This is a genomic window from Nonomuraea sp. NPDC049646 (assembly GCF_044465525.1).
GTDB lineage: Bacteria > Actinomycetota > Actinomycetes > Streptosporangiales > Streptosporangiaceae > Nonomuraea.
In genome coordinates this window covers 275,247-324,811 of record NZ_JBITLU010000007.1, presented here as the reverse complement: position 1 = coordinate 324,811, position 49,565 = coordinate 275,247, and the positions used below count along the sequence as shown (strand labels likewise).

At 72.1% G+C, this 49,565-nt stretch carries 45 protein-coding genes and 1 riboswitch (1 of these 46 only partly in view); of the genes, 39 read left to right on the top strand and 6 right to left on the bottom strand.

Annotated elements, in window-relative coordinates:
• The first annotated feature begins 1,129 nt into the window (after positions 1-1,129).
• The 15 genes from ACIBQ8_RS22760 (at position 1,130) to ACIBQ8_RS22690 (ending at position 16,181) form a co-directional block, all read left to right on the top strand.
• On the top strand, positions 1,130-2,107 hold the full coding sequence (locus ACIBQ8_RS22760) for an ABC transporter permease (protein WP_397171303.1): 978 nt from the start codon (positions 1,130-1,132) through the stop codon (positions 2,105-2,107).
• Positions 2,108-2,947 (top strand): ABC transporter permease, encoded by an 840-nt coding sequence (locus ACIBQ8_RS22755; protein WP_397171305.1) that lies wholly within the window; start codon positions 2,108-2,110, stop codon positions 2,945-2,947. It begins immediately after the preceding gene.
• A complete protein-coding gene (locus ACIBQ8_RS22750; RefSeq protein WP_397171307.1) occupies positions 2,944-5,013 on the top strand; it encodes a dipeptide ABC transporter ATP-binding protein in 2,070 nt (689 codons plus the stop codon). The genes ACIBQ8_RS22755 and ACIBQ8_RS22750 overlap by 4 nt, the downstream gene beginning before the upstream one ends.
• The gene (locus ACIBQ8_RS22745; protein ID WP_397171309.1) at positions 5,010-6,719 is read left to right on the top strand and encodes an ABC transporter family substrate-binding protein; all 1,710 of its coding nucleotides are present in this window, start codon (positions 5,010-5,012) and stop codon (positions 6,717-6,719) included. Before ACIBQ8_RS22750 ends, ACIBQ8_RS22745 begins: the two co-directional genes overlap by 4 nt.
• Before the next feature lie 88 nt (positions 6,720-6,807).
• Positions 6,808-7,620 (top strand): oxygenase MpaB family protein, encoded by an 813-nt coding sequence (locus ACIBQ8_RS22740; RefSeq protein ID WP_397171311.1) that lies wholly within the window; start codon positions 6,808-6,810, stop codon positions 7,618-7,620.
• A gap of 77 nt (positions 7,621-7,697) precedes the next feature.
• A riboswitch (FMN riboswitch) is annotated at positions 7,698-7,828 on the top strand.
• A 105-nt stretch (positions 7,829-7,933) separates the two neighbouring features.
• Positions 7,934-9,106 (top strand): bifunctional diaminohydroxyphosphoribosylaminopyrimidine deaminase/5-amino-6-(5-phosphoribosylamino)uracil reductase RibD, encoded by a 1,173-nt coding sequence (ribD, locus tag ACIBQ8_RS22735; RefSeq protein WP_397192903.1) that lies wholly within the window; start codon positions 7,934-7,936, stop codon positions 9,104-9,106.
• A complete protein-coding gene (locus ACIBQ8_RS22730; RefSeq protein ID WP_397171314.1) occupies positions 9,106-9,708 on the top strand; it encodes a riboflavin synthase in 603 nt (200 codons plus the stop codon). The genes ribD and ACIBQ8_RS22730 overlap by 1 nt, the downstream gene beginning before the upstream one ends.
• A complete protein-coding gene (gene pnuC / locus ACIBQ8_RS22725; protein WP_397171316.1) occupies positions 9,705-10,349 on the top strand; it encodes a nicotinamide riboside transporter PnuC in 645 nt (214 codons plus the stop codon). Before ACIBQ8_RS22730 ends, pnuC begins: the two co-directional genes overlap by 4 nt.
• Positions 10,346-11,587: a bifunctional 3,4-dihydroxy-2-butanone-4-phosphate synthase/GTP cyclohydrolase II gene (locus ACIBQ8_RS22720; RefSeq protein ID WP_397171318.1), complete on the top strand. Its 1,242-nt coding sequence runs from the start codon at positions 10,346-10,348 to the stop codon at positions 11,585-11,587. Before pnuC ends, ACIBQ8_RS22720 begins: the two co-directional genes overlap by 4 nt.
• The gene (ribH, locus tag ACIBQ8_RS22715) at positions 11,584-12,051 is read left to right on the top strand and encodes a 6,7-dimethyl-8-ribityllumazine synthase (protein ID WP_352327123.1); all 468 of its coding nucleotides are present in this window, start codon (positions 11,584-11,586) and stop codon (positions 12,049-12,051) included. The genes ACIBQ8_RS22720 and ribH overlap by 4 nt, the downstream gene beginning before the upstream one ends.
• 19 nt (positions 12,052-12,070) lie before the next feature.
• Entirely contained in the window at positions 12,071-12,529 is a 459-nt protein-coding gene (locus ACIBQ8_RS22710) for a PH domain-containing protein (RefSeq protein ID WP_397192902.1), read from the top strand.
• Between the two features lie 84 nt (positions 12,530-12,613).
• Complete coding sequence (locus ACIBQ8_RS22705) at positions 12,614-13,480, top strand: AAA family ATPase (RefSeq protein WP_397171322.1); 867 nt, start codon at positions 12,614-12,616, stop codon at positions 13,478-13,480.
• Complete coding sequence (locus ACIBQ8_RS22700) at positions 13,473-14,546, top strand: VWA domain-containing protein (RefSeq protein WP_397171324.1); 1,074 nt, start codon at positions 13,473-13,475, stop codon at positions 14,544-14,546. The genes ACIBQ8_RS22705 and ACIBQ8_RS22700 overlap by 8 nt, the downstream gene beginning before the upstream one ends.
• The gene (locus tag ACIBQ8_RS22695) at positions 14,539-15,630 is read left to right on the top strand and encodes an XdhC/CoxI family protein (RefSeq protein WP_364331475.1); all 1,092 of its coding nucleotides are present in this window, start codon (positions 14,539-14,541) and stop codon (positions 15,628-15,630) included. Before ACIBQ8_RS22700 ends, ACIBQ8_RS22695 begins: the two co-directional genes overlap by 8 nt.
• On the top strand, positions 15,630-16,181 hold the full coding sequence (locus ACIBQ8_RS22690; RefSeq protein ID WP_397192994.1) for an NTP transferase domain-containing protein: 552 nt from the start codon (positions 15,630-15,632) through the stop codon (positions 16,179-16,181). Before ACIBQ8_RS22695 ends, ACIBQ8_RS22690 begins: the two co-directional genes overlap by 1 nt.
• Here the strand turns inward: ACIBQ8_RS22690 and ACIBQ8_RS22685 are convergent.
• Positions 16,178-17,065: an endonuclease/exonuclease/phosphatase family protein gene (locus tag ACIBQ8_RS22685; RefSeq protein ID WP_397171327.1), complete on the bottom strand. Its 888-nt coding sequence runs from the start codon at positions 17,063-17,065 to the stop codon at positions 16,178-16,180. The genes ACIBQ8_RS22690 and ACIBQ8_RS22685 overlap by 4 nt on opposite strands.
• 93 nt (positions 17,066-17,158) lie before the next feature.
• Here ACIBQ8_RS22685 and ACIBQ8_RS22680 point away from each other — a divergent pair, with 93 nt between their 5' ends.
• The gene (locus ACIBQ8_RS22680; RefSeq protein ID WP_397171329.1) at positions 17,159-18,199 is read left to right on the top strand and encodes an LLM class F420-dependent oxidoreductase; all 1,041 of its coding nucleotides are present in this window, start codon (positions 17,159-17,161) and stop codon (positions 18,197-18,199) included.
• A gap of 251 nt (positions 18,200-18,450) precedes the next feature.
• Positions 18,451-19,752, top strand: a complete 1,302-nt coding sequence (locus tag ACIBQ8_RS22675) for a dicarboxylate/amino acid:cation symporter (protein ID WP_397171331.1) — start codon at positions 18,451-18,453, stop codon at positions 19,750-19,752.
• Positions 19,753-19,795: 43 nt separating this feature from the next.
• Here ACIBQ8_RS22675 and ACIBQ8_RS22670 read toward each other — a convergent pair whose 3' ends face one another.
• On the bottom strand, positions 19,796-20,005 hold the full coding sequence (locus tag ACIBQ8_RS22670; RefSeq protein WP_397192901.1) for a helix-turn-helix domain-containing protein: 210 nt from the start codon (positions 20,003-20,005) through the stop codon (positions 19,796-19,798).
• The gene (locus ACIBQ8_RS22665; protein WP_397192900.1) at positions 20,005-20,211 is read right to left on the bottom strand and encodes a hypothetical protein; all 207 of its coding nucleotides are present in this window, start codon (positions 20,209-20,211) and stop codon (positions 20,005-20,007) included. Before ACIBQ8_RS22665 ends, ACIBQ8_RS22670 begins: the two co-directional genes overlap by 1 nt.
• Positions 20,212-20,353: 142 nt before the next feature.
• Between ACIBQ8_RS22665 and ACIBQ8_RS22660 the strand changes: the two genes are divergently transcribed.
• The 8 genes from ACIBQ8_RS22660 (at position 20,354) to ACIBQ8_RS22625 (ending at position 27,411) form a co-directional block, all read left to right on the top strand.
• Positions 20,354-21,961 carry a serine/threonine-protein kinase gene (locus ACIBQ8_RS22660; protein WP_397192899.1) on the top strand — a complete coding sequence of 536 codons (1,608 nt, stop codon included), beginning with the start codon at positions 20,354-20,356 and terminating at the stop codon, positions 21,959-21,961.
• A 61-nt stretch (positions 21,962-22,022) separates the two neighbouring features.
• The gene (locus ACIBQ8_RS22655) at positions 22,023-23,090 is read left to right on the top strand and encodes a M24 family metallopeptidase (RefSeq protein WP_397192898.1); all 1,068 of its coding nucleotides are present in this window, start codon (positions 22,023-22,025) and stop codon (positions 23,088-23,090) included.
• A gap of 25 nt (positions 23,091-23,115) precedes the next feature.
• Complete coding sequence (gene efp, locus ACIBQ8_RS22650) at positions 23,116-23,676, top strand: elongation factor P (RefSeq protein ID WP_352326968.1); 561 nt, start codon at positions 23,116-23,118, stop codon at positions 23,674-23,676.
• Position 23,677: 1 nt separating this feature from the next.
• Entirely contained in the window at positions 23,678-24,088 is a 411-nt protein-coding gene (gene nusB / locus ACIBQ8_RS22645; RefSeq protein WP_397192897.1) for a transcription antitermination factor NusB, read from the top strand.
• A gap of 224 nt (positions 24,089-24,312) precedes the next feature.
• Positions 24,313-24,651, top strand: a complete 339-nt coding sequence (locus ACIBQ8_RS22640) for an MmcQ/YjbR family DNA-binding protein (protein ID WP_397171336.1) — start codon at positions 24,313-24,315, stop codon at positions 24,649-24,651.
• 94 nt (positions 24,652-24,745) lie between these two features.
• Positions 24,746-25,501, top strand: coding sequence for a methyltransferase domain-containing protein (locus tag ACIBQ8_RS22635; RefSeq protein ID WP_397171337.1), 756 nt, complete (start codon positions 24,746-24,748; stop codon positions 25,499-25,501).
• 32 nt (positions 25,502-25,533) lie between these two features.
• A complete protein-coding gene (gene dinB, locus ACIBQ8_RS22630; RefSeq protein ID WP_397192896.1) occupies positions 25,534-26,775 on the top strand; it encodes a DNA polymerase IV in 1,242 nt (413 codons plus the stop codon).
• Positions 26,776-27,015: 240 nt separating this feature from the next.
• On the top strand, positions 27,016-27,411 hold the full coding sequence (locus tag ACIBQ8_RS22625; RefSeq protein ID WP_397171341.1) for a DUF3040 domain-containing protein: 396 nt from the start codon (positions 27,016-27,018) through the stop codon (positions 27,409-27,411).
• Positions 27,412-27,510: 99 nt separating this feature from the next.
• Here the strand turns inward: ACIBQ8_RS22625 and ACIBQ8_RS22620 are convergent, their stop codons facing one another.
• From ACIBQ8_RS22620 to ACIBQ8_RS22610, 3 genes are read right to left on the bottom strand one after another with little or no spacing between them, the layout of a single operon-like run.
• Positions 27,511-29,937: a transglutaminaseTgpA domain-containing protein gene (locus tag ACIBQ8_RS22620; RefSeq protein WP_397192895.1), complete on the bottom strand. Its 2,427-nt coding sequence runs from the start codon at positions 29,935-29,937 to the stop codon at positions 27,511-27,513.
• Positions 29,934-31,196 (bottom strand): DUF58 domain-containing protein, encoded by a 1,263-nt coding sequence (locus ACIBQ8_RS22615; RefSeq protein ID WP_358293949.1) that lies wholly within the window; start codon positions 31,194-31,196, stop codon positions 29,934-29,936. The genes ACIBQ8_RS22620 and ACIBQ8_RS22615 overlap by 4 nt, the downstream gene beginning before the upstream one ends.
• The gene (locus ACIBQ8_RS22610; protein WP_352326975.1) at positions 31,193-32,170 is read right to left on the bottom strand and encodes a MoxR family ATPase; all 978 of its coding nucleotides are present in this window, start codon (positions 32,168-32,170) and stop codon (positions 31,193-31,195) included. The genes ACIBQ8_RS22615 and ACIBQ8_RS22610 overlap by 4 nt, the downstream gene beginning before the upstream one ends.
• A 466-nt stretch (positions 32,171-32,636) precedes the next feature.
• On the opposite strand from ACIBQ8_RS22610, the gene mraZ reads away from it, so the two are divergent.
• The 14 genes from mraZ to ACIBQ8_RS22540 form a co-directional block, all read left to right on the top strand.
• Positions 32,637-33,068 (top strand): division/cell wall cluster transcriptional repressor MraZ, encoded by a 432-nt coding sequence (gene mraZ / locus ACIBQ8_RS22605; RefSeq protein WP_352326976.1) that lies wholly within the window; start codon positions 32,637-32,639, stop codon positions 33,066-33,068.
• Between the two features lie 219 nt (positions 33,069-33,287).
• Entirely contained in the window at positions 33,288-34,253 is a 966-nt protein-coding gene (gene rsmH, locus ACIBQ8_RS22600; RefSeq protein ID WP_397192894.1) for a 16S rRNA (cytosine(1402)-N(4))-methyltransferase RsmH, read from the top strand.
• Complete coding sequence (locus ACIBQ8_RS22595; protein ID WP_397171346.1) at positions 34,243-34,734, top strand: hypothetical protein; 492 nt, start codon at positions 34,243-34,245, stop codon at positions 34,732-34,734. Before rsmH ends, ACIBQ8_RS22595 begins: the two co-directional genes overlap by 11 nt.
• Positions 34,731-37,457: a penicillin-binding transpeptidase domain-containing protein gene (locus ACIBQ8_RS22590; RefSeq protein ID WP_397192893.1), complete on the top strand. Its 2,727-nt coding sequence runs from the start codon at positions 34,731-34,733 to the stop codon at positions 37,455-37,457. The genes ACIBQ8_RS22595 and ACIBQ8_RS22590 overlap by 4 nt, the downstream gene beginning before the upstream one ends.
• 40 nt (positions 37,458-37,497) lie before the next feature.
• Complete coding sequence (locus ACIBQ8_RS22585) at positions 37,498-39,030, top strand: UDP-N-acetylmuramoyl-L-alanyl-D-glutamate--2,6-diaminopimelate ligase (RefSeq protein WP_364332241.1); 1,533 nt, start codon at positions 37,498-37,500, stop codon at positions 39,028-39,030.
• Positions 39,027-40,457, top strand: a complete 1,431-nt coding sequence (murF, locus tag ACIBQ8_RS22580) for a UDP-N-acetylmuramoyl-tripeptide--D-alanyl-D-alanine ligase (RefSeq protein ID WP_397171350.1) — start codon at positions 39,027-39,029, stop codon at positions 40,455-40,457. Before ACIBQ8_RS22585 ends, murF begins: the two co-directional genes overlap by 4 nt.
• A complete protein-coding gene (mraY, locus tag ACIBQ8_RS22575; RefSeq protein WP_352325068.1) occupies positions 40,454-41,512 on the top strand; it encodes a phospho-N-acetylmuramoyl-pentapeptide-transferase in 1,059 nt (352 codons plus the stop codon). The genes murF and mraY overlap by 4 nt, the downstream gene beginning before the upstream one ends.
• A complete protein-coding gene (gene murD / locus ACIBQ8_RS22570; protein ID WP_397192892.1) occupies positions 41,509-42,879 on the top strand; it encodes a UDP-N-acetylmuramoyl-L-alanine--D-glutamate ligase in 1,371 nt (456 codons plus the stop codon). Before mraY ends, murD begins: the two co-directional genes overlap by 4 nt.
• Positions 42,869-44,179: a putative lipid II flippase FtsW gene (gene ftsW / locus ACIBQ8_RS22565; RefSeq protein WP_397171354.1), complete on the top strand. Its 1,311-nt coding sequence runs from the start codon at positions 42,869-42,871 to the stop codon at positions 44,177-44,179. Before murD ends, ftsW begins: the two co-directional genes overlap by 11 nt.
• A gap of 12 nt (positions 44,180-44,191) precedes the next feature.
• Complete coding sequence (gene murG, locus ACIBQ8_RS22560; protein ID WP_397171356.1) at positions 44,192-45,268, top strand: undecaprenyldiphospho-muramoylpentapeptide beta-N-acetylglucosaminyltransferase; 1,077 nt, start codon at positions 44,192-44,194, stop codon at positions 45,266-45,268.
• A complete protein-coding gene (gene murC / locus ACIBQ8_RS22555) occupies positions 45,265-46,662 on the top strand; it encodes a UDP-N-acetylmuramate--L-alanine ligase (RefSeq protein WP_397192891.1) in 1,398 nt (465 codons plus the stop codon). The genes murG and murC overlap by 4 nt, the downstream gene beginning before the upstream one ends.
• A gap of 73 nt (positions 46,663-46,735) precedes the next feature.
• On the top strand, positions 46,736-47,398 hold the full coding sequence (locus ACIBQ8_RS22550) for a cell division protein FtsQ/DivIB (protein ID WP_397171359.1): 663 nt from the start codon (positions 46,736-46,738) through the stop codon (positions 47,396-47,398).
• 335 nt (positions 47,399-47,733) lie between these two features.
• Positions 47,734-49,239 (top strand): cell division protein FtsZ, encoded by a 1,506-nt coding sequence (gene ftsZ / locus ACIBQ8_RS22545; RefSeq protein ID WP_397192890.1) that lies wholly within the window; start codon positions 47,734-47,736, stop codon positions 49,237-49,239.
• 151 nt (positions 49,240-49,390) lie between these two features.
• Positions 49,391-49,565, top strand: partial view of a YggS family pyridoxal phosphate-dependent enzyme gene (locus ACIBQ8_RS22540; RefSeq protein WP_397171362.1) — the 5' end (the start) only. It continues 518 nt past the right edge of the window; only the first 175 of its 693 coding nucleotides appear in the window; it begins with the start codon at positions 49,391-49,393; its stop codon lies off the right edge, out of view.

Sequence of the window (49,565 nt, the reverse complement as noted above, 5' to 3'; positions counted from 1 at the left end):
GCTCGCCTGCGGTTCCCCGGCGCTCGCCTGCGGTTCCCCGGTACTCGCCTGCGGTTCCCTGGCGCTCGCCTGCGGTTCCCCGGTACTCGCCTGCGGTTCCCTGGCGCTCGCCTGCGGTTCCCCGGCGCTCGCCTGCGGTTCCCCGGCGCTCGCCTGCGGTTCCCCGCCACTCGCCTACGGTTCCCCGGCGCTCGCCGACCGTTCGCCGCCACCCGCTCCACCCTTGCCCGTGTTCCCGCTGTCCCTTCCCGCCACGGGCGTGCCCCGCGCGCTCCCGTGACTCCTCCACCCTCCGTGAGGCGCGCACTACAGTCCTGCCGCCGCGCCTCGGTGTGCTGGGTGCGCGCCCACTGGGGTGCGGCTCACTGAAGGTGCGGGTCCAGGGGAGTGCAGGCCCACTGAGGGTGCAGGCTCACCCGGGGTGCAGGCCCGCTCGGGTGCGGGCTCAGGGAAGCGCAGGTCCGCTCGGGTGCAAGCCCCCGGGGGTGTGGGGCTCACTGGGGTGTGGCCCTGCTGGAGGCGCGGGGCTGGGGGAGTGGGCCTGCTGGAGGCGGGGCTCGCTATGTGGCCCGCTGGAAGTGCGCCGCCTACTTGGAGCCGGGGTGGGTGGCGGGGCCGGTTTGGGCGGAGGCGGGGGTGGGGCCGGGTGGGGTGGTGAGCGGAGCGTGAGCGTGGGGGGAAGGGCCCGGGGACGGCTTCGGGCGGGCGGGAGCGTGCCCTCCGACGGAGCCGCCTCGACCACCCGCGTGAGATCAAAAGCCGCGACGTCGCGAAATATCAATCCCCAACCTATTGATCAGTATGACGTGCGTCACTTTGAGATTGGGTTATTTTTTGTCAGGATTCTGTGACATACGCTGATCCGATAGCGCCGGTTACCGATCTTGGTAACGCGTATTTCCCCAGGTCAACCCCCATGTAGGACCATGACCGACGGCAGCCCCCCACCATGCTTAGTGACCTTACCGTTATGTCGAACTATTGCTGACTGTGATGTTTGGCTAGATATCCTGCGTTTTGATCGCCGTTCCGCGTCATGACTTTTCGCGGCGTAAGACGGTCTTTTTCCATTGCGGGGGTCTTCTCCTACCGGGGTTTCCGGGCCCTCGTTCAGTGCGAACGGAGGGTAATGGGCAAGTACCTGCTCCGCAGGTTGGCGATCAATCTGATCTTGGTCGCGATCGCGGCCAGCTTGGCTTACATGCTCGCCGCGACGACCATGAACCCCCGCGGCGCGTACGAAGGCCGCCAGCCTCCCGTCGCCGAGGAAGTCATCGACGCCACCCTCGACAGCTACAACCTCAACGACAAGACGCCCGTCCTGGAGCGCTACGCGACCTGGGCCAAGGGCGTCGTCACGGGTGACTTCGGCAAGACCTGGAACGGCGGTTCGGTCAACGACGAGATGGGCCGGCGGATCTTCGTCAGCCTCCGGCTGCTGCTGGTGGGCACGATCGTCGGGTTCGTCCTGGGAGTGGCGCTCGGCGCGCTGTCGGCGGTCAAGCAGTATCGGATAACCGACCGGGCGATCGGGGTCGGCTCGTTCGTGATCATGGCGGTGCCGGTGTTCGTGCTGGCCACGCTGCTCGCGATCGCCGCCTACAACCTCAACCGCGGGCTCGGCTTCACGCTGATCGAGTTCACCGGCGAGTACAACCCCAAGCTGTCCGGCTGGGACCAGTTCGCCAACAGGCTGAACCACCTGATCCTGCCGACCATCTCGCTCAGCCTGGGCTCGATCGCCTTCTACAGCCGCATCCAGCGCAACATGATGCTGGACGTGCTCGGCCAGGACTTCGTCCGCACCGCGATGGCCAAGGGCCTGCGGCGCAGGACGGCCCTGATCAAGCACGCGCTGCGCACCGCGCTGATCCCCGCGGCCACGTACTTCGCCTTCGCCTTCGGCACGATGCTCACCGGCGCCACCTTCACCGAGAAGATCTTCGCCTGGAACGGCATGGGCGCCTGGCTGGTCGACTCGATCAACCAGAACGACGTGAACTCGGTGGCCGCGGTCAGCATGTTCGCCTCCGTCTGCGTCCTGTTCGCCGGCTTCCTGTCGGACCTGCTGGTGGCGGCCCTCGACCCTCGAGTGCGGGTGAGCTAAGTGCGTTCCAAGGTTGTTCTCGGGCGGATGCTGCGCAACCGGCAGGCCCGCTACGGCTTCATCGCCCTCCTGCTGCTGGTGGCGCTGGCCTACATCGGCCCCTCCTTCGGCGCCTACGACTGGAGGGACAAGGACTTCCTCGCCTTCCTGTCGGGCCCCTCGTCCGACCACTGGTGGGGCACCACCTCGATCGGCCAGGACATGTACGCCGTCACCCTGCGCGGCATGCAGAAGTCGATCATCATCGGCCTGCTCGTGGCGCTCATCTCGACCGGCCTGGCCGCGATGGTCGGCGCCTTCGCCGGGTACTTCGGCGGCTGGGTGGACCGCGTCCTCATGTGGGGCGTCGACCTGCTCCTCGTGCTGCCCAGCTTCCTGATCATCGCGATCGCCTCGCCTCGCCTGCGCGGCGCCTCCTGGCTCTGGTTCGTGGTCCTGCTGGCGGCGTTCGCCTGGATGATCACCTCCAGGGTGGTGCGCAGCATGACGCTCTCGCTCCGTGAGCGCGAGTACGTGCAGGCGGCCGTCTACATGGGCATCCCCCGCTGGAAGATCATTTTTCGGCACATCGTGCCGAACCTGTCCTCCTTGCTGATCATCGACGCCACCCTCAACGTGAGTGGCGCGGTCATCGGCGAGGCCGCGCTGTCCTTCTTCGGCTTCGGCATCCAGCCGCCCGACGTCTCGCTCGGCACGCTGATCGCCGAGGGCTCCCGCAACGCCACCGGCTACCCCTGGCTGTTCGCCTTCCCCGCCGGGCTCCTGGTGCTGCTGGTCCTGAGCATCAACCTCATCGGAGACGGCCTGCGCGACGCACTCGACCCGGGGAGCAACTCATGAGCATCCTGGAGGTACGCGACCTCACCGTGACGTTCCCCGGCGGCATCGAGGCCGTGCGCGGCGTCAGCTACGACGTCGCCCGCGGCGAGGTCCTGGGCATCGTGGGCGAGTCCGGTTCGGGCAAGTCCGTCACGTCCCTGGCGATCATGGGCCTGCTGCCGCGCAACGCCCAGATCAGCGGCTCGGTCAAGCTCCACGGCCAGGAGCTGATCGGGATGAAGGAAGACGACCTGGTCAAGGTCCGCGGCAAGTCGATGAGCATGATCTTCCAGGATCCGCTGTCGGCCTTCACGCCCGTGTACACGATCGGCGACCAGATCTCCGAGGCGCTGCGCGTCCACCAGAAGCTGGGCAAGGACAAGGCCGCCAAGCGCGCCGTCGAGCTGCTCGACCTGGTCGGCATCCCGCACCCGGACGTCCGGGCCAAGGCGTTCCCGCACGAGTTCTCCGGCGGCATGCGCCAGCGCGCGATGATCGCGATGGCCATCGCCAACGACCCCGACCTGCTGATCTGCGACGAGCCGACCACCGCGCTCGACGTGACCATCCAGGCCCAGGTGCTGGAGGTGCTCAAGACCGCCCAGCGCGAGACGGGCGCCGGCATCGTCATGATCACGCACGACCTGGGCGTCGTCGCGGGCATGGCCGACCGGGTGCTGGTCATGTACGCCGGCAAGCCGGTCGAGCAGGGCAACGTCGACGACATCTACTACCGGCCGCGGATGCCGTACACGATGGGACTGCTCGCCTCGATCCCCAGGATCGACGGCGAGGAGGGGCCGCTGGTGCCGATCGAGGGCAACCCGCCCTCCCCGGCGGCGCTGCCGCCGGGCTGCCCGTTCGCGCCGCGCTGCCCGATGAAGATCGACTCGTGCGACGACGAGGAGCCCCCGCTCACCGACGTCGGCGGCGGCAGGCACGTCGCCTGCATCCGCTCCCGCGAGATCGAGTACAAGGGCCTGACCGGCACGGACGTGTTCCCGGTCCCGGTCATCCCGGTCAGCGAGGTGGTCCGCGTGCCGCGCGAGCAGCGCGCGACCGTGCTGGAGCTGGACAACCTCATCCGGCACTACCCGCTGATGAAGGGCGCGGTGTTCAAGCGCCGCGTCGGCACCGTGCACGCCGTGGACGGCATCAGCTTCGACATCGCCGAGGGCGAGACGCTGGCCCTGGTCGGCGAGTCGGGCTGCGGCAAGACCACGACCCTGCAGCAGATCATGCAGCTCGCCCCGCCGCAGAGCGGCCGGATCGTCGTGCTCGGCCAGGACAGCGCCAAGCTCGGCCCGTCCGGGCGCAAGGCGCTCAGGGGCGACCTGCAGATCGTCTTCCAGGACCCGATGGCGGCGCTCGACCCGCGCATGCCGGTCGGCGACATCATCGCCGAGCCGCTGCGCGCCCACGGGCGCAAGAACGTCAACCAGCGGGTCGCCGAGCTGCTCGAACTGGTGGGCCTGGCGCCCGAGTACGCCGAGCGCTACCCGCAGAGCTTCTCCGGCGGCCAGCGCCAGCGCATCGGCATCGCCCGCGCGCTGGCCCTGGAGCCCAAGCTGCTCGTCCTGGACGAGCCGGTCTCGGCACTGGACGTGTCCATCCAGGCCGGCGTCATCAACCTGCTGGACGAGCTGAAGAACACCCTGGGGCTGTCGTACCTGTTCGTGGCGCACGACCTGGCCGTGGTCCGGCATCTCGCCGACCGCGTCGCGGTCATGTACCTCGGCAGGATCGCCGAGATCGGCACGGTCGAGGAGGTCTACGAACGCCCCGCGCACCCCTACACGCAGGCGCTGCTGTCAGCGATCCCGCTGCCCGACCCCGACATGGAGCGCACGCGCAAGCGGATCCTGCTCGAAGGCGACCTGCCCAGCCCGGCCGACCCGCCATCGGGTTGCCGGTTCCGCACGCGCTGCCCCAAGTTCGCCCTCCTCACCGAGGCCGAACGCCGGCGCTGCGTGGACGAAGAGCCCTCGGTTGCCCGGCTCGCGACCGCCGTGGACCACGGCGCCGCCTGCCACTACGCGGAGGAAGTCGAGGTCATCACGGCCTCGGACGATCAGGAGGAAAAGTGAAGGTTCGTTACCGGGCGGCGGCGGGTATCGCCGTCCTCGCCATGGCCGCGGCGGCTTGTGGCGGTGGTGGCGGCGAGGCCAAGAAGCCGAGCGCCGAGCAGTCGCAGCAGGCTCAGCAGCAGATGTCGGAGCTGCCGGGCATCTCGATCAACCCCGTCCCGTACGAGCAGGTCAAGGACGGCGGCACGCTCACCCTGGCGGTCGGCCAGTGGCCGAGCCAGTGGAACGGCAACCACGTCGACGGCAACCAGCTGGACACGGCGGACATGCTCGACTCGCTGATGCCGATGTTGATGGTCGCCGACTCCCAGGCCAACTTCAAGGCGAACCCCGACTACCTCACCGACGTCAAGATGGACCTGTCGTCGGGCAAGCAGGTCGTCACCTACACGCTGAACGAGAAGGCCCAGTGGTCGGACGGCACGCCGATCACCTGGAAGGACCTCGAGGCGGCGTGGAAGGCCAACAGCGGCAAGAACAAGAAGTTCAAGCCGGCCTCCACCGACGGCTGGGACCGCATCGAGTCGGTCACCAAGGGTGACTCCGACAAGGTCGCCATCGTGACCTACGGCAAGAACTACCCCGAGTGGCAGGGCCAGTTCTCCCGTTCGCCGCACCTCTACCCGGCCTCCCACATGGAGACCCCGGAGAAGTACGAGAAGGACTACCTGCAGAAGATCCCGGTCACCGCCGGGCCCTTCAAGGTCGAGAGCATCAACGAGGGCACCAAGACCCTCACCGTGGTGCGCGACGACAAGTGGTGGGGCCGCAAGCCCAAGCTCGACAAGGTCATCTACCGGACCATCGAGACGCCCGCCGCGCAGGTCAACGCCTTCGCCAACGACGAGCTGGACGCGGTGGAGATCCCGCCGGGCAGCCCGGCCGACCTCAAGCGGGCCAAGGAAGTCCCGAACGTGGACATCCGCAAGTCGCTCAGCCCGAACTGGCGGCACATCACCGTCAACAACCAGAGCGAGTTCCTGAAGGACAAGTCGGTCCGCCAGGCCGTCGCGTACGCGATCAACCGTGACGTGATCACCCAGTCCGACCTCAAGGACATGGAGTGGCCGCTGCAGACGCTGGGCAACCACGTCTTCATGAACAACCACAAGGCGTACGTCGACAACTCCGGCGAGCTGGGCAAGTACAACCTGCCCAAGGCCAAGGAGCTGCTCGACGCGGCCGGCTGGAAGCAGGAGGGCGACGTCCGCAAGAAGGACGGCAAGGAGTTCTCGCTGAGCTTCGTCGTCCCGGCGGGCGTGCCGTACGCCAAGACCGAGGGCGAGCTCACCCAGGCCATGCTCAAGGAGGCCGGGATCAAGCTGACGATCCGCCCGGTCCCCGATGACAAGTTCTTCACCGACTACATCATCAAGGGCGACTTCGACCTGGTGCCGTTCTCCTGGATCGGCACGCCGCTGCCCCTCGGCGGCCTGCCGCAGATCTACAAGACCGGCTCCGAGTCGAACTTCCCCAAGGGCAGCGACCCGGCGCTGGACGCCGCGATCGACGCCGCCGTCGGTGAGATGGACCAGACCAAGGCCTACGAGCTGGCCAACGCCGCCGACAAGCTGATCTGGGACCAGGTGCACACCATCCCGCTGTACCAGCGTCCGGCCATCCAGGCGACCAAGAAGACGCTGGCCAACTTCGGCACCTTCGGGTACCAGGCCCGTGACTACACGGCGATCGGCTTCACCGGCTGATCTCCGTAGCCTTGACGAAAGCCCCCGGCCGGTTCCCGGCCGGGGGTTTTCGGCATGCTTCGCCACCTATCGGGGTAACTGTTCACTTATGGACGACGACTATGGGATCTTCGGCCCCGAGTCGGTGACCTGGCGGGTGATGGGGGAGCCGATCCAGCTCGTCGGCGGCTTCCGGGCGCTGCTGATGCAGGGGCTGCACCCCAGGGCGATGCGCGGCGTGCTGCAGAACTCGGCGCTGCTCGACCCGGCCGAGGCGTGGTCGCGCTTCCTGCGGACCAGCGAGTTCGTCCGGGTGCGCACGTACGGCACCCGCGCGGAGGTGGAGCGGGCCGGCCGCCGGGTGCGCAAGATCCACGCCACGCTGACCGCCCGCGACCCCGACACCGGCGAGACCTACCACCTCGACGACCCCGAAGCGCTGCGCTGGGTGCACGTCGGCGAGGTCGACTCCTACCTGACGGTGGCCCGCCGCGCCGGCGTGCGGCTGTCCGACGCCGACGCCGACCGGTTCGTCGCCGAGTGGCGGCGCGCCGCCGAGGTCGTGGGCCTGAGCGCGGAGGACGTGCCGGGCTCGGTGGCCGAGCTGCGCGGCTACATCGACGGCCGGCGTCCCGAACTGCGGCTGGTGCCCGAGGCGGCCCATCCGCTGCGGCTGTCGCTGCACACGCCGCTGCCCGGCGCGCTGTCCGCGCTGCGGCCCGCCGTGCCCGCGCTGACCGTGCTGGCGCTGGCCACGCTGCCGCGCTGGGCCCGCCGCCTGTACGGCCTGCCCGCCACGCCCGTCGGCGACCTGTGGGCCTCGGCCACGCTGCGCGCCCTGCACACCGGCATCGGCCTGGTCCCCGAGCAGGTCCGCTACGCGCCCTCGGCCCGCCGGGCGCGCAAGCTGATGGCCGCCTGAGCGAGCGCTTGTTCAAATAGCACGGGGGCGGTCGCGCTTTCCGTAATCGGCATGGCAAACTGGTACAAGAAGAGAGCTAGCGTGCTCCGGGGTCGGTGAAAGTCCGAACCGGCGGTTACAGTCCGCGACCCGGCCGATGCCATCGGCCGGTTGACCTGGTGAAATTCCAGGACCGACGGTTAAAGTCCGGATGGGAGGAAGCGCGCGAGGTGTCCGGCGTCCCAGCCGGGCGCCTGACGTGGTGCCGTGCCGGCACCCGAAAACCCCCCGGGGCCCGCCGTGGCTTGAAGCTACTGGCGAGTAGGAGACCCGGGTGGACATCTCAGCCGCCGACGCCGCGCACATGGCGCGCGCCGTCGAGCTGGCCGCGCGCGGACACGGCGGCACCAGCCCCAACCCCGTCGTCGGCTGCGTCGTGCTGTCGGCCGCCGGGCAGGTCGCCGGCGAGGGCTTCCACGCGTACGCGGGCGGGCCGCACGCCGAGGTCGTGGCGCTGGCGCAGGCGGGCGAGCGGGCGCGCGGCGGCACGGCGTACGTGACGCTGGAGCCCTGCGACCACACCGGCCGCACCGGGCCGTGCAGCCGGGCGCTGCTCGACGCGGGCGTGGCCCGGGTGGTCGTCGCCGTCACCGACCCCAACCCGAAGGCCGCCGGCGGCGCGGCGCGGCTGCGCGCGGCCGGGGTGAGCGTGACGCAGGGCGTGCTGGCCGAGGCGGCCGAGCGGGTCAACGAGGAATGGCTCACCTACGCCCGGCTCGGCAGGCCGCACGTGACCTGGAAGTTCGCCGCGACCCTCGACGGCAGGTCGGCCGCCGCCGACGGCACCAGCCAGTGGATCACCTCGCCCCAGGCGCGGGCCGACGTGCACCGGCTGCGCGCCGCCTGCGACGCGATCGTGGCCGGGATCGGCACCGTGCTGGCCGACGACCCCCACCTCACCGTCCGCCTGCCGGAGAACGCCGGGGCGGACGCGGGGGAGGGCGACGCGGGGGCGCTGCTGGCCGGGAGCCCGCCGCTGGCCGGCCGGCCCCTGGGCGCCCGCCCGCCGCTGCGGGTCGTCGTGGACACCGAGGGCAGGACGCCGCCCGCGGCCCGCGTCCTCGACGACGAGGCCCCCACGCTGGTCGCCGTCGCCGACGACGCCGTGACGGAGCTCAAGACCGGCCTGCTGCGCCTGCCCCGGCACGCGGACGGCGGCCTCGACCTGCACGCCCTCCTGCGCGAGCTGGCCGCCCGCGAGGTGGTCGGCGTGTTCCTGGAAGGCGGCCCCACCCTCGCCGGCGCGTTCCTGCGGCAGGGCCTCATCGACCGCGTGATCGCCTACCTCGCCCCCGCCCTCCTCGGCGAGGGCAGGGCCGCGCTCGGCCCGGCGGGCGTCGGCACGATCAGCGGCGCCCACCGCCTCACCTTCGACGAGTTTTCCCCCATCGGGCCGGATCTGCGGCTGACCGCGCGGCCCGCTCCGCATCAAGGCAGGGAGAAGTGATGTTCACCGGAATCATCGAGGAGAAGGGCGAGGTCGTCGCCATCGAGCCGGCGGGCGGGCACGTCGGGGGCGGCGCCCGGCTGTCCGTACGCGGCCCGCTCGTCACCTCCGACGCCGCCCACGGGGACTCGATCGCCGTCAACGGCGTCTGCCTGACGGTCGTCGAGGTCAAGGACGACGTGTTCACCGTCGACGTCATCAGGGAGTCGCTCGACCGCAGCTCGCTCGGCGGCCTCACCGCGGGCTCGGCGGTCAACCTCGAACGGTCCGTACGCGCCGACCAGCGCCTCGGCGGCCACATCGTCCAGGGCCACGTCGACGGCACCGCCCGCCTGCTGTCCCGCGCCCCCGGCGAGAACTGGGACGACCTGCGCTTCTCCCTGCCCGGCCCGCTCAGCCGGTACGTGGCCGAGAAGGGCTCGATCGCCATCGACGGAATCAGCCTGACCGTCACGACGGTTGACGACGACAGCTTCGGCGTGAGCCTCATCCCGACCACGCTGAAGCTGACCACCATGGGCGACCGCCAGGTGGGCGACGTGGTGAACCTTGAGGTCGACGTGATCGCCAAGTATGTGGAGAGGCTGGTGGGCACCCGATGAGCTGGGTGGACGCATCGATTGACATCTTCGGTCTGCCGGTGAAGTGGACCGACCTGGTGGGCAACGTGTTCGCCCTCGCCACGGTGGCGTTCGCGATGCGCAAGTCCATGTGGACCTGGCCGGTGCAGTTCACCGGTTCGGTGCTGCTGTTCCTCGCCTCGATCAGCGCGCACGTCACCGGCAACGCGCTCAAGCAGGCCCTGTTCGCCGTGCTGGCCGTCTACGGGTGGTGGAAGTGGCGGCAGGGCACCCAGGAGCACGCCCTGTCCGTCCGGCCCGCCACGGGCGGCGAGCGGTGGCGGATGCTGGCGGCGCTCGCGGTGGGCACCGCGGTGGTGACGGTGCTGTTCAAGACGTTCGACCTGTCGTGGTACCCGGGCGCGCCGCCGGCCGTCGTGGCCTCCGACGCCTACATCTTCGTCGGCGGCGCGGTCGCCACCTGGGCGCAGGGCCGCGCGCTGGTCGACTTCTGGATCGTCTGGGTGCTGGTCGACCTGGTGGGCGTGCCGGTGGCGTTCAACTCCGGCCTCTACGTCTCCGGCGCCGTCTACGCCGTGTTCTTCGTCATGGTCCTCACGGGCTTCGCCAAGTGGCTGCGCGAGTACCGCGCCGCTCGACCGGAAGTGGTGGCAGCGGCATGAGCGAGTTCAGGCTCGACCCGATCGAGCGGGCCGTCGAGGACATCCGCAACGGCCGTCCCGTCGTGGTCGTGGACGACGAGAACAGGGAGAACGAGGGCGACCTGATCTTCGCCGCCCAGAAGGCCACGCCGGAGCTGTGCACGTTCCTCATCCGGCACACCAGCGGCATGATCTGCGTGGCCATGGACGGCAAGGAGCTCGACCGGCTCGGGCTGCCGCTCATGGTGTCCCAGAACCGCGAGCGCATGCGCACGGCGTACACGATCACCGTGGACGCCCGCGACGGCGTCACCACGGGCATCTCCGCCGCCGACCGCGCCAGGACCATCCGCACCCTCGCCGACTCGGCCACCGAGCCCAACGAGCTGGTCCGGCCCGGCCACATCTTCCCGCTGCGCTACCGCGAGGGCGGCGTGCTGGCCCGGCGCGGCCACACCGAGGCGGCCGTCGACCTGGCCAGGCTCGCCGGGCTGTCGCCCGCCGGGGCGCTGGCCGAGGTGGTCAACGACGACGGCACCATGGCCCGGCTGCCGCAGCTTCGCCGCTTCGCCGACGAGCACGACCTGGCGCTGGTCTCCATCGAGCAGCTCGTCGACCACCGCCGCCGCGCCGAGAGCATGGTCACCAGGGTCGCCGAGACCCGGCTGCCCAACGCGTACGGCATGTGGCGGGCCTACGGCTACTCCAGCGCCCTCGACGGCGGCGAGCACGTCGCGCTCGTCTACGGAGACCTCGGCGGCGGCGAGAACATCCTGGTCAGGGCCCACTCCGAGTGCCTGACCGGCGACGTGTTCGGCTCGCTGCGCTGCGACTGCGGCGTGCAGCTCGACCACGCCATGGGCGCCATCGCGCGGGAGGGCCGGGGCGTCGTCGTCTACCTGCGCGGCCACGAGGGCCGGGGCATCGGCCTGCTGGCCAAGCTCCGGGCCTACAGCCTCCAGGACAACGGCAGCGACACCGTCGACGCCAACGTCGAGCTGGGGCTGCCGGTGGACGCCCGCGAGTTCTCCAACGCCGGGCAGATCCTGGCCGACCTCGGCGTGCGCTCGGTGCGGCTGCTCACCAACAACCCGGCCAAGCTCAAGGGCATGGACGGCTACGGCATCAAGGTGCTCGGCCGCGAGCCCATGCCCGTGGCCCTGAACCCGCACAACGAGCGGTACCTGGAGGCCAAGCGCGAGCGGCTCGGCCACGACATCTCCTCCAGCGTCCCGCACGAGATCTCGGAGGCGTCATGAGTGGAGAAGGCCGTCCCGGAGTGGCCGTGGTGGACGCGGCGGGCCTGGTCGTGGGCGTGGTGGCGGCGAGCTGGCACGCCAAGATCACCGACCAGCTCGTGGCGCGGGCCGTGCAGGCGTGCGACGACAGCGGCGCCACCGCGACCGTGGTCCGCGTGCCCGGCTCGCTGGAGATCCCCGTCGTGGCCCAGGCCCTGGCCCGGCGTTGTGACGCGGTGGTCGCCCTCGGCGCGGTCATCAAGGGCGAGACCGCCCATTTCGACTACGTCTGCGACTCGGTCACCAGCGGGCTGACCCGCGTCTCGCTCGACGAGGAGACGCCCGTCGGCAACGGCGTGCTCACCTGCGAGACGATGGACCAGGCGCTCGACCGCTCGGGGCTGCCGGGCAGCAAGGAGGACAAGGGCTACGAGTCGGCGCTGGCCGCCCTGGAGACCGCACTCCTCCTGAGGGACCTCCACTGACCTGCGGTAGGTTTCCCTCGTGCCCGAGCCCGTGACCCCGCCGCCCCTGCCCGTGACCTGGCGTCCCCGCCGGGGCCGGATCGTGCCCTACGCCTTCGCCCTGGTGGTGGTGGCGGGGGCGGTCCTCATGGCGATCTTCATCGCCGACCCGTTCAAGCTGCCCGACCGGGTGGCGATCGTGGGCTTCGGCCTGGCGGTGGCGTACGTGCTCCACCTGCTGGGCCGGGTCCGGGTGGAGGCCGACGACAAGGGCCTGACCGTCGTCAACGCCCTGCGCGTCCACCGCTACACCTGGCCCGAGGTCATCGACGTGACCCTCCTGGTGGGCGACCCGTGGCCGAAGATCGACTTCTCCGACGGCCGGACCATCGGCGCCATGGGCATCCAGGGCTCGGAGAAGGCCCGCGCCCGCCGGGCCACGGCCGAGCTGGCCGCGCTGATCCGCGCGCGCGGCGAGGCGTCCGAGTCCGGCGACTGAAACCCGATGACGAGGGCGAGCCGATATCGCCGGAGCGGGGTTGCGACGTAGCCTGAAGGCGTGCTGCGGCGGACAATCAGGGCAATGGACATCGAGTCGCCGGACAAGCTCATCGAGCTGCTCGACCGGCACGACTACCTGGCCGACCGGGGGCTGGCCACGGCCGCCTTCCTGGCGCTGCGGATGGGGCGGCCGCTGTTCCTGGAGGGAGAGGCGGGCGTCGGCAAGACCGAGCTGGCCAAGACCCTCGCGACGCTGCTCAAGGCCCCGCTGATCCGGTTGCAGTGCTACGAGGGCCTCGACGCCTCCCAGGCCCTGTACGACTGGGACTTCGCCCGCCAGCTCCTCCACCTCAAGGCCGCCGAGGCCGCCGGGATCACCGACGCGGCCCGGCTGGAGGGGGAGATCTACGACCGCCGCTTCCTGATCGCCCGTCCCCTGCTGAAGGCCGTGGAGACCCAGCCGAGCGTGCTGCTGGTGGACGAGATCGACCGGGCCGACGACGAGTTCGAGGCGTTCCTGCTCGAAGTGCTGTCCGACTTCACCGTCTCCATCCCCGAGCTGGGCACGATCAGGGCCGCCACGCCGCCGGTCGTCCTGGTGACCTCCAACCGCACCCGCGAGGTGCACGACGCGCTCAAGCGGCGCTGCCTCTACCACTGGCTGGAGCACCCGAGCTTCGACCGTGAGGTCGCGATCCTGCTGCGCCGCCTGCCCGGCTGCACCGAGGAGCTGGCCCTGCAGGTGGCGCGGGCGGCCGAGCGGCTGCGCGGGGCCGACCTGGTCAAGCCGCCTGGCGTGGCCGAGACCCTCGACTGGACCGAGGCGCTGCTGACGCTCGGGGCCAGGGAGCTCGACCCCGACCTGGCCGCGGCCACGCTGGGCGCCGCGCTGAAGTACCGCGAGGACGTCGCCGCCGTCCTGGGCGACGGGCTGCTGTCCGGTGGATGAGCCGGTCCGGACCGTGACGGGCTTCGTCAGGACGTTGCGCGCGGCGGGCGTGGACGCCGACCACGAGCGGACGCGGAGCCTGCTGCAGGCCCTCGGCCACCTCGACGCCGGGGACCGGGAGGCGTTCTACTGGGCCGGCCGGCTCACCCTGTGCGCCACGCCCGACGACCTGCCCCGCTACGACCGCTGCTTCGCCGCCTACTTCGGCGGACGGCGGGCGGCGGCGGCCCGTGCCGGGACGACCAGCGTCACCCGGCACCTGGCGGCCGGCGACGGCGAGGAGGCGGGACCGGGCGAGGACGCCGCCGCCCCGGCCACGGCCAGCCGCGCCGAGGTGCTGCGGCACCGGGACGTCGCCCGGCTCACCGAGGCCGAACGGGCCGAGGTGCACCGCATGCTGGCCCTGCTCGGCCGCGGCCGGGCCGCGCGCCGCTCCCGCCGCTTCGAGCGGGCCCACCGGGGCGGGCTGGACCGGCGCCGTACCGTGCGCGAGGCGCTGCGCACCGGCGAGGTGGCCCGGCTCCGCCGCCGCAGGCACACGACCAGGCCCCGGCAGGTGGTGCTGTTCGTGGACGTCAGCGGGTCGATGGCCCCCTACGCCGAGACCCTGCTGCGCTTCGCCCACGCGCTGGTCAGGAGCGAGCCGCGGGCCACGAGGGTCTACTCGGTCGGCACCCGGCTCACCGAGGTCACCGCCGAGCTGCGCCACCGCGACCCCGGCACGGCGCTGAACGCGGCGTCCGCGGCCATCCCCGACTGGAGCGGCGGGACCCGGCTCGGAGAGGAGTTCAAGGAGTACCTGACCCGGCACAGCGCCCGGGGGGCGATCGTGGTCATCGCCTCCGACGGCTGGGAACGCGGTGACCCCGCGCTGCTGGGCGCCCAGCTCGCCAGGCTGGCCCGGCAGGCGTACCGGCTCATCTGGGTCAATCCGCACAAGGGATATGAGGATTACCAGCCGCTGACCGGAGGCATGCGGGCCGCCCTGCCGCATCTGGACGATCTGGTGGCCGGGCACAGCCTGGCCGCCTACGAGGAACTCAGCGAAAGGCTCGCCCATGCGTGACGTGCTCCCGGAGATCATGCGGTGGTGGAGGTCGGGGCTCAGGTTCGGGCTGGCGACCGTGGTGAGCACGTTCAGCAGCGCGCCACGCCCGCCGGGCGCGGCGATGGCGGTGCGCGGCGACGAGGTGGTGGGCAGCGTCTCGGGCGGGTGCGTCGAGGGGGCGGTCTTCGAGCTGGCCTCCGAGGCCGACGCGCCCGTCCTGCAGCGGTACGGCGTCAGCGACGACGACGCCTTCGCCGTCGGGCTGACCTGCGGCGGCATCATCGACATCCTGGTCGAGCCGGTCTCCATCGAGACCTTCCCGGAGCTGGGCGAGATCTTCGCCTCGGTCGAGGCGCACCAGCCGGTCGCGGTCGCCACCATCGTCGCCGGCCCCGGCCCGATCGGCGCCCGCCGGATCGTCTGGCCCGGCCGCTCGTCGGGCACCCTGGGCCTCGACCGCCTCGACGAGGCCGTGGACGACGACGCCCGCGGCATGCTCGCCCAGGGCCTGACCGGCATCAGGCACTACGGCGGGCACGGCGAGCGGCGGCTGGACGACCTGTCGGTGTTCGTCCAGTCGTTCGCGCCGCCGCCGCGCATGCTGGTCTTCGGCGCGATCGACTTCGCCGCGGCCGTCGCCAAGGTGGGCAAGTTCCTCGGCTACCACGTCACCGTCTGCGACGCCCGGCCGGTCTTCGCCACCGCCAAGCGGTTCCCCGAGGCCGACGAGGTGGTGGTCAAGTGGCCGCACGACTACCTGGCCTCGGTGCAGGTGGACGAGCGCACGGTGATCTGCGTGCTGACCCACGACCCCAAGTTCGACGTGCCGCTGCTGGAGGTGGCGCTGCGGACCGAGGCGGGCTACATCGGGGCCATGGGCTCGCGCCGTACGCACGAGGACCGGCTGGCCCGCCTGCGCGAGTCGGGGCTCACCGAGGCCGAGCTGGCCCGGCTGAGATCGCCCATCGGCCTCGACCTGGGCGCCCGCACGCCGGAGGAGACGGCCGTGTCGATCGCCGCCGAGCTGATCCAGCTCCGGTGGGGCGGCTCGGGCCGGCCGCTGTCGCAGACGGGCGGGCGCATCCACGGGGAGCCGGCGTGATCGCCGGGCTGCTGCTCGCCGCGGGGGAGGGCGCCCGGCTGGGCACGCCCAAGGCGCTCGTGGAGTTCGGCGGCGAACGGCTGGTCGACCGCGGGGTGCGCCTGCTGGCGGAGGGCGGCTGCCGTCCGGTGGTGGTCGTGCTGGGCGCGGCGACCGTGCAGGTGCGCGGGGCGGTCAGCGTGCGCAACCCGGACTGGCGCACCGGCATGGGCTCCTCGCTGCGGGCCGGGCTGGCCGCGCTGCCGCCGGAGGCGACGGCCGTGGTGGTCGCGCTGGTGGACCAGCCCCTCGTCCGGGCGGGCGCGGTGCGGGCGCTGGCCGCGTCGGGGGCCGGGCTGGCGGTGGCCACGTACGGCGGACGGCGGGGAAACCCGGTGCTGATCGCGCGCGAGCACTTCGCCGGGGTGGCGGAGCTGGCCGTGGGCGACGTGGGGGCGCGGGCGTTCATGAAGGCGCATCCCGGGCTGGTCACCGAGGTCGCCTGCGACGAGCACGGCGACCCGGCCGACATCGACACGCCGCAGGACCTGGAGCTGCTGGAAGGCCGCTAGAAACGCAGCGAGGCGATCGCCGCGCGGTGGTCGCTGCCGGTGGCCGGGGCCACCCCCGCCTTGGTCGCCGTCATGCCCCTGAACAGGATGTGGTCGGGCCGGGTGATCGGGAACTCGGCCGGCCAGGTGAAGCCGAACCCGTCGCCGGCCACGCTCTGGGCGTCGGTCAGCGGCGGGGTCAGGCCGCGCATGCCGCGGTCGGTGGTGGCGGTGTTGAGGTCGCCGAGCAGCAGGACGCGCTTGCTGGGGTCGGCGTCGACGAGCCGGCGGGCGTGGGCCAGGGAGGCGTCGCGGGAGGCGGTGTGGCCGGGCCTGGCCGAGGCCAGGTGCATGACGTAGACGGTGACCTTGCCCTTGGGGGTGGTCACCACCGCGCGCAGCGCCCGCGGCCAGCCCATGCCGACGTCGAGGGGGCTGGTCTCGCTGATCGGGTAGCGGCTCCACAGGCCGACCGTGCTGACCGGGTAGTGGTAGCGGAACATCTTGTTGAGCTGCTTGGCCGCGGGGCCGCCGGGGGTCAGCTCCTGGGCGGCCAGCAGGTCGAGCTCTTCGGCGATGGCCTTGACCGCCTCACCGGAGGCGCTGTTGCGCACGCCGACGTTGACCGTGCCGACGGCCAGGTCGCTGGGGCCGCCGGGCGGCGCGGCCAGCAGCGTGGAGCCGAACATCGCCGCCCACACCAGGCCGGGCGCCAGCGCCGCGAGCGCGGCCGCCCTGGAACGCGCCAGCAGGGCGAGAAGCAGCAGCAGCGGCACCGCCACCCCCATCCAGGGGAGCAGGCTCTCCAGGACCGGGGTGAACCCGCCGAGCGACGGGATCAGCGAATGACCCGCCAGGGCCAGGGCGACCACTGCGGAGGCGATGACGACGACCCGGCTCAGCACCCGAACCAGGCTAGTGCTTCGCCGCGCGACACGCCGACACGCTAACCTGTTGACGTCGCAACGGAACAACATTCGGTTCATCGGGAGCCCGGCATGCGCATCGGTATGGCACTCAACTACTCGGGCGGTTTCAAGGAGACGGTCGCCGAGCTGGCCGACTACGAGAAGGCGGGCCTCGACATCGTCTTCGTGGCCGAGGCGTACAGCTTCGACGCGGTCAGCCAGATGGGGTACATCGCGGCGAAGACCGAGCGGGTGCAGATCGCCTCGGGCATCCTGCCGATCTACTCCCGTACGCCGACGTTGCTGGCCATGACCGCCGCGGGCATGGACTTCGTCTCCGACGGGCGCTTCACGCTGGGCATCGGCACGTCCGGGCCGCAGGTCATCGAGGGCTTCCACGGGGTGCCGTACACCGCGCCGATCGGGCGTACCAGGGAGGTCATCGAGATCTGCCGCAAGGTGTGGCGGCGCGAGCGGCTGGAGCACGCGGGCCGCAACTACCAGGTGCCGCTGCCCGCCGGGGAGGGCACCGGGCTGGGCAAGCCGCTGAAGATCATCAACCACCCGGTGCGCCCGCGCATCCCCATCGTGGTCGCGGCCATCGGCCCCAAGAACGTGGAGATGACCGCCGAGCTGGCCGAGGGCTGGGAGCCGATCTTCTACTACCCGGAGAAGGCCGCCGACGTGTGGGGCCCCTCGCTGGCCGCCGGCCGGGCGAAGCGCGACCCCGAGCTGGGCGAGCTCGACGTGATCGCCCAGGCGGCGCTGGCCGTCGGCGACGACGTGGCCGGGCTGCGCGACTTCGGCCGGGCGATGGCGGCCCTGTACATCGGCGGCATGGGCGCCAAGGGCAAGAACTTCTACAACGACCTGGCCCGGCGCTACGGCTACGAGAAGGAGGCCGAGCAGATCCAGGACCTCTACCTGGAGGGCAAGAAGGACGAGGCCGCCGCGCTGGTGCCCGCCGAGCTGCTGGAGAACATGTCGCTGATCGGCAGCGAGGGGTTCGTCCGCGACCGGATCGCGGCGCTGAAGGAGTCGGGGGTGACGACGCTCAACGTCGCGCCGCTCGGCCGTACCCACGAGGAGCGCGTCCGCCTGCTGGAGAAGGTCAAGGAGCTGGCCGGCTGATCGGACGGGCTCCGGGAGGGGTGTGACGCACGTCACAATGTCGAGCGGGAATATGCCCCGTTTCGCATGGTGTTGTACGTCCTCGTGAGGTTCTCTGTGGTCATCGTGCGGCTCGTCGAGCGTCTGCACGTGGATCTGTGCCGTCTGCACGGATCCCTCTGTCGCTGACCGGCGCGTCCCCCAGACTCCCCCCTTCCTCACCCGCATGCCCCCTTCGCTGTGGCATGCCTGACTTCCGGAGCCTTCCTCCCGTGAAGAGATTCACCTTCTCCCTTCAGCTTCTGCTCGGCCTCGTGGCCGGCGTCGCCCTGGGGTTCGTCGCCAAGATCTGGGACGTGGCCTGGCTGGCCGAGACGCTGACCCAGGTCGGCAAGATCTTCGTCCAGCTCCTCAAGCTGGCCGTGCCGCCGCTGGTGTTCACCGCCGTGCTGGTCAGCGTGGCCAACCTGCGCAACGTCAACGGCGCCGCCCGCCTGGCCACCAAGACCCTGCTGTGGTTCCTGATCACCGCGTTCGTCTCCGTGGCCTTCGCCATCGCGCTCGGCCTGATCATCAACCCCGGCCAGGGCGTCACCCTCGACACCGGCGCGGCCAAGGCCGTCGACACCGAGGGCGCCGGCACCTGGCTCGACTTCGTCACCGGCATCCTGCCCACCAACATCGTCACGGCCTTCACCGAGGTGAACGTCCTCCAGATCGTGTTCCTGGGGGTCGTCCTCGGCGCGGCGGCCCTGGCGGTGGGCGAGAAGGCCGAGCCGTTCCTCAACCTCAGCCGTTCGGTGCTCGAACTGGTGCAGAAGGCCCTGTGGTGGGTCATCCGCCTGGCCCCGATCGGCACCGCCGGCCTCATCGGCAAGGCCGTCTCCACGTACGGCTGGGACCTGCTGGCCCCGCTGGCCAAGTTCAGCGTCGGCGTGTACGTCGGCTGCTTCATCGTCCTGCTGGCCGTCTACCCGACGCTGCTCGCGGTCTGGGGCAAGGTCAACCCGATCACCTTCTTCCGCAACGCCTGGCCCGCCATCGAGCTGGCCTTCGTCTCCCGTTCCTCGGTCGGCACGCTGCCCCTGACCCAGCGCGTCACCGTCGAGCGCAACGGCGTGGACCGTGACTACGCCTCCTTCGCCGTGCCCTTCGGCGCCACCACCAAGATGGACGGCTGCGCCTCGGTCTACCCGGCCCTGGCCGCGATCTTCGTGGCCCAGGTGTTCGGCGTGCACCTCGGGGTGGGGGACTACCTGCTGATCGCGTTCGTCTCGGTCGTCGGCTCGGCCGCCACCGCCGGTCTGACCGGCGCGATCGTCATGCTGACGCTCACGCTGAGCACGCTGGGCCTGCCGCTGGAAGGCGTCGGCCTGCTGCTGGCGATCGACCCGATCCTCGACATGATCCGCACCGCGACCAACGTGGCCGGCCAGATGGTCGTCCCGGTCCTGGTGGCCCGCTCGGAGGGCCGTCTGGACGAGGCGGTCTTCAACGCGCCGCCGCAGCCGCTCGACGACGCCCCGGCAGCGCCCGCCCGCGCGCCGCGCGCGCCGGAGCCCGCGGCGGTCTGACCGGGATTCCGCTGAGGGCGGGTGGCCGTACGGCCGCCCGCCCTCAGTCGTAGGTGAGCAGGTCGCCGGGCTGACAGCCCAGGGCCTCGCACAGCCGGGTCAGCGTGGAGAAGCGGATGGCCTTGGCGTGGCCGTTCTTGAGGATCGACAGGTTGACGACGGTGATCTCGACCTGGTGCGACAGCTCGGTGAGCGTCATGCCGCGCTGGGCGAGCAGTTCGTCCAGGCGTACCCGGATGGTGCCGGCGGGCATCAGATCGTGGCCTCGGCCGCGTCGAGCAGGGCCGCGCCCCGGCGGACGATCTCCGAGACCCCGAGCGCGCACAGGCCCGCCACGAGCCCCGCGAGCGGCACGCCCGGCGCCGGGACGAACGCCGGACCCGGGGCGGTGAGCGCCCCGAGGCGGCCGAGGACGAGGCCGATGCTCAACAGGACCTCCAGCCGGTCGATCCACTTCATCGTGAATAACGAAAGTCGTCATGTCGAGGGACGGCCGGCGCGGTGTGACGGGGGCTGCGAAGTGTGGATCATGGGGCGGGGAGGGGCTGGGGGCCCTATGGTGGGTCGGAAATAGCCCACTTTTCGAGTTTTTGGCGGGGATATGTCCGACGCTACGCCTTCGATGGTCGCCGACCGGTACCGGCTTGACGAGCTCATCGGCAGCGGTCCGATGGGTGAGGTGTGGCGGGCCTACGACACCCGCGCCGACTGGGTCGTGGCCGTGAAGATCCTGGGCGCTGGAGCGGCCGGCGAGGCCGCCAGGGAGGCGCTGAAGCAGCACGCGCAGGCGGTGGCCAGGGTGATCCACCCCAACGTGGCCATGGTCCTCGACGTGGGCGACCAGGAGGGCGCCCCCTTCCTGGTGACCGAGTTCCTCACCGGGACCAGCGTGGGGGAGGACCTGGCGGCCGAGGGGCCCATGCCGATCGTCGAGGTGTGCGACCTGGTCGGCCAGGCGGCCGCCGGGCTGGACGCCGCGCACCGCGCCGGGGTGTTCCACGGGCAGATCGACTCCGGCAGCTTCCGGCGGGCGGCCAGCGGCGTGCTGAAGGTCGTCGGGTTCGGGCTGCCGGACGAGGAGCCGTCCCAGGCCGAACGCCGCTACCTGGCCCCTGAGCGGGCCTCCGGCCGTCCCGCCACGGCCGCCGCCGACCTGTACGCCCTCGGCGCCGTCTGCTACGAGCTCCTCTGCGGCCGCCCGCCCGCCGCCTCGGACCTCCCGGTAACCGGCATGCGCGCCACCCCGCCCCCCGCCCCCGGAACCCCGGCCGCCGGAACCCCCGGAACCGAGGGCCCGGAGACGGCGGCCCCCGCGGCCCCCGCAACTGCGGGTTCCGGGGGTGCCGGGCAGGGGGTCGTCCCGCCCAGTGCGATCCGGCCCGAGATCCCCGCCGAGCTGGACCGGCTCGTCCTCGCGATGCTCTCGCCCGACCCCGCCAGGCGGCCCTCGGGCGGCGAGCCCGTCCGCCGGGCCCTGGCCGCCATCGCCCGTCCCGGCGCGGCCCCCGGAGCGGCCCCCGCGAACGCCGCCGCCGCGAACCCCGCCGGCGCCCCGACGGGCCGGCCGGGCGACACCCAGGTCTACGACTTCAACGGCGTCCCGCGGGCCGGTGACACCGCCGTCTACGAGTCCGCCGAGCTCGACCAGGCGCCGCCGCGTACCGGGAACAAGCTGCTGCTCCAGATGGGGATCGCCGTCGCCGTCATCGCGGTGGTGGCCGTCGCCATGGTGATGTGGGTCGGCTCGCGCAAGGAGACGCCGGTGGCCGAGCCGAGCGCGAGCACGCCCCCCACGCCCGTCCTGTCGCCGGACGTCACGCCGACCACCAGCCCGACCCCCGAGCCGCCCGAGGCCACTCCCACCGACCTCACCCCGGCCGACGACTCCACCAGCCTGGTCCAGACCGTCGGCCCCAAGGCGACCCTGGGCTCCGGGCAGACCCCGGCGGGCGGCTGGGACCACTGGCTGGTGAAGTTCGACGAGGCGGTGACGGCCCAGGAGGACATCGGCGACATCGACCCCCATGTCGCCGAGAAGGTCCACGACAAGCTCAGGAAGGCCGCCAAGAAGCTCCAGGACGGCCATTTCGAGCCCGCCCGCGGCCAGATCGCCGGCGTCTACCGGGACCTGCGCAACGCCCAGGTGAAGGGCGAGGTCCCCCTGTCCGGCCCGCTCGCCTCCTTCCTGGACGACTTCGCCCTCTCCTGACCGGGACGGGGGCGGCCCGGCCGGGATGGGGGAGGGGCCGGGGCGCGCGTACATTGGCGGGATGACCATCGACCACGCCGCGCGCCGGGCACGCCTGGCCGCGGCGCTGCCCGCCCGCGAGGTCCCCGCGCTCCTCGTCACCTCCCCCGTCAACGTCCGCTACCTCACCGGGCTGGTCAGCTCGAACGCGGCCGTCCTGGTCAGGGCCGACGGGTCGGCGCTGCTGGCGACCGACAACCGCTACATCGACAAGACCCGCGCCCTCGACGTGCCCGCGGTCGAGGCTCCCGACGTGGCCGGCCGGCTGGCCGCGCCGGGCGTGGGCATCGAGGCCGCCGCCATGACCGTGGCGACCTTCCGCCGCCTGGAGGCGGGCCTCAAGGAGAGCGGGGGCGAGGGCGGGGGCCTGGTGCCGCTCGGCCCGCTGGTCGAGGAGCTGCGCGCGGTCAAGGACGAGGCGGAGCTGGAGCTCATCCGCACCGCCTGCGCCCTGACCGACCAGGCCTTCGCCGACGTGCTCCCGCTGATCGCGCCGGGCCTCACCGAGCGCTCCCTGGCCCGCCTGCTCGACAACCGCATGACCGAGCTGGGCGCCGACAAGCCGGCGTTCGACACGATCGTCGCCGCCGGCGAGAACGGCGCGATCCCGCACCACGCCCCCACCGACCGCGAGCTGCGCGCCGGCGACCTGGTCACGATGGACTTCGGCGCCCGCTACCACGGCTACCACGCCGACATGACCAGGACGGTCTGCCTGGGCCCGCCCGCCGCCTGGCAGCGCGACCTGTACGACCTGGTCAGGCGCGCCCAGCGGGCCGGCCGGCACGCCCTGGCCCCGGGGGCCGCGGCCAAGGACGTCGACGCCGCCGCCCGCGGCCTGATCGAGGCGGCGGGCCACGGCGAGCACTTCCGGCACGGCCTGGGCCACGGCGTCGGCCTGGAGATCCACGAGGACCCGTTCCTGGGCCCCTCCAGGACCGGTAGACTAGAGGATCGAGTTCCGATCACCGTCGAGCCTGGGATCTACCTCCCCGAGCGGGGCGGGGTTCGCATCGAGGACACCCTCGTGACCCGTGAGGGCGGGCCGGAACTTTTCACCAAGACGACCAAGGAGCTGCTCGTCCTTTAGAGCGGCCACACGCGGGAGAGAACGAGTGGCGACGACCAACGACCTCAAGAACGGCATGGTGCTGAAGCTCGAGGGCGGTGAGCTCTGGAGCGTTGTCGAGTTCCAGCACGTCAAGCCGGGCAAGGGCGGCGCGTTCGTGCGCACCAAGCTCAAGAACGTCCTCTCCGGCAAGGTCGTCGACAAGACCTTCAACGCCGGCGTGAAGGTCGACGTGGCCAACGTCGACAAGCGCGAGATGCAGTACTCCTACAAGGACGGCGACGACTTCGTCTTCATGGACACCGAGACCTACGACATGGTCAACGTGCCCGCCCGCACCGTCGGCACCGCCGCCAACTACATGCTGGAGAACACCCTCGCCACGATCGCCTTCAACGAGGGCTCGGCGCTCTACGTCGACCTGCCCGCCGCCGTCGAGCTGCTGATCTCCAACACCGAGCCCGGCCTGCAGGGCGACCGCTCCACCGGCGGCACCAAGCCCGCCACGCTGGAGACCGGCGCCGAGATCAAGGTGCCGCTGTTCATCACCACCGGCGAGAAGGTCAAGGTCGACACCCGCAGCGGCGAATACCTCGGCCGGGCCTGAGGTGTCTGCACGCGGCAAAGCACGCAGGCGCGCCCTTGACATCCTCTTCGAGGCCGAGCTGCGCTCGGAGGATCCGCTGCGGATCCTCGCCGAGCGCGTCGAGCGGCAGGAGCCGCCGGTCAACGAGTACACCTCGGCCATCGTCGAGGGCGTGGCCCGCCACCACACCCGCATCGACGAGCTGATCACCACCTACTCCGAGGGCTGGACACTCGACCGCATGCCCGCCGTCGACCGCAACCTGCTGCGCGGCGGCACGTACGAGCTGCTGTGGATGCCCGACGTGCCGGAGGGCGTGGTCATCAGCGAGTGGGTGCACCTGGCGGGCGAGCTGTCGACCGACGAGTCGCCGCAGTTCATCAACGGGCTGCTGGCCCGGTTCAAGCAACTCAAGCCAAGCCTCACCCTTTAGACAAAGGCCGCGAAGGCCGTTTCGGGGTACGTTCCACTCAGACGGTCCGTACGGCTCGCGAAGAGGCGGCGGAAGGCACGCCGCGCGGCCTTCCGATGCGGTCCCCGGCCTGGCCGCGGGGCCGCGAGCCCTGAGCCGTGAGCCGGTCCGGGGAAGTGGCGCGTCACCAGCCGCGACGCGCCCTTTTCCGGCCTTGTCCGGCTTTCTGTGTGAGCATCGGTCCCATGGTGACCGAAGACGAGGTGCGCGCCCTGGCCCTGGCGCTCCCCGAGACCGCCGAGAAACCCATGTACGGCACGCCCGCCTTCTACGTGCGCGGCCGGTGGTTCGCCCGGATCACGCAGGAGGACGGCGTGCTCGCGGTGCCGGTGGGCGGCGTGGAGCTCAAGCACGAGCTGATCGCCGCCGTCCCCGGCACGTTCTTCTCCACGCCCCACTACGACGGGCACGCCGTGGTGCTGGTGCGCCTGGCGGCCGTGGCGGCCGGCGAGCTGGCCGAGCTGCTGACCGACGCCTGGCGGCTGCGGGCGCCCAAGAGGGTGGCGGCGGCCTTCGACGGTTAGGGTCCGGCCTGCGGGCGAGGGCGCGTACGGCGTAGGCTGGGCCCGTCCGCACAGGGCGAGGGCCGCCCGCGGAGGAGAGAGAGGCGAGCCGACGTTGCGAGCAGAAGGCGTCACCACGAAGACCCCGGCGGTGCGCACCGCCGTCGTGTGGGGCGCGTTGCGGTCGGTGCTGGCCGAGCGTGCCGAGGCCGTCGGCCGGGCCGCGCTCGACATCGTCGACGCCGGCGGGGGCACCGGCGGGTTCGCCGTGCCGCTGGCCGAGCTCGGCCACACCGTCACCGTCGTCGACCCCAGCCCCGACTCGCTGGCCGCGCTGGAGCGCCGGGCCAAGGAGAAGGGCGTGGGCGTGCGCGGCCTGCAGGGCGACACCGCCGACCTCGGCGACCTGCTCGACCGCGACAGCGCCGACCTGGTCCTGTGCCACAGCGTCCTGGAGTACGTCGACGACCCCACCGGCGCGCTGGCCGCCGTCGCCGGGCTGCTGCGCCCGGGTGGCGCCGTCAGCGTGCTGGCCGCCAACCCCGTGGCCAGCGCGATCCACCGGGCGCTGGCCGGGCAGTTCGACGAGGCCAGGGCCGTGCTGGCCGACCCGCGCGGCACGTGGGGCGACCGCGACCCCACGCCGCGGCGCTTCACCGCCGAGACCCTGGCGCAGCTGCTGACCGCCACGGGCTTCACCGTCGGCGCGGTCCACGGCGTGCGGGTCTTCGCCGACCTGGTGCCCAGCCGGCTCGTCGACGGCGAGCCCGGCGCGGCCGAGGCGCTCGCGGCGCTGGAGCAGGCCGCCGCCGTCCACCCCGTGCTGCGGGACGTCGCGACCCAGGTGCACGTCCTCGGTCACCGGCCCTAGTCTGGAACGTCTGTTCGGATAGACTCGCAGGCGTGTCCCGCAAGCAGATCACAGGCATCGGCCCCGCGCCGCGGACCGGGGTCGATGACAGCGGCTGCCCGATTCTCCACGTCGACATGGACGCCTTCTTCGCCAGCGTCGAGCTGCTGGAGCGGCCGGAGCTGCGGGGCCGTCCGGTGATCGTCGGCTCGCCGGCCGGGCGCGGCGTCGTGCTCAGCGCCACCTACGAGGCCAGGGCGTTCGGCGTCCACTCGGCGATGCCGATGAGCAGGGCGCGCCGGCTGTGCCCGCAGGCCACGATCATCCCGCCCAGCCACGGCAAGTACTCCGAGGTCTCCAAGGGCGTCATGGAGATCTTCCACTCGATCACCCCGCTGGTCGAGCCGATCGCCTCCGACGAGGCGTTCCTCGACGTCGGCGGCGCCCGGCGGCGGCTCGGCCCGCCCGCGGCGATCGCCGCCATGATCAGGGAGCAGGTCCTCGACCGCTACGGCATCACCTGCTCGGTCGGGGTGGCCTCCAGCAAATTCGTGGCAAAGCTGGCCTCCAAGCAGTGCAAGCCCGACGGGCTGCTGGTGGTGCCAGAAGGGCAGGTGGTCGACTTCCTCCACCCGCTGCCGGTCTCGGCGTTGTGGGGCGTGGGGGAGCGCACCGAGCAGTCCCTCGTACGGCTCGGCATCCGCACGGTCGGCGACCTGGCCAGGGTGCCCCTGGGCACGCTCCAGCGCGAGCTCGGGCAGGCCGTCGGCGGCCACCTGGCGACGCTGGCCTGGGGGCGCGACGAGCGTCCGGTGACCGCGCACGTGCCCGACAAGAGCATCGGCAACGAGGAGACCTTCGCGGCCGACGTCGACGACCCCGAGGTGATCCGGCGCGAGCTGCTGCGCCTGGCCGAGCGCGTGGCGGCCCGGATGCGTAAGGGCGGCCACGTGGGCAGAACTGTAAGTGTGAAGCTGCGCCGGGCCGATTTCACCACGATCACCAGGTCGCGCACCCTGCGGGAGCCGACCGACGTGGCCCAGGTGATCTACGCGACCGCCTGCGAGCTGTTCGAGGCCGCCGGTCTCCAGCGGGTGCGCCTGCGCCTGGTCGGGGTCCGGATGGAGAACCTCCGCCCGGCCGGCGAGGCCACCCGTCAGCTCGGTCTGGGCGAGCGCGAGACCGGCTGGCGCGAGGCCGAACAGGCGATGGACAAGGCGATCCGGAGATTTGGCCCCGATGCGGTGCTCCCAGCGTCGCTGGTACGTGGCAAGCTTGATGAAATAGAGACATGACGCCCATGTCCTACTTGATCGGTCAGTCGGGTAGGAGAAGGATGTCGCGATTTTGGGGGAAGGGGTGCGAGATGGTCCACAATGGAGCCATGACGTCACCTCCGGTTTGGTCTGCGTTGGACGTTTGCTTTCGCCTACGTCTACAGCCTCGTATTCTGGGGATAACCGACCGCGAGGTTCGGACACCCCGTGTCGTCCGTTGCCGTCTTCCCCGTCCTGGGGCTGTCCTTGGGAGGCGCCGTGCCGCTCTCTGAGCACGAGCAGCGCTTGCTCGACCAGATCGAGCAGGCCCTCTACGCCGAGGACCCGAAGTGGGCCAACACCGTAAGGATCAGTGACCCGCGCAGCCATTACAAGCGTCGCCTGATCAAAGCCTCCATCGGCTTTGCGCTCGGCGTCGTGATCATGATGGTCGGCGTGGTCATGAGTCAGATCCCGCTCGGCGTCGGCGGTTTCGTGGTCATGCTCGCCGCGTGTCTGTGGGGTCTGTCCAGCTGGAAGCGCATGAACGGGTTCGGCGACTCGCCGCCGGCCCCGGGCGCGGGCGGCGCGGGCAGGCAGACCAGGCGCGCCAACCGGGGCACCTTCATGGAGCGCATGGAGGAGCGCTGGCGCCGTCGTCACGACGAGCGCTGATCTCCTCGCGGCTCCTCGCCGGCCCCTGACCTTCCGCCATACGCGAACGTGCGGCCGTTCCCCTTCCGGGGAGCGACCGCACGCTCGGTCCTGGGCGGCTCAGGCGCTCTTGTGCGCCGCCGTCCGCCGCAGCCTGATGTTCTCCAGCAGGTCGAAGCCGTCCAGCAGGCGCTCGCCCAGCGCCCGCAGCCGCCGCAGCGTCGAGGGCGGCAGCAGCACCGCCCGCACCCGCCTTCCCCGCGACACCGTCGCCGCCAGGGCCTGCCGCACCTTGCGCAGGTCCTTTCTCATGGGCCCGATCGTGCCCGGGTCCCTGGCGAACAGCACCCGCTCGACCGTCGTCGCGATGGCCGTCATGGCGGCCGCCGACTCGGCGTCGAACTCGTACTGCTGGCTCAGCCGCCGGGCCAGGGCCCGCGGGGTCTCGCTGGCGCCGCGGGTCATGCCGTAGTCGCACAGCACGTCGTCCAGCTCGGCCCACACGGCCGCGATCGACGGGTGGTGGGCGGTCGCGATCCTGGCCGTCAGGTCGTCGGCCGGTTGCGAGACCTTCCAGCCCAGCGCGCGCACCCGCCGGTTCCTGGTGAGCAGCCGCAGCGCCGCCGGGACCAGCAGGAGCAGCAGCAGCGCGCCCGCGCCGATGCCGAGCTTGCCGATCAGCGGCATCGAGTCGTCCGGCGGCAGGCCGCCCGTGGCGATCAGGCCCTCACGGTCGAGCTCGCGCGGGTTGCGCCGGGTGGAGGGGTTGATCGGGTCGTCGGCGCCGGACTCGGTCGCGCCGCTGCTCGGCGAGGTGGACGGCGTCGTCGAAGGCGCCGGCGGGACCGTGTAGTCCGGCACCCGCGCGCTGCCCTGCCCCAGCGACCCGGCCGGCGTCGGCTCGAACGGCAGCCAGCCCACGCCCTCGAAGTACAGCTCGGGCCAGGAGTGCGAGTCGCCGGTCGTGACCGTCCAGTTGTCGCCGACCTTCGTGCCGCCGGTGTAGCCGATCGCCACCCGCGACGGGATGCCGACGATCCTGGCCAGCACCGCCATCGAGGCCGCGAACTGCTCGCAGTAACCCGTGCGGTCGCGCAGCAGGAAGTCGCGCAGCGCGGAGTTGCCGTGGCCCTGCGTGCGCAGGTCGTAGCGGAAGTCGCCGTCCTTGGTGAAGAACTGCTGGAGCTTCACCGCCGCCTCGTAGTTGGAGTTGGTCTGCGCCGTCAGCGAGCGCGCCAGCCGGACGATCTCCGGCGGCAGGTTGTCCGGCAGCTTCAGGTAGCGCCGGTCCACGCTCGGCTGGACGCCCTCCAGCGACTCCAGCAGCTCCGGCGTGGCGGCCGGCTCGCTGGTGGCGACCTCGTACTCCAGGCCGGCCGCCTCGTCGGGGATGGAGAAGACCATCAGCGTGCCCACGTCGGCGCGCCAGTCGCCGTCCACCCGGATCTGCCGCGGCGGGTACGGCAGCGGCAGGAACTGCAGCCGCTCGATCTCGTCGCTCATCCGGATCTTGGTGACGACGTTGCTGACCTTCGTGCTCGCGCTCAGCCCCGGCGGCGGCGGCAGCGGGCCGTTCTCCGTCCTGTTGTCCGGCGAGCCCTTCGGCTCGGTCATGCCGAACTGCTGGCCGTCGAAGGTGTCCAGCGCGTAGATCCGCAGGTACCTGGGCTTGTTGTCGTTGTTGTTGTAGGTGAGCACCACGCGCCGCTCGGGCAGTTCGAGCTGCCCCCGCAGGCTCGCGATCGGGCTCGCGATGCTGATCGAGTTGCCCTTGCCGCCGCCCCGGCCGCCCACGCCGAACTGGAAGAAGGAGACCGGCTCCATCACCGGCAGCGCGGCGGGCAGCAGCACGGCCAGCGCGATGGCGGCGAACCCGATGCGCTTGCCCGACAGCCGCAGCCCGCTGGTGTCGGCCCTGGCCCCGCCGGTGTCCGGACGCGGCCCGGTCGCCGCCCTGGTCCGGCGGACGAGCACCGCCCGTCCCCAGTGGCCCACCCGCTCGCGCCCGTCGGCGATCAGCAGGCTGACGAAGCCGAGCGCGGCGATGATGAAGGCGGGCCAGCTGATCGGCTCGGCCAGGATCGTCGCCGGGACCGTGGCCAGCGCCAGCAGCGGCAGCCCGGCCAGCGCCGCCCGCCGCAGCCGCGCGGCGAGCAGGTCCACGGCGATCGCGATGACGCCCACGCCGCCCGCGGTCAGCAGCGTGATGCCGTCCGTGGACGGCACGGGCGCGGCGTAGCGCTGGATGTCGGCCCAGCCGACCCCGAGCAGCCGGCCCAGCTCCCACACCGACTCCTTGGTCGGGATGACCAGCGCCCACGCCTTGCCGGAGGCGAAGACCACGGTCAGGAAGATCCCTAACGCGGCCAGCCCGGCCAGCGGCGCGGCCCAGGCGGGCAGCGACAGGCGGGAGCCGAGCAGCCCGGCGGCCATCACGGCCAGCACCGCGCCGAGCGACGTCCAGAACCAGGCGCCGCCCTGGAAGAGCGGATAGAGCAGGATCGCCGCGGCGAACGCGGCCACACCCGAGGCGGCCGTCAGCCTCATGCCGCACCTCCCGTGGGGTTGAGCGCGTACCTGCCGCGGTTGGCGGCGTCCGGCCAGACCGAGGCGATGGAGGTGCCGGCGGGCAGCCGGACGATCCGCCACCCGTAACCGGCCAGGACGCCCTGCACGGCGTCGAAGTTCTCGTGCGAGCCGCGGCCGGCGCCCTCCCAGGTGCCGGCGTCGAGCAGGACCGCGACACCGGTGACGCCGCTGTGCCGCAGCCTGGCCAGCTCCCTGGCCTCCTCCGGGTCGAGCGCGCCGAGCACGGCCACGATCAGTCCGTCGCCGCCGCCCTGGCGCAGGGCCGAGACGCCCATCTCCAGCGAGCGGGCCGAGCTGTGCCGCACCACGGCGAGCGTGTCCAGCAGCGAGTAGCTGAGCCCCTGGTCGGTCAGGTGCTCGGCGCCCTGGTCGGTCACCAGCCGCAGGCCCAGGCCCTCGTGGGCGAGGTGCACGCCGATCGAGGCGGCGGCCGAGACCGCCACCTCGAAGGAGGAGCGCGGGCCCTCGCCGCGGTGGGCGTGCCTGCGGGTGTCCAGCAGGAGCGCGCCGCGGCTCTGCCACTGCTGCTCCTCGCGGCGCACCATCAGCTCGCCGTGCCGGGCGGTCGAGCGCCAGTGCACCCGGCGCAGGTCGTCGCCCTGCCGGTACTCGCGCGGCGCCACGTCGTCGTCGCCGGCCGCGGCCACGCTCCTGGTGCGGCTGTCGCCGCCGCCCGTCCACTCGCCCGACAGCCGTACGTGCGGCAACGCCACCACCTGCGGCGTCACCACCAGCGTGTCGCTGATCGTGAACGCCCGCGTCAGCTCCACCAGCCCGAACGGGTCGGCGATGCGCACCGACAGCGGCCCGATCGTGTACCTGCCGCGCAGGTCGGACCGGACCCGGTAGTCGATCTCACGCACGCCCTTGGACTCGACCCGGTCGAGCACGAACCGCGGCCGCACGCCCAGCGCGTACGGCACGGTGTCCTCGATCAGCAGCAGCCCGGTCGGCAGCCGGGTCACGTTCTCCAGGCGCAGCGTCACCGTGGCCTCCCCGCCCACCTCCGCCCGGGGCGGGTCCAGCCTCCGCGCGCAGCTCAGCCGGTACCTGGTACGTGCCACCACCAGCGCGGCCAGCAGCGGCAGCGCCGTGACCAGCACGCCGATCCTGAACAGGTCGTTCTCGCCCAGGATCAGCGCCATCAGCAGCGCCGCGATCCCCGAGGCCAGGAACGACCTGCCGCGGGAGGTCAGCGCCCGCAGTCCGGCCCTCACGACGCTCGCGTCTCCGGCACCGGCACGCGCCTGACGAGGTCGGTCACCACCTGCTCGGGCAGCCGGCGCTGGCCCTGGGCCTCGACGCTGGGCAGCAGCCGGTGCGCCAGCACGGGCACGGCCAGGTCCTGCAGGTCGTCGGGGATGACGTAGTCGCGTCCGGCCAGCGCCGCGTGCGCCCTGGCCGCGCGGACGAGCTGCAGCGTGGACCGGGGTGAGGCGCCCAGCCGCAGGTCGGGGGAGTGACGGGTGGCCACGACGAGGTCGATGGCGTACTTCTTGACCGGCTGCGAGACGTACACGCCGCGCACGGCCTCGATCAGCGCGCGCACCTCGGCGGTCGTGGCGACCGGCTCCAGCTTGTCCAGCGGCGAGGTGCTGCCGTGCACGTCGAGCATCTCCAGCTCGGCGGTCGGCTCCGGGTAGCCCATGGCGACCCGGGCGGTGAACCGGTCGCGCTGGGCCTCAGGGAGGGGATAGGTGCCCTCCATCTCGATGGGGTTCTGGGTGGCGATCACCATGAAGGGGGCGTCCAGGGGGTACGTCACGCCGTCCACGGTGACCTGGTGCTCCTCCATGCACTCCAGCAACGCCGACTGCGTCTTGGGGGAGGCGCGGTTGATCTCGTCGCCCACGACGATGTTGGCGAACACCGGCCCGGGCTTGAACTCGAACTCACGCGTCTGCTGGTTGTAGGCGCTGACCCCGGTGATGTCACTGGGCAACAGGTCGGGCGTGAACTGCACGCGGCGCACCGGGCAGTCGATGGAGCGCGCCAGAGCCTTGGCGAGCATCGTCTTGCCGACCCCCGGCACGTCCTCGATCAAAAGGTGGCCCTCGGCGAGCAGGACGGTCAGCGTGAGACGGACGGCGTCGCTCTTTCCCTCGATCACCGACTCGATGGCCTGCCGGATTCGGTGGGCGGTGGAGACCAGCTCGTCAAGCTGGGGAGGGACGTCATGGGTTAGTGCCACCAGGCCTCCATAGTGCGACGGCTGTCCCGCACGGTGCCATTACGGGAGCCATGCCATTCCTTTTCCATTGTCTGTACGACCCTACGACGCTGCGGGTTCTTGAGCGACATTTGTGGATATTCCAGGGAACCCCGCTGATGTTCCTGTTCTTGTCGCATAGCAGTGCGAATCCCGTGACACTGACCCCCTCGGCCGCCCCACTTTCCTCCACCCCCGCCTTCGCGTCTGCCGCGAGCCCCTATACCGCCGGTCTTTCCAACCCTCGACACGCCCATGAGGGTTGGCCCGCCCCCCGGCGCCCCCCACCCCCGCTCCACCGCCCTGACCTGCGGTAACGCAACGGAAACTGATGATGAAGACGGTTCGAATCAGTTGACGGTGGGGAGAAGTGGAGTATGGTGGTGCGCAGTGGAGGGCCCGGTGCACCAGCGCTGAGCGCTTCGCTGAGGCACGGGAGGTGGCGCCGATGTTCCTCGGCACCCATCAACCGCGTCTTGACGACAAGGGACGGCTGTTCCTGCCGGCTAAGTACCGTGAGGAGCTGGCGGAGGGTCTTGTGATCACCAAAGGCCAGGAGCGATGCCTCTACGTCTTTCCAGTAGAGGAGTTCCAGCGCATAACCGAGGCTCTCAGCACCGCCCCGGTCACCGCCAAGGCGGTGCGTGACTACAGCCGCGTCTTCTTCGCCAGCGCGTCCGACGAGAAACCAGACAAGCAGGGACGCGTCACGATCCCGCAGAGCCTGCGTCAATACGCCGGCCTGGAGCGTGACTGCGTCGTCATCGGGGCCAACACCCGGCTGGAGATCTGGGACTCGCAGGCTTGGGACACCTATCTCAACGCGCAGGAGCAGGCGTTCGCCGATCTGTCGGAGGAGGTGCTGCCAGGGATCTTGTAGTGATCACGGTCGATCCGTCGGTGATGTCGTTCGGCGAGGTCTCCACCCGCAACCACTGCCTGCCAACTGATGCACCTTCCCCGGTGTCAGAGGGCGGGCGTCCACGAAGAGGGTGCGGATGGGGACCTGGCCGGGCGGCGCCGGGTGGGGACCCAGGAATGACTGACGATTGACCGATACGCGTCATCCGCGAGCAGGACGCGAGAGGGGGGGTTGGAGATGGACGACAACGCAGGCACGGGCGGTCACGTTCCGGTGATGCTCGAGCGCGTACTGGAGCTGCTGGGCCCGGCGCTGACGGGGCCGGAGCCGGTCGTCGTCGACGCCAATCTCGGGCTCGGGGGCCACTCCGAGGCCCTGCTCGCCGCCTTCCCCTCCCTGCGCCTCATCGGGATCGACCGCGACCCGTTCGCGATCGACTTCTCCACCCGCAGGCTCGCCCCCTACGCCGACCGCACCACCCTGGTCCACGCCTCCTCGGGCGACCTGGCCCAGATCGTCGCCGAGGCCGGGCATCCCGCGGTCCACGGCGTGCTGTTCGACCTCGGCGTCTCCTCGCCGCAGCTCGACGAGGCCGAACGCGGCTTCGCCTACTCCTACGACGCCCCGCTCGACATGCGCATGGACACCGAGCAGGAGCTGACGGCCGAGCGGGTGGTCAACACCTATCCGGCCGCCGACCTGGCACGAATCCTGCGCGACTACGGCGAGGAACGTTTCGCGCCGAGGGTCGCGGGGCTTATCGTCAAGGAACGCGCCAAGGAGCCCATCACCTCCACCAAGAGACTCGCCGACATCGTGCGCGACGCGATCCCCGCGGCGACCAGGCGCACCGGCGGCAACCCCGCCAAGAGGACTTTCCAGGCGCTGCGCATCGAGGTCAACGCGGAGCTGTCCGCCCTGGAGGCGGCGCTGCCCGCGGCGCTCGACGCGCTGGCGCTGGGTGGGCGGGTCGTCGTGCTCTCCTACCACTCCCTTGAGGACCGGCTCACCAAGCAGGCCCTCACGGCGCGAACCAAGGACACCAGCCCGCCAGGGCTGCCCGTCCCGCTACCGGCACACCAGCCGAGGTTCCGCCTGCTGACGAGGGGAGCCGAGCTCCCCAGCGATGAAGAGCTCGCCCGCAACCCGCGGGCGGCCTCGGCCCGGCTACGGGCGGCAGAGAGGATCCGCGTTGACGATTGAGCAGGAGACCGGCCGGGTCGCGCCCGTCCGCCGCGCCATGCCCAAGCCGGGCACGCGCAGGCCGGGCGTCTCGCACCAGACCAAGCCGCGGCCCCGTCCTGACACCGGCGGCCGGCGGCCGGCGGCCGCGCGTCCCGGCGAGAGCGCCGCGCCCGCGCGCCGTCCCGCCGCGCGGCGACCCTCGACCAAGCGGCAGCGGGCGCCGTTCGTGCTGCTCGTCGTCGGGTTGATGTGCGGCGGGCTGGTGAGCCTGCTGCTGCTCAACATCATGCTCAACCGCGACGCCATCACCGACGCCAAGCTGCGCGAGGAGATCGCGGTGGCCCAGCAGGAGAAGGAAGCGCTGCGGCTGGAGTACGAGCGCAAGATGCAGCCCCAGAACATCGCCGACCGTGCCGAGGCGCAGGGCTACCACCTGGACAAGAACCTGCGGCCCTGGGACAAGGGCGAGCCGAGTGGCCAGGCGGTCCCGGAGCGGTGAGGGATTCAGGCGGCAGGGGACAGCGTCCCGGCCGCGGCGCTGGCGGCGCCGGCTCTCCTGGAGGGCCCGGCGCCGCTCGTCGTACGCCGGGCGGTCCGGGGCGGGCAGGGCGAGGGGGCTCTGCCCGTTCCGACGGGACGGGCCGCCCGGCGGCGCCGGACGACTCGCCGCGCAAGCGTCCTCCCGACCCGTTCGACCTGCCGTTCGACGACGACCTGAGGGGCCGCAGGCCCCACGAACCCGGCGACGACGCGCGCGGCAGCGCCCGCCGCGACTCCGCGGGCGGCTCCCGTGGCCGGCAGCGCCGCGACGACGGCGATCGCGCCCGGCCCCGTGACGACGACGAGGGCGCCCGCTCGCGCCGCGACCCGGGCGACGGCCCGCGCCGCCGTCCGCGCGACGACTCCCGCGACGACTCCGGTAACCGCGCCGCCTCCCGGGGCCGCGACGGCGACGACCGCCCGCGCGGGCGCACCCCGCAGAGCCGCGACGGCGACGACCGCCCGCGTGGCCGCGCCGCCCAGGGCCGCGACGAGAGCGACCGGACGCGTGGCCGTGCCGCCCAGGGCCGAGCCGACGGCGCCCGGAACAGGGCGCCGCAGGAGGGGCCGCGCCGTCGCGGCGACGGCCCCGGCCCCGACCAGGCCCGCGGCTCAAGATCCGACCAGGCCCGCGGCTCAAGGCCGGACCAGGGGCGCGGCTCGCGGCCGGACGAGGGGCGCAGCTCGCGGTCCGAGCCGGCGCGGCCCGGGTCGGGGCCGGGTCAGAGCCGGGGCTCCCGGTCCGATCAGGGGCGCGCCGGCAGGCCCGAGCAGACCCGCGGTCCGAGGGCCGGTCAGGCGCGCGGTCCGGCCTCCGGCCAGGTGCGCGCCTCCGGGCTGGACCAGGCGCGCGGGCGTGAGCGCGGCATGCTGCGCCGCGGCGCGGACGTGCCGCCCCCCAGGGGCCCGCGCCGCCCGCCCACGCCGCCCCGCCCGCCGCGGCCCCCGCTGGTGCTGCGCCTGGGCAGCCCGCGCCGGCGCATCAACATCGGCCTGATCGGCATGACGTTCATCCTGTCGATCTTCGCCGGCCGGCTGATCCAGATGCAGGGCCTCGACTCCAAGGTCTACGAGGCCGCCGCCGTCGGCCAGCGCCAGCACGTCGAGGAGATCCCCGCCAAGCGCGGCACGATCACCGACGTCAACGGCAACGCGCTGGCCCGTACGTCGGAGGCCCGCGAGGTGTCCATCGACCCCTCCAAGGTCCCCGCGGACGTCCGCGCCAACGTGGCCGCGATCCTGGCCAGGCAGCTCGGCAAGACCGTCGAGGAGATGACCGCCAAGCTGTCCAGGACCGGCAGCCGCTACCAGCTCCTGGCCAGAGACGTCGACCCGGTCGTGGCCACCCGCCTGCTGCAGGCCCGCGTGCCCGCGCTCAGCGCGAAGAAGACCTACCGCCGCGACTACCCGGCCGGCGACCTGGCCGGCAGCCTCATCGGCTTCGTCGGCGACGAGGGCAACGGCCTGGGCGGCATGGAGCAGGCCAAGAACACGATCCTGGCCGGCCGCGACGGCAAGCAGCGGGTCGAGACCGGCCGCGACGGCCTGCGCATCCCCATGACCAGCAGCGAGCGCACCGCGCCCGTCAACGGCCAGGACGTGCGGCTCACCATCGACCGCGACATCCAGTGGGCCGCCCAGAAGGCGGTCGCCGAGCAGGTGCGCGAGTCGGGCGCGAGCAGCGGCGCGGTCATCGTCATGGACGTCAGGACCGCCCAGATCATCGCCATGGCCAACGCGCCCGAGCTCGACCTGGGCAACTGGCGCAGGGCCCCCGCCTCCTCCTACGTCAACAAGGCCGCCGCGGACGTGTTCGAGCCCGGCAGCACCAACAAGGTGATCACCGCCGCCGCCGCGCTGGAGGCCAAGGAGGTCACCCCCGACACGGTGTTCCAGGTGCCCGACAACATCAGGTGCGCCGACCGGGTGCTGCGCGACGCCCACGCCCACAAGCCCGAGGCGATGACCTTCCGGCAGGCCATGGCCCAGTCCAGCAACGTCGCCACGATCATGGCCGCCCGCAAGGTCGGCAGCGAGCGCCTGTACGCGATGCTCAGGGCGTTCGGGTTCGGCACCACCCCGGCGGGCGGCGTGCCCAACGCCGAGGCGGGCCTGCTGCCCAACTACAAGAACTGGTCGGGCAGCCAGAGCTGCACGGTCGCCTACGGCCAGGGCGTGTCGGTGACCGCCCTGCAGACCGCCAGCGTCTACCAGACCATCGCCAACGGCGGCGTCCGCGTCGATCCGCAGATCGTGGCGGGCACCACCGACGCCTCCGGCAGGTTCGTCCCGGCTCCCGCGGGCAGGCAGACCAGAGTGGTGAGCGAGACGACGGCCAAGGAGATCACGACGATGCTGGAGACCGCGGTGAGCGCCGAGGGCACCGGCGCGCTGGCCGCCATCCCCGGCTACCGGGTGGCGGGCAAGACCGGCACCGCCGACCGCTACGACGCCGAGCTGGGCCGCTACGACGGCTACACGGCCTCCTTCGTCGGTTTCGCGCCCGCGGACGCGCCCCGGCTGGTGGTGCTCTCGGTGCTCCAGAACCCCAAGAACGGCCATTTCGGCGGCCAGCTCGCGGCCCCCGTGTTCAAGGATGTGATGACGTTCGCCATCAAGAGCAGGAAGATTCCTCCCACAGGCTCGGACGCGCCGCCGGTGCGTACGCGCGCGGGACAGTGAGCAGGGAAGGTACGCTCTCGCCGTGCGTCCCCCGTCGTCTATGCGTCCCAAGACCAGCCCGCCCCGTCCGCTGACCGGGCTCGCGACCATGCTCGACGCCGATTCCGGCACGTCGAGGTCGCCCCATGCCGCCCTGACCGGCGTCACCATCGACTCCCGCGCCGTGCAGCGCGGCGATCTCTACGTGGCGCTGCCGGGCAACCGCGTGCACGGCGCGACCTTCGCCGCAGAGGCGATGGCGCGCGGAGCCGTGGCCGTCCTCACCGACCCGGCCGGGCGGGAGGCCGCCGTGGCCACCGGCCTGCCGGTGCTGATCGTGCCCGATCCGCGCGCGCTGCTCGGGCAGGTCTCCTCCTGGGTCTACGGCCAGCCGGCCCACGACGTCCAGGTGATCGGGGTGACCGGCACGAGCGGCAAGTCCACCACCACCTTCATGGTGGAGGCCGGCCTGCGGGCGGCCGGCCACACGACGGGCCTGGTCGGCGGCGTCGAGATCGCCGCCGGAGACCTGCGCTTCGAGCCTACGCTGACCACGCCGGAGGCCCCGCAGCTGCACGCCCTGTTCGCGCTGATGCGCGAGCAGGGGGTCACCGCGGCCACCATGGAGGTCTCCAGCCACGCGCTGGCGCTCGGCCGGGTCGACGGCATCTTCTACGACGTCGCCCTGTTCACCAACCTCTCCCAGGACCACCTCGACTTCCACAAGGACTTCGAGGACTACTTCGCCACCAAGGCCAGGCTGTTCCAGCCCGAGCTGAGCCGCGTCGGCGTGACCAACATCGACGACCCGCACGGCCGGGAGCTGCTGCACCGGGCCAAGGTGCCGATGACCACGTTCTCGGCGCTCGGCGACCCGGAGGCGGAGTGGCGGGCGCTGGAGGTCCGGCTCGGCGCCGACGGCAGCGCGTTCCGGGTGGCCGGTCCCGGCGGGGTCGAGGCCGACGCGCAGATCTCGCTGCCCGGTCCCTTCAACGTCGCCAACGCGCTCGGCGCGATCGTCTGCCTGGTGGAGTCGGGGGTGCCGCTCCAGACCGCCGTGCACGGCGTGGGCAGCCTCACCGGGGTGCCCGGCCGCATGCAGCGCATCACCTCCGCCGAGGAGGAGTTCCAGGCGCTCGTGGACTACTCCCACAAGCCGGGCGCCGTGGAGTCGGTGCTGCGCTCGCTGCGGGAGGTGACCGCGGGCACGCTGACGATCGTGCTGGGCTGCGGCGGCGACCGCGACACCGGCAAACGCCCGATCATGGGCGAGATCGCCGCCCGGCTGGCCGATGTGGCGATTTTCACCAACGACAACCCGCGCTCGGAGGATCCGCTCGCCATCCTGGCCGCGATGATGGAGGGAGCGCTCGGCGTTCCGCCCCGCGACCGCGCCCATGTGATCATTGAGCCCGACCGCGCGGCCGCGATCGACCTGGCCGTCGGCCGGGCCGGCCGCGGCGACGTGATCGTCGTCGCGGGCAAGGGTCACGAGCAGGGCCAGTACGTCTCAGGCGAAGTGATCCCGTTCGACGACCGCGAAGTGGTCGCCGAAGCGATCGACGCACGCAAGGAAAGCAGGAAGCACCGATGATCCCGTTGCCGCTGGCCAGGATCGCCGAGATAACCTCGGGCGCCCTGTCGGGCATGGCAGACCCCCGCGCCGTGGTGCGCGGGCCCGTAGTGATCGACTCACGCGCGGTGGAGCCGGGATCGCTGTTCGTCGCCCTCGCCGGAGAGCGGGTCGACGGTCACGACTACGCCGCGCAGGCGATCCGGGCCGGAGCGGTCGCCGTCCTGGCCTCCAGGCCGGTCGACGCGCCGGCGGTGATCGTCCCCGACGCCGCGGTCGCGCTGGCCGAGCTGGCCGCCGCGCAGGCCGCCGCGCTGCCGCAGGCCACCGTGATCGGCGTGACCGGCTCGGCGGGCAAGACCAGCACCAAAGACCTGCTGGCCAGGCTGGCCGGCCGGATGGGCCCGACCATCGCGCCCGTCGGCAGCTTCAACAACGAGCTGGGCCACCCGCTGACCGTGCTGCGCGCCGACGTCGACACCCGGTTCATGGTGCTCGAACTGGCCGCCCGCAACATCGGCCACATCAAGGACCTCACCCGCATCGCGCCGCCGACGATCGGCGTCGTGCTCAACGTCGGCACCGCGCACCTCGGCGTGTTCGGCGGCAAGGAGGCCATCGCCAAGGCCAAGGGTGAGCTGGTCGAGGCCCTGCCGCGCACCGGGGTGGCGGTGCTCAACGCCGACGACCCGCTGGTGTCGCAGATGGCCTCGCGCACCGACGCGCGCGTCACGTACTTCGGGCGCGGCGAGGGCGCGGCCATCAGGGCCGAGCAGGAGACGGTCGACGGGCGCGGGCGGGCCTCGTTCACCTTGCGCACCCCGTCCGGGGCCGCGCCGGTCACGCTCCAGCTCTACGGCGCCCATGCCGTGGAGAACGCCCTGGCCGCCGCCGCCGCGGCCTACGAGCTCGGCCTGCCGGTCGCCACGATCGCCGAGGAGCTGTCGGAGGCCACGCCGCGCAGCCGCTGGCGCATGGAGGTCACCGACCGGCCCGACGGCGTCACGGTGGTCAACGACGCCTACAACGCCAACCCCGACTCGATGCGGGCCGCGTTCGACATGTTCGGCGTGATGGGGCAGGAGCGGCGGCGGTTCGCGGTCATCGCGGCGCTGCGCGAGCTGGGCGAGGAGAGCGCGGCGCTCAACGCCGAACTGGGGCGGCTGGCGGGCGGTTCGGGCCTGACGGGCCTGGTCGTCGTCGGTCCCGACGCGGGCCCGGTGCTGGAGGGCGCGAACGAGGCGGCCTCGGCCGTCGCGGGACCGCCAGGTGGCGGAGGGCCATATGCTCCCCAGATGACCCGGATCGTACACGTCCCTGACGCCGAGGCAGCGGCGGCCGCACTGGCCGGCCTGCTGCGCCCCGGCGACGCGGTGCTCGTCAAGGGCCCCCGCGCGATGGGCCTGGAACGCACGGCGGAGCTCCTCCTCGGAGGTGCCGCTCAGTGATCAACATCGTCATCGCCGGCGCGGTGGGCCTGGTCCTGTCGATGCTGGGGACCCCCTTGGCGATCAGGCTGTTCTCGCGGCGCGGCTACGGCCAGGAGATCCGCGAGGAGGGGGTGCAGGCCCACCTGGGCAAGCGCGGCACCCCCACCATGGGCGGCATCGTGTTCGTGCTGGCCGCGCTGCTGGCCTACGGCGGCTCCCACCTGGCCACGCTGTCGCCGCCGACGGTGTCGGGCATGCTCGTGCTGTTCCTGATGACCGGCCTCGGCGCGGTCGGCTTCCTCGACGACTTCATCAAGATCTACAAGCAGCGCAGCCTGGGCCTGCGCAGCGGCGCCAAGGCCCTCGGCCAGCTCGTCGTCGGCGCCGTGTTCGCCGTGCTGATCACCCGCCAGCCCAACGTCTACGGCATCACCCCCGCCGAGACCCGGCTGTCGTTCCTGCGCGACATCGGTCCCTCGATCGGCATCGTCGGCTTCACCATCTGGGTGCTGTTCATGATCGTCGGGTTCTCCAACGCCGTGAACCTCACCGACGGCCTCGACGGCCTGGCCAGCGGCGCGACCGGCGTCGTGCTCGGCGCGTACGTGCTGATCGGCAACTGGCAGCTCCGCAACAACTGCATCGACCAGCTCGGGCCCAACTGCTACTGGGTGCGCGACCCGCTCGACCTGTCGGTGGTGGCCGCGGCCGTGCTGGGGGCGCTGGTCGGGTTCCTGTGGTGGAACGCCCCGCCGGCCAAGATCTTCATGGGCGACACCGGCTCGCTGGCCCTGGGCGGCGTGCTGGCCGGCCTGGCCATCGCCACCCGCACGCAGCTCCTGCTGATCATCCTGGCCGGGCTGTGCGTGATCATCACGGCGTCCGTCATCATCCAGGTCGGGTTCTTCAAGATGACCGGGAAACGGGTGTTCAGGATGGCGCCGCTGCAGCACCACTTCGAGCTGAAGGGCTGGGCCGAGACCACGATCGTGGTGCGGTTCTGGCTGATCGCCGGGCTCTGCGCGGCGCTCGGGCTCGGGCTGTTCTACGTCGAGTGGATGCCCAAGCCATGACATTGACGTGCGTGGCCGGGCTCGGCGTCTCCGGCACCGCGGTGGCCGCGGCGCTGGCCGGACGCGGCGAGCGGGTCGTGGTCGTGGAGGCCGTGGAGGGGGAGCGGCAGCTCGCCGCCGCGGCCGAGCTGGCCCGGGCCGGGGTCGAGACCAGGTTCGGCGAGATGGTCCTGCCCGAGGGCGCGACCAGGCTCGTCACCACCGGCTGGGCCCCGCACCACCCGCTGGTCGCCGCCGCGCTGGCGGCCGGCGTCGAGGTCGTCGGCGAGGTGGAGCTGGCCTGGCGGCTGCGCCCGCCGCACGCCGCGCCCTGGCTCGCGCTGACCGGCACCAACGGCAAGACCACGGCCGTGCGCATGCTCACCTCGATCCTCCAGGCCGCCGGGCTCGACGCCCTGGCCGTGGGGAACGTGGGCGTCCCGGTCGTGCGCGCCGTCGCCGAGCCGTACGACGCCCTGGCCGTCGAGCTGTCCAGCTTCCAGCTCCACTGGTCCGGCACCCTGGCCCCGCACGCCGCGGCGATCCTGAACATCGCCCCCGACCACCTCGACTGGCACGGCTCCATGGCCGAGTACGCCGCCGCCAAGGGCCGCATCTACGAACGCGCCGGCACGGTGATCTACAACGCCGACGACCCCGAGTGCACCCGCCTGGCCGAGCCCTACGAGGGCGCCGTCGGCTTCACGCTGCGGGCGCCGCGCAGCGGCCAGATCGGCGTGGTCGAGGACCTGCTGGTCGACCGGGCGTTCGTGGAGGACCCGGTCGAGGCGGCGGAAGAGCTGGCCACCTTCGCCGACATCCGGCCCCTGGCCCCCCACAACGTGGCCAACGCGCTGGCCGCCGCCGCCCTGGCCCGCTCGCTCGGCGTGCCGTCCGAGGCCGTGCGGCTGGGCCTGCGCGCCTTCAAGCCCGACCCCCACCGCCTGTCCCACGTCGACCGGGTCGGCGACGTCGACTACGTCGACGACTCCAAGGCCACCAACCCGCACGCCGCCGCTGCCGCGCTGAGCGCCTACCCGTCGATCGTGTGGGTGGCCGGCGGCCAGCTCAAGGGCGCCGACGTCGACGACCTGGTCCGGCGGGCCGCGCCCCGGCTGCGCGGCGCGGTGCTGCTGGGCGCCGACCGCGCGGCGATCGCCGAAGCACTCGCGCGACACGCGCCGAATGTCCCCGTCGTGGACATCCCGGGCCAAGACACTGGTGTGATGGACACCGTCGTCACCGAAGCCGCGCGGCTGGCCTCCCCCGGGGACACCGTGCTGCTCTCCCCAGCGGGCGCCTCGCTCGACATGTTCCCCGGCTACCCGGCACGAGGGGAGGCCTTCGCGCGTGCCGTCCACGAGCTGAGGCGGCGGCGTGAGCAGTAGCACCGGCACCGCCGGCGCCCGTCCGGCCGCCGGCGAGCCCCCCAGGACCAAGGCCCAGGAGGGCCCGGCGAGCTGGGTCCGCGAGCAGCGCGCCGTGCTGAAGGAACTGCTCGACAAGCCGCTGACGACCTACTACCTGATCATCATGTGCAGCGCGCTGCTGCTCGCGCTCGGGCTCATGATGGTGTTGTCGGCCTCCGCGATCGAGGCCCAGCAGAAGACCGGCAACCCGTTCTCGTGGTTCATCAAGCAGTCGCTGTCGGCCGGCGTCGGCGTGCCCGTCATGTACGCCTGCTCGCGCCTGCCGCCGAAGTTCTTCCGCTGGGCGGGCTACCCGCTCATGGCGCTGGCGGTGCTGGCGCTGGTCATGGTGCTGTTCATCGGCGAGTCCGAGCTGGGCGCGCAGCGGTGGATCTACCTCGGGCCGTTCACCCTCCAGCCGTCCGAGCCGGCCAAGCTGGCGCTCGTGCTGTGGGGGGCCGACCTGCTGGCCAGACGGGCCAGGCAGGGCCGGATCGAGTGGCGGCAGATGCTGATCCCGCTCATGCCCGGCACCGCGATCCTGGTCGTCATGGTCCTGCTCGGCCGCGACCTCGGCACCACCCTCGTGCTCTTCATGATCTTCCTGGCGCTGCTGTGGGTGGTGGGGGCGCCGATCAAGCTGTTCGGCGGCATCCTGGCGCTGGCGGTGCTGGCCGCGGTCATCATGATCAAGGTGGAGCCGTACCGGATGGCGCGCATCGGGGCCTTCCTCGACCCGTGGGCCGACGCCCAGGGCGCCGGCTACCAGGCCGTGCAGGGGCAGATCGCGATGGGCTCGGGCGGCTGGTTCGGGCTCGGCCTGGGCAGCAGCCGCCAGAAGTGGAGCTGGCTGCCCCACGGCGAGAGCGACTTCATCTTCGCCATCCTCGGCGAGGAGCTGGGGCTGATGGGCACCCTGATGGTGGTGGCGCTGTTCGGCCTGCTCGGCTACGCGGGGCTGCGGGTGGCGGTCCGGGTCAACGACGGCTTCGTCCGCCTGGCCGCGGCGGCCATGGTGGCCTGGATCGTCGGGCAGGCGACCGTCAACATGGGCGCCGTGCTCGGCGTCCTGCCCATCACCGGCATCCCGCTGCCGCTGGTCTCCTACGGCGGATCGTCCCTGCTCCCCACGCTCGCCGCGCTGGGCATCCTGCTGTCGTTCGCCAAACGCGAGCCCGGCGCGCGCGAAGCCTTGGCCGCGCGTGGCCCCGGACCCGCCGCACGGGGCCTAAGCTGGCTTGGCCTGGGGGGTACGTCCAGAGGCCGAGTGAGACGTTAGGGAGTGACCGAGATGAGGGTGGTCCTCGCCGGTGGGGGGACGGCCGGGCACATCGAGCCCGCGCTCGCCCTTGCGGACGCGCTGCGCCATCTTGACCGGAGCGTCGGCATCACCTGCGTGGGCACCGAGCGCGGCCTGGAGACGCGGCTGGTGCCCGCCAGAGGCTACGAACTCGAACTGGTGCCGGCCGTGCCGCTGCCCAGGGCGATCACCCCGAGCCTGCTGACCGTGCCGGGCCGGCTGGCCGGGGCGATCAACGCCGTGTCGGGCGTCCTCGACCGCGTCGGCGCCGACATCCTGGTCGGGTTCGGCGGCTACGTCGCCACGCCCGCCTACCTGGCGGCCAAGCGCAAGGGCCTGCCGATCGTCGTCCACGAGGCCAACCCCCGTCCCGGCCTGGCCAACCGGCTGGGCGCCCGGCTGACCGACCACGTCTTCACCGGCTTCCCCGACGCCGCGCTGCCCAAGGCCGAGTTCATCGGCACCCCGCTGCGCCGCGAGATCGTCACCCTCGACCGGCTGTCCACCGGCGACAAGGCGCGCTCCTGGTTCGGGCTGGAGAACGACCGGCCCACGCTGCTGGTGTTCGGCGGCTCGCAGGGCGCCAGGTCGCTCAACCAGGCCGCGCTGGCCGCCGCGCCGGTGCTGCGCCGGGCCGGCATCCAGGTGCTCCACGTGCTCGGCCTGAACAACACCGTCGAGCACGAGCCGCCGCCCGGCGACCCCCAGTACGTGCTGCTGCCCTACGTCGACCGCATGGACCTCGCCTACGCCGCCGCCGACGTCGCGCTGTGCCGCAGCGGGGCCCTGACCTGCGCCGAGCTGACGGCCGTGGGGCTGCCGGCCGCGTACGTGCCGCTGCCGCACGGCAACGGCGAGCAGACCGTCAACGCCGAGCGCGTCGTGCGCGGCGGCGGCGGCCTGATGGTCGACGACTCCGATTTGTCACCCGATTGGATCATCCAGAACGTGCTGCCCATGCTCCACGACCCCGAACGGGTCGCCGTCATGTCGGAGGCCGCCTCCCGGCTGGGGCGCAAGGACGCCGATATCATGCTTGCCAGGAAAGTGTTGGAGATAGCCCGATGAGTCTCGTCAAGCTGGTCGATCCCGTAGCCGTCGAAGACCTCGGCCGCGTGCACTTCATCGGCATCGGCGGCGCGGGCATGTCAGGCATCGCCCGCATCCTGCTCAAGCGCGGCGTCCGCGTCACCGGAAGCGACGCGCGCAGCTCCGAGCTGGTGACCGAGCTGCGCGAGCTGGGCGCGACCGTGCACATCGGGCACGCCGCCTCGCACATCCGCGACGTCGACACCGTCGTGGTCTCCACCGCCATCCGCGACTCCAACCCCGAGCTGGGCGAGGCGCTCAAGCAGGGCCTGCGGATCATCCCGCGGGCCGCCGCGCTGGCCTCGGTGATGGCCGGCCGCACCGGCGTGGCCATCGCCGGCACCCACGGCAAGACCACCACCACCTCCATGCTCACCGTGGCGCTGCAGAAGTGCGGCGCCGAGCCGTCCTACTGCGTGGGCGGCCAGCTCGTCACCACCGGGCTGGGCGCCGACGAGGGCACGGGCCGGGTGTTCGTGGCCGAGGCCGACGAGAGCGACGGCTCCTTCCTCATGCTGGCCCCCGACATCGCCGTGGTGACCAACGTCGAGGCCGACCACCTCGACAACTACGGCGACCCGCGCGCGGTGCACGACAGCTTCGCCCGCTTCGCCGACCGGGTGGGCTCGCTGCTCATCGTCTGCGCCGACGACCCGGGCGCCGCCGAGCTGGTCGGGCGGGCGCGCGAGCGCGGGCTGCGGGTCAGGACCTACGGCGAGCGGGGCGAGGACTACCGGGTGACCGGCGTGCGTCCCGACGGCTTCGGCACGGTCTTCTCCATCGAGGGCAGGGGAGACGTGCGGCTGGCCGTCCCCGGGGCGCACAACGCCCTCAACGCCACCGCCGCCATCGCCGTGGCCGACGAGCTGGGGCTGGCGTTCGAGGACATCAGAGACGGTCTGGCGGCCTTCACGGGGGCCAAGCGGCGCTTCGAGGCCAAGGGCGAGGCGGGCGGCGTCGCGGTGTTCGACAGCTACGCCCACCACCCGACCGAGCTGGCCGCCGACCTGCGGGCCGCGCGCGACGTCGTGGCCTCCTACTCGGGCACGGGCCGGGTCATCGCGATCTTCCAGCCCCACCTGTACTCGCGCACCCGGTTCTTCGCCGACGACTTCGGCGCCGCCCTCGGGCTGGCCGACGAGGTCATCGTGCTCGACGTCTACGGCGCGCGGGAGGATCCCGAGCCGGGCGTGTCGGGCGCGATGGTGGCCGGGCGCGTGCCGCTGCCCGCCGAGCGGGTGGCCTACGCCCCCGACCGGGCGGCGGTGCCCGACCTGGTGGCCGGGCGGGCGCGTCCGGGCGACATCGTGCTGACGATGGGGGCGGGCGACGTGACCGAGCTGGGGCCGCAGCTCGTGGCACGCCTGTCCTGAGCCGTACGGGCGTGGCGGGCGGGCGCCGGGCGGTCCGGCGGCGTACGTTCGAAGCCGGCGTGCGAGGAGGGCGATGAAGGCGCGTAACGCGTTCCTGGTGCTGTTGACGGCGGGGGTGGTCGGCTCGGCCGCCTGGCTGGTGTTCTTCTCGCCGGTGCTGGGCGTGCGGTCGGTCGAGATCGTGGGAAATCTCACAGTCACCAGCGAGCGCATCAAGCAGCAGGCCGCCGTCCCCGACCTGCATCCGCTGGCCACGGTCGACCTGGCCGACGTCCAGGCCCGCGTGCTCGGCATCCGGCAGCTCGCGACGGCGAAGGTCGACCGGGTGTGGCCCGGCACGCTCAAGATCGAGGTCGTCGAGCGCGAGCCGGTGGCGGTGATCCCCGCGGGCGGCCGGTTCGCCGTGGTCGACAAGCAGGGCGTGGTGATCGAGGTCAAGGACGCGTCGCCGTTCATGCTGCCGTTGCTCAAGGTCGACCGGCCGGCCGCGGGCGACCCGGCCACCATGGCGGCGCTCCAGGTCGTCCAGGCGCTGCCGCCGGTGGTGGCGGGCAAGGTCCGGCAGGTGCGCGCGGCCTCGGCCGAGGGCGTGACGCTGGAGCTGTCCGACGGTCGTACCGTCCTGTGGGGCGGGACCGACAGGCCGCAGGAGAAAGGCCGCATCCTGGTCTCGCTCCTGGGCCGCAAGGCCACCCTGTACGACGTCAGCTCTCCCGACGTCGTGACCTTGAAGTGATCACGAGTGTCAGGGTCTGGCAACTCCGTGGCAAGGGCATCGCGTGCCTGTGCGAGGTGGGGGTCGCGGCGTGAGAGCCTGTAGATCGGAGCTTCGGCAGAGGAAGGCCCCGACCAGGCGCGACTTCGGAGCGAATCGGACAGCCCGCGACACGCCGGACGTGCTTGCGGCGCGGTTAGTTGACCCGCCTGGTAGGGGCCTCCTACTGTCCGTATCAATCCTCAGGTTGACATAAATCTAAATCTCAACCTGAGGTTGAGAGTTACGAAAACTGAGAAAAAGCGGAGACGATCCGCACCGAAATGGCAAGTCAACGAGCGGAAAGGCCCCTCGTCGTGGCAGCACCGCAGAACTACCTCGCGGTCATCAAGGTCGTCGGCATTGGCGGCGGCGGAGTGAACGCCGTCAACCGGATGATCGAGGAGGGACTCAAGGGCGTCGAGTTCATCGCCATAAACACCGACGCCCAGGCGCTGCTGATGAGTGACGCCGATGTGAAACTCGACGTGGGCCGCGAGCTCACGCGCGGACTGGGCGCCGGAGCCAACCCCGACGTGGGGCGCAAGGCGGCCGAAGACCACCGTGAGGAGATCGAGGAGGTCCTCAAGGGGGCCGACATGGTCTTCGTCACGGCCGGCGAGGGCGGTGGCACGGGCACCGGCGGCGCGCCGGTCGTGGCCAACATCGCCCGGTCGCTCGGCGCGCTGACGATCGGCGTGGTGACCCGGCCCTTCAGCTTCGAGGGGCGGCGTCGCGCCTCGCAGGCCGAGGCCGGCATAGAGACACTGCGCGACGAGGTCGACACCCTCATCGTGATCCCCAACGACCGGCTGCTGTCGATCTCCGACCGCCAGGTGAGCGTGCTCGACGCGTTCAAGGCGGCCGACCAGGTGCTGCTGTCCGGTGTCCAGGGCATCACCGATCTGATCACCACGCCCGGCCTGATCAACCTCGACTTCGCCGACGTCAAGTCGGTCATGTCGGGCGCGGGCTCGGCGCTCATGGGCATCGGCCACGCGCGCGGCGACGACCGGTCGGTCGCCGCCGCCGAGATGGCGGTCTCCAGCCCGCTGCTGGAGGCGAGCATCGACGGCGCCCACGGCGTGCTGCTGTCGATCGCGGGCGGCTCCGACCTCGGCCTGTTCGAGATCAACGAGGCGGCCCAGCTCGTCTCGATGGCCGCCGCGCCCGACGCCAACATCATCTTCGGCACGGTCATCGACGACGCCCTCGGCGACGAGGTGCGGGTCACCGTGATCGCGGCGGGCTTCGACGACGTGCCGCCGCCGGCCGAGAAGCCGCTGCCCAGGCCCGCCGCCCGGCCGGCCGGGCAGCAGGCGGCGCCGGTGTCGTCCTCGGCCCTGCGGCCCGGTGTCCCGGCCTCGCCCAGCGTGAAGTCCGAGCCGCCCGCGCCGCGCCCCGAGCCGAGGCCGGAATCGCGGCCTGAGCCGCGTGCCGAGCTCAGGTCGGAGCCCCGGCAGGAGTTCAGGCCCGAGCCGCGCCAGGAGTTCAGGCCCGAGCCGCGGCAGGAGTTCCGTCCCGAGCCGCGCCCCGAGCCTCGCCCGGAGCCGCGCGAGTTCAGGCCGGAGCCGCGTCCTGAGCCCCGCCCGGAGCCGCGTCCTGAGCCGGTGCGCCCGGTCGAGCCGGTCCAGGCCGCCGAGCCCGTCACCGCACTCGGCGACGACGAGCCGCAGGCCCCGGTCTCCATCCCGAGGCCCACGCCCGAACCGGCCAACCCGCCCACGCCCATCACCTCCCGCATGTCGGAGCCTCCCAAACGTCCTCGGGTGATCTTCGAGGAGCAGGAGGAGGAGCTCGACGTCCCCGACTTCCTCAAGTAGCTCACCACCCACCGCCGCTCCCCGCAGGCATACGGGAGCGGCGCCGTCGTGTGTGCCGGGATCCGACCCGCGGCACGGAAAGGGGGCCATCGTGGCGTACGGCGTACGGGCCGAACTGCGAGGCGATGGAGGCACGGAGAGGGAGGCACGCGTGCGGAGGGACGAGATCGCGGCCGGTCTCGGCGAGATCGAGGCCCGCATCGGCGCGGCCTGCCACGCGGTGGGCCGCGACCGCGGCGAGGTGACCCTGATCGCGGTCACCAAGACCAGACCGGCCGACGACGTCCGCATCCTGTGCGAGCTGGGTGTGCGCGACGTCGGCGAGA

What these genes read in the sequence shown, in the direction of transcription:
- murD (WP_397192892.1), top strand. Translation starts at nt 41,509, where the DNA reads ATGACATTGACGTGCGTGGCCGGGCTCGGCGTCTCCGGCACCGCGGTG.
- ACIBQ8_RS22670 (WP_397192901.1), bottom strand. Translation starts at nt 20,005, where the DNA reads ATGCCCGCCGGCACCATCCGGGTACGCCTGGACGAACTGCTCGCCCAG.
- ACIBQ8_RS22665 (WP_397192900.1), bottom strand. Translation starts at nt 20,211, where the DNA reads ATGAAGTGGATCGACCGGCTGGAGGTCCTGTTGAGCATCGGCCTCGTC.
- mraZ (WP_352326976.1), top strand. Translation starts at nt 32,637, where the DNA reads ATGTTCCTCGGCACCCATCAACCGCGTCTTGACGACAAGGGACGGCTG.
- ribH (WP_352327123.1), top strand. Translation starts at nt 11,584, where the DNA reads ATGAGTGGAGAAGGCCGTCCCGGAGTGGCCGTGGTGGACGCGGCGGGC.
- ACIBQ8_RS22705 (WP_397171322.1), top strand. Translation starts at nt 12,614, where the DNA reads ATGGACATCGAGTCGCCGGACAAGCTCATCGAGCTGCTCGACCGGCAC.
- ACIBQ8_RS22585 (WP_364332241.1), top strand. Translation starts at nt 37,498, where the DNA reads ATGCGTCCCAAGACCAGCCCGCCCCGTCCGCTGACCGGGCTCGCGACC.
- rsmH (WP_397192894.1), top strand. Translation starts at nt 33,288, where the DNA reads ATGGACGACAACGCAGGCACGGGCGGTCACGTTCCGGTGATGCTCGAG.
- ACIBQ8_RS22680 (WP_397171329.1), top strand. Translation starts at nt 17,159, where the DNA reads ATGCGCATCGGTATGGCACTCAACTACTCGGGCGGTTTCAAGGAGACG.
- ACIBQ8_RS22620 (WP_397192895.1), bottom strand. Translation starts at nt 29,937, where the DNA reads ATGAGGCTGACGGCCGCCTCGGGTGTGGCCGCGTTCGCCGCGGCGATC.
- pnuC (WP_397171316.1), top strand. Translation starts at nt 9,705, where the DNA reads ATGAGCTGGGTGGACGCATCGATTGACATCTTCGGTCTGCCGGTGAAG.
- ACIBQ8_RS22640 (WP_397171336.1), top strand. Translation starts at nt 24,313, where the DNA reads ATGGTGACCGAAGACGAGGTGCGCGCCCTGGCCCTGGCGCTCCCCGAG.
- ACIBQ8_RS22695 (WP_364331475.1), top strand. Translation starts at nt 14,539, where the DNA reads ATGCGTGACGTGCTCCCGGAGATCATGCGGTGGTGGAGGTCGGGGCTC.
- ACIBQ8_RS22750 (WP_397171307.1), top strand. Translation starts at nt 2,944, where the DNA reads ATGAGCATCCTGGAGGTACGCGACCTCACCGTGACGTTCCCCGGCGGC.
- ACIBQ8_RS22740 (WP_397171311.1), top strand. Translation starts at nt 6,808, where the DNA reads ATGGACGACGACTATGGGATCTTCGGCCCCGAGTCGGTGACCTGGCGG.
- ACIBQ8_RS22720 (WP_397171318.1), top strand. Translation starts at nt 10,346, where the DNA reads ATGAGCGAGTTCAGGCTCGACCCGATCGAGCGGGCCGTCGAGGACATC.
- ACIBQ8_RS22550 (WP_397171359.1), top strand. Translation starts at nt 46,736, where the DNA reads ATGAAGGCGCGTAACGCGTTCCTGGTGCTGTTGACGGCGGGGGTGGTC.
- ACIBQ8_RS22760 (WP_397171303.1), top strand. Translation starts at nt 1,130, where the DNA reads ATGGGCAAGTACCTGCTCCGCAGGTTGGCGATCAATCTGATCTTGGTC.
- murC (WP_397192891.1), top strand. Translation starts at nt 45,265, where the DNA reads ATGAGTCTCGTCAAGCTGGTCGATCCCGTAGCCGTCGAAGACCTCGGC.
- murF (WP_397171350.1), top strand. Translation starts at nt 39,027, where the DNA reads ATGATCCCGTTGCCGCTGGCCAGGATCGCCGAGATAACCTCGGGCGCC.
- ACIBQ8_RS22730 (WP_397171314.1), top strand. Translation starts at nt 9,106, where the DNA reads ATGTTCACCGGAATCATCGAGGAGAAGGGCGAGGTCGTCGCCATCGAG.
- ACIBQ8_RS22660 (WP_397192899.1), top strand. Translation starts at nt 20,354, where the DNA reads ATGTCCGACGCTACGCCTTCGATGGTCGCCGACCGGTACCGGCTTGAC.
- murG (WP_397171356.1), top strand. Translation starts at nt 44,192, where the DNA reads ATGAGGGTGGTCCTCGCCGGTGGGGGGACGGCCGGGCACATCGAGCCC.
- ACIBQ8_RS22655 (WP_397192898.1), top strand. Translation starts at nt 22,023, where the DNA reads ATGACCATCGACCACGCCGCGCGCCGGGCACGCCTGGCCGCGGCGCTG.